The organism is Spongiibacter tropicus DSM 19543 (assembly GCF_000420325.1).
In the GTDB taxonomy this organism is placed as follows: Bacteria; Pseudomonadota; Gammaproteobacteria; order Pseudomonadales; family Spongiibacteraceae; genus Spongiibacter; species Spongiibacter tropicus.
On the sequence record NZ_ATUS01000001.1, the window covers coordinates 2323649 to 2380491 of the forward strand.

Consider the following 56843-nt stretch of genomic DNA (forward strand, 5'->3'; position numbering starts at 1 on the left):
ATTTTGATATTTTGTGTTTTAGAGAGAATGTAGCTAGTCTACATATGTGCTCGCCACTGAGTGCAAGCGATAACAACAATAACGCAGCGAATAGGTGGTTGGATGGATATCAAAGTATCCCGTATCTGTCGGGACGGTTTGCTCGGCGCCATATTTTTGTTCCCCAGTGTCATTGCAGAGGCCCAGTCCCCTGAAGCCCAGCCTCCTGAAACCCAGCCCCCCGAGGCCGAGGCGGCTGCACGAAAGTATAGTGGCGGCACTATCGAAGAAGTGTTGGTAACGGCTCGGAAGCGGGCGGAGAATCTTCAGGAAACCCCGGTTGCCGTCACCGCACTCAGCGGTGACGATCTGCGTGCTCAGGGGATTCTCAGTACCACGGAGTTGAGCAAATCGGTGCCAAGTCTGCAGATAAACGACAGTACGTCGGCGCAGATTTTTATCCGCGGTATCGGGCAGCGTGCGCCGATGGCGCGCTTTGATCCCTCGGTGAGTGTCTATCTTGACGGTATTTTCATTCCGCGCCCCGATGGCCAGCTCCTCGATACCATCGACGTGGAGAGCGTGCAGGTATTGCGCGGGCCGCAGGGCACCTTGTTCGGCAAGAATAACACCGGTGGGGCGCTGGTCTTTACCCTCAGCAAGCCCGGTGAAGAGCGGGGTGGCTATGTTGAGGCAGGGCTGGGAAATTATAATGAGCAGCGGCTGCGGGCGGCGGTCGACATGCCGGTCAGCGATACCTTTCTCACCCGCTTGTCGTTCAACAGCCAGCGCCGGGATGGCTTTCTGGAAGACCGGGATATTGGTGATACTCAATCCATTGATCGGCTATCTACGATTTTTCAAACCCGCTGGTTGGCCAGTGAATCGCTGACGCTGGATACCTTGGCCTTCTTCGGCAAGATTCGGGAACGTTACCCCACGTATCACTGTAAGTTGATTAACGATGACGCTCTATTTGTCGATGGGCTGGGACTGCTGTGGCCGGGCGATACTGATTCCGCCAACCCCAGCGCCTACCGCGACAACTGTGAGGCCAATAACCGCGATGCGCTGCCCGATCTGGTGACGAATCAGGGCGACGACCAGTATCAGGTGAAAGATCAGGATGTGTTGCTGCTGGGGGCCACGCTCGACTGGGAGCTGAGTGCTGACCACAGTATTAAAGCGATCTTCGGCTACCGCGATGCGGTAAAAGGTGGCCCGCAGAGCAATGCCGACGAGGGTGGTCCAGCACCGTTTCTGCGCGGGATTGTGCTCGGCGACAGCGATCAGGAGTCGCTGACCTTGGAACTGCAGTTCAACGGTCGCCTGTTTGATGGTGCGGTGGACTATACGGCGGGACTGTTCTGGCAGGACGAATACAAGAACGAGCGCTTCCTCGTGGGTAGCCCTCTGGTGGGCGCCGATGCGGCGACACTGGCGCAATTGCTGCTCGGACAGGAGCCCTCGCTCAATTTACCTGTGGGCACTCAGGTGCCGGTCATCGGCGCGCTGGTACCGCTGGCCACCGTGCAGGATTTCGAGATTTACGGTGAGACGGCGGCCGCCTTCGCCCAGGCAACCTGGCACATTACCGAAGACTGGGAGCTGACCTTGGGTGGACGGTACACCGAAGAGCGTCGTGACTCAGAGCTTGATACCCGCGAGGCGGATCTGGAGGCGGTCAGTCAGACACTTACCAGCGCCGATCCGCGCTTTGTTCAGCTTGAGCCGTCTATGGGCTTGCACACTTTTCTCGGTACTTGGGCGCAAGACCCGCTGAGCATCGCCCAGAATATTCTGCGCGAAGCCTATCCCGATATTATCGGTGCGCCGTTGGGTGCCCCGACGCACTACGAAGAGAGCAGTACCTTTCGGGAATTTACGCCGATGGCGTCTACGTCGTGGATTCTGCCGGAACAATGGCTGAGCGACAGTTTCCTCGATTCTGCGATGGTCTACGCGACCTGGAGCAATGGTTTTAAATCGGGTTTTCATGAGCCCAGTGGGGTGGATGGCTTGGCCGTGGTGGAGCCTGAGTTGCTGGAGAACCGCGAGGTCGGTTTTAAAATTGACGCCTTCGAGCGCTCCTTGCGCCTCAACATCGCGCTGTATTCGATGATCTTCGAGAACATGCAGTTGATTACGGTCAGTGTCGATTCGGCTAACTCGCTGATAGTGACGTCGCAAAACGCAGGCGAGGCCACTATTGAAGGGGGCGAGCTGGAGCTGACGTGGCTACCGACACCCAACACGATGATCAGCCTCAGTTACAGCAACAATAATTACAGCTTTGTGGAGTTTGAAGACACCGCGCTGAAGCCACTGGCGCTATCGGGCACCGCAGTGCCGATAGATCGCAGCGATGAGGAATTTGCCGTGTCGCCAAGGCAGACCGCCGCATTGGGTATTCAGCATATGTTTGCGACCCCGGTGGGACTGTTCACCCCGCGGGTGGACTTCAGCTACAAGGGCGAAATCTATATGGGGCTGGACGACGCATCCTGGGAAGTTGCCAAGCGTAACCCGGGGCTGGTGTATGCCGACGACTATGTGCTGGTCGACCTGCGGTTGGGGTGGAGCAATCTCGACAATGACCTGATGGTCGCGGCGTATGTAAAGAATGCCACCGACGAGCGTTATGACATCGGGGCGGTCGCCACGGCGGAATCACTGGGAACGTACGCACAGGCGCTGGGCGATCCGCGATTTTACGGTGTCGAGGTGTTCAAGCGTTTTTGATCAGCGCTGCACGCCGCTCAGGGTAAATTGCCCCTGTCCCTGCTCGCCGAGCAGCTCGGCCAGCAGGGGCAGGCAGCTCTCCAGCTCGGCCCGCAGTGTCCACGGTGGGTTGATCACAAACATGCCGCTGCCGGCCATACCGCGCTCACCTGTCAGCGGGCGAATGCTGAGCGTCGCCGACAGATAGTTGCCGGGCACGATCGACTTCAGTTGGCCTTCCAGTTGACGGCTTTCGCTGCTGGGCAGCAAGGGATACCAGAGTGCGTAAACGCCCCCGGCAAAACGTTTGACCGCATCCTGCACACAGCGCAGTAGCGTCGCGTAGTCGGTTTTGTCTTCGTAAGGGGGATCAATCAGCACCAGTGCGCGGCGACTGGGGGGCGGCAGCAGGGCACGCAGGCCGGTAAAGCCGTCGCTCTGCGCCAATTTTGCCTGGCGGTAAAATCGCTGCTGTAGCAGGCTGAAATCGCTGGGGTGCAGCTCGAACAAAGCGGCCCGGTCCTGTGTACGCAGAAGCTGAAGGGCGATCATCGGCGAGCCTGGATACGCGGCAGTCGTTTCCTTCCGGCAGCAGTCTTCGACAACTGCTAGGTATCGTTGCAGAGCTTGGGGTAGAAGACGCTGGTCCCGAGCGGCTTTCAGTCGGGCAATGCCGCTGTCGTACTCGCGGTTCTGGGTGGCGAAGCCACTGTCGAGCGAATAGCAGCCTGCGCCGGCATGGGTGTCGATGTAGAGCAGTCCCGTCTCTTTTTTCTGCAAATAGTCCAGCAGCAGAATTTCCACCAGATGTTTAAGCACATCGGCGTGATTACCGGCATGAAAGCCGTGGCGGTAACTGAGCACAGCCTTCGCTTAGTCGCGGTGGTAGTCGATGCAGAGCTCGACCTCACTGGCGGCGCCGAGAATCACCGGCACCCGCTGGTGAATATGTGTCGGCTGAATGTCGAGGATGGCGCCTTCCGGCGTCCATATTTTCCCGCCGGCCTGCTCGACCAGCAGTCCCATGGGATTGGCTTCGTACATCAGTCGCAGCTTGCCTGCCTGATCAGGCTTGCGGGCATCCCAGGGGTAGCAGAACAGGCCGCCACGACAGAGAATGCGGTGGACATCGGCCACCATCGCGGCGACCCAGCGCATATTGTAGTTCTTGCCACGCGGGCCTTCCGCGCCCTGCAGCAACTCGCCGATGTAGCGTTGCATGGCAGGGTGCCAATGACGCTGATTGGACATATTAATGGCGAATTCCTTGGCCTCTTCGGCAATGCGCACCTGATCTTCGGTGAGCAGGTAAAGGCCTGACTGTGGGTCGTAGGTAAACATCACCACGCCCTGACCAACGGTGAGCACCAGCATCACCGAGGGGCCGTAGAGAATATAGCCCGCGGCAATCTGGTCACGGCCGGGTTGCAGAAACTCTGCTTCGCTGACGGCGCCTTCGCCCCGGCTGCCCAGCACCGAAAAGATCGTGCCGACCATGCTGTTGATGTCGATATTGGACGAGCCGTCCAGTGGGTCGAACGTCACCAGAAACTCGCCATCGTGATGGGCGGCCACGACCTCATCTTCTTCCTCAGAGGCGATGCCGCGCACACTCGGCAGCACGCCAAGCGCCTGCTTGATACGATCGTTGGCAATCACATCCAGTTTTTTCTGCTCTTCGCCTTGGACGTTCTCGGCGCCAGCGGCCCCGAGGATGTCATTGAGCGCGCCTCCGGCCAGGTCTTCGCGAATGGCAACGCTGACGCCGGCCAGAGTCTCGATAAGCTGGGCCAGACTGGCGGGCGTGTTGCTGCGGCTAAGGTAGTCGGACAGGGTGGCGCGTGACATCGGCGGGCTTCCATGGCGGTCGTTTAAAGGCGTTATTATGCCAGCGGCCTGCAGTGAGTTACAGCGGCCCGGCTTGTCAGGCCGGTCATGCTGATCTAGCTTTGAGGGGCTATGTCACAGTTTTGCAACAGGGAGGTTGCGATGATTAGGGTGATTTTTTTTAGCATGGCCTTAGTAGTCGTCACGGTGCCAACGTCGTGGGCGGCGGACTGGCCTGAGTGCCGTAATGCGAAGCGCGAATCAGTGCGCCTGCAAAAAGCGTTGCGGGATGGGAGGAAGCTGAGCGGCTACAGCAGCGGTTCGGCGATGAAAAAGGCCCGCCGCGATAAAGATATCTGGCTGCGTAAAAACTGCCGCTACCATTCCCGGCGACTGCGGGATCTTGAGCGGGAAATGATGTAGTTCTAACCGCTTACAAAATTTGTCAGACGTGGAGTGGTGCGTTTTAATCACGCTCCACAGGAATCCACTTTTTCAATGCAATGGGGTGAATCTATGCGACTCAAACAGCTCTTTATGATGGCCTGTCTGCTGGTGGCGGGGGTTGCGCAGGCAGCCGTCACTGAACAGAAAATTACGCTACCCAACGAGCTGGGAAGTGCGGTGCTGTATAAAGCGAAGCGCGCGGATGCCCCGGCTGTTGTGGTTGTGCACGAGTGGTGGGGGCTGAATGATTACGCTCGCAAACGCGCCAAAATGCTGGCTGAAGCCGGGTATACCGCGATTGCTGTTGATATGTACGGCCACGGAAAAACCACGACGCACCCCAAAGACGCGACTGCTTTTATGAATGCGGCGTTGGCGGAACCAGAGAAAATGAACGCGCGATTTGATGCGGCGTTGAGTGTGTTGCGCAAGCAGACAGACGGCAAGCTCTACGCCATTGGGTACTGCTTCGGTGGTGCTGTAGTGCTGAATCAGGCGCGCCGTGGATTGGAGCTGGCCGGTGTGGCGAGCTTCCACGGCAGCCTCGGCACCGAGACACCAGCCAAGGCGGGGGATATCACAGCGGATGTGCTGGTGGCTACCGGCGGTGCCGACCCCATGGTTCCACCCGAGCAGGTAGCGGGGTTTGTTCAGGAAATGTCCGAAGCGGAAGTCGACTTCGAGTTACTGAGCTTCCCCGGAGTGGTTCATGGTTTTACTAATCCGGGCGCGACCGCGCTGGGCAAAAAGCACGGTATGCCTCTCGCTTACGATGTTGAGGCAGATCAGCGAAGCTGGGCGGCGCTGATGCGTATGCTGGAGCACTAATCCTGTGGCGAAAACCCGGCTCTACAAAGTGGCCAAGAGTCTCTTGCATGGCAAGGGGCTGTTTGCCGCTGACGCGATAGCGGTCGATACCGTACTCGGTTGGTGCGACACCGAGGCCACCGGAGAGCCGGGCTTGCATACGTTGACCTTGGCCGATGGTGCTCAGGTCGATGTGTGCTGCGATCTCAAGTACATCAATCATGGCCGCCCGGCCAATGTGATTTACTATGATGACCTCAGCGTGGTGGCGCTACGCGATATTCAGGCGGGCGAAGAACTGCTGCACGACTACGGTGACGAGTGGCCCTGAATTTGCGCTTTACAGCCCGCTTCCCGCCATGACACGGTGCCATCATGAGTAGTAACGACGAGAAATCCCTGCACAGGCTGAAAACCGGGGGGCTGGCCCGACGCCTCGAATTGTCCAAGGTTGGTTTGCGCTACGGTAGCCGCGCTCTGCGGCAGTCGCTGCGCGAGCGGTTTGGTCACGATGAAGAGGCGGCGCTGGCGCAGCGGCGCCAGAATGCTGCGTTCTTTATCGACGAGCTGGGCAAACTCAAGGGCAGTGTCGTCAAAATAGGCCAGGTGATGGCCACTTATGCCGATTACCTGTTGCCGCCGGAAGTGGCCGAGGCGCTGCACAGTCTGGAAGACAATACCCCGCCGATGAGCTGGCGCGCCATGCGCAAGGTGCTTGAGGCCGAGTTGGACGCGGTGCGACTGAGCGAGCTGGAGATTGACGAGGCGCCGCTGGCGGCAGCATCGCTGGGGCAGGTTCACCTTGCTGAACAGCGCAACACCGGCGACACCCTGTGCATCAAAGTACAGTACCCGGGGGTGGCGCAGACCATCGACGCCGATTTTCAGGCGGTAATGGCCTTGCTAAAGCTGTCGCGCCTGATGGATGCCACTCGAAATATCGACGACTGGTTTGGCGATATCCGCCTGTTGCTGCATAAAGAGGTGGACTACGAACAGGAGCGCCGCGACCTCGACTTCGCCTTTGAGCAGCTCTGCAACGAACCTCGCTACGTGGTGCCGCGCAATTATGCTCGCTACAGCACTCGGCGAGTGCTGACCATGAGTTATGAGGCATCGCTGCCGATGGCCGCGCCGGAAGTGGCGGGGCTGTCGCAAGGCCGTCGCAATGAGCTGGGCAAAGCGCTGCTGCGACTGTTTCTGATTGAGCTGTTCCAGTGGCGACGCATGCAGACGGACCCCAACTTTGGTAACTACCGGGTGCGTATCGACCCCGACGGTGAACGGGATAAGCTGGTGCTGCTGGACTTCGGCGCCATGCGCCTGCTGCCGGTGACGTTTGCCGAGCGCTTCTGTGAGATGATGGTCGCGGCATTTCACCGGGATCGTGAGGCATTCCGGCAATGCAGCATTGACCTCGGTTTTATGAAAGCCGATTTCCCCGAGGCGGTGCTCGACAACTTCGTGGATATCGGCATCGATATTGCCGAACCGCTGCGTCCGGCGGCGGAGGCGCCCGCCGAAGCGCTCGACGATGGCCTCTATAACTGGCGGCGGAGCAATCTGCCCAAGCGGATTGCCAAGCGTGCAGTGGCGGCGTCAATCAGTACCTATTTTGCCTTGCCGCCCAAGGATTTTTTGTATGTGATGCGCAAGCTGATGGGGGTGTATGCGCTGATCGCCCAGCTGGATGCGCGTTTCGACGGAGAGCCCGTGTTTCGGGAGTTTCTGCCCGGCTGACAGGCCTTGAACTTTTGGTTTTTTAGGCATCTAATAAGCGATCGGTATTTTTGGGCTCCCTCACTCCCGAGGGCGCGAAATCAGCAAGGAGGATGTGCATGAGCACCCATCTGCAGCCAGTACAGCAACTTGTGCCGGGTGGTGATCTCTCTGCATATATTCAGGCGGTAGGCAGCATCCCCGTACTCAGCGTTGAGCGGGAGCGGGAGCTGGCGGAAGACCTTCACGACCACGGCAATCTGGAAGCGGCACGCGAACTGGTTATGTCGCACCTGCGCTTTGTTGTGCACATTGCCAAGAGCTACAGTGGCTACGGCTTGCCACAGGCCGACCTGATTCAGGAAGGCAATGTCGGCTTGATGAAAGCGGTCAAACGCTTTGATCCCAGTAAGGGTGTGCGACTGGTGTCGTTCGCCGTGCACTGGATTAAAGCCGAAATCCACGAATATGTGCTGCGCAACTGGCGCATCGTCAAAGTGGCGACCACCAAGGCGCAGCGCAAACTGTTCTTCAACCTGCGCAGTGCCAAGAAGCAGCTGGCCTGGTTGAGCAACGACGAAGCGCACGCTGTGGCGGCCGATCTCGGCGTCGACGTGACTGAAGTACGTCGTATGGAAGGTCGGCTGAGTTCGGTAGATGTGGCTTTTGATGCCAGCGACTCCGATGACGACAGCAGCTATGTCGCCCCGGTTCACTACCTCGAAGATCGCAGTCAGGATCCGGCAATGCTGCTGGAGGCTGACAACTGGGAAGAGCGCAATCACCAGAGTCTGGTTCAGGCGCTGGAAGGGCTCGATGAACGCAGTCGCGATATTCTGCAAAGCCGCTGGCTGACAGACAACAAGGCGACACTGCATGACTTGGCTGATCGTTACGGTGTCTCTGCCGAGCGTATTCGCCAGCTTGAAAAAGCGGCCATGAAAAAATTGAAAATGGCGATGGAAGACGCGGACTAAACGCCCTCTTCGGAGCTTGATCTGACGCCCCGCAATGCGGGGCGTTTTTGTTTCTCTCTCCGGCACGCACAATTACGCATACTGATCCGCCGCGCGGCGGGGTAGAAAAGATCTCATAACACAATAACAAGGCTCCCATTGCCCCGCGGGAGATGGTTTGGTGAATGACGATCTGGCTTGCCTTGGTGATACGCCATGTTGCGCTGCTGCTGTTGCCGATGGTGATGTTGCTGTCGCCCGCCAGGGCGGGCGTTCTCGATATTAACCTCTACCCCTATCTCAGCGATGTGGAAACCGATTCTGCATTGACGGTGAATCTGGCCAGTGATTTGCCGGCAGGCTGGTCGTACTTCGGTTTTATCAATCTTTACAAGCAGGAAGGGCGGGGGTCGCTATTGGAGAATCCAGGCTATTACAGCGAGCAGAATTTGCGCTGGCGTTTCCACCCCGAGTCAGCCTTTGACCTGAGCTTTCAGCATAATTTTCGCAGCGGCAGTGACAACGATCGCAGTCGTTTGGGTATCCGCTGGCGGATCAATGACAGCGCACTGCTGGGCGAGAGGCTCCGTGCTTGGCATCTGCGTTACTCCGTCACCTTGCACGCCAAACAGTGGGATCGACGCCCGGAATCGGTCTGGCAGTTGGAGCACAGCTTTCGGCTGGACTTTCCCTGGCTGAGCGACCGCCTGTATCTGGCTGGATTTATCGATCACAGCTTTAATGAATCCCTGCCCAAGGGGTTTCCGGCAAACCCGATCGTTGCCGAGGCGCAGCTTGGCTGGCGGATACGCGGTGGCTGGTATGCGGTAGCCGAGTATCGCCTTAACCAATACCGGCGCTCGGATGTGAATAATCTGGCATTAGGGGTGGAGTACCGCCAGCCCTTCTGACCGCCGCTGGCTTTGCGCGGCACGCCCGGCACTTTACAATACGCCCAGTTTTCACAGGGGTATCAATCTCTATGGCTTTTCTCTTGGCGGGTATTTCCGGTTTTCTTGCAGTGGCGCTTGGCGCATTTGGTGCCCATGGGCTGAAACAGCGTCTGTCTGCCGACATGATGGCGGTGTATGAAACGGCCGTGCAGTACCACTTTTATCACACGCTGGCACTGTTGCTGGTTGCGGTGATGTTGCAGCAGGGGGTGCAGAGCGCAGCGCTGCGAGCGTCGGTTTGGTTGTTTGGGCTGGGCATCGTGGTGTTCAGTGGCAGCCTCTACGCACTGGCGATTAGCGGCGTTAAAATTCTGGGCGCGATTACGCCCATCGGTGGTGTGCTGTTCCTGATTGGCTGGGCCTGTCTCGCCTACACCGGCTTCCGGAGTCTGTCATGAGTGAGACTGCGCAGAAAATGCGCCGCATCCGCAGCTTTGTGCTGCGCACCGGGCGGATGACGGAAGGCCAAAAGCGCGCCTACGATCTGCACTGGCCGAGCAAAGGCCTGGAGCTGAAAAACGGCGCCATCGTGCTGCCCGAGGTGTTTGGTCGCGACGCGCCCGTAGTGCTGGAAATCGGTTTTGGTATGGGCGATTCGCTGGCGCAGATGGCGGCGGCCGAGCCCGACAAAGACTTTATCGGGGTTGAGGTGCACAGCCCGGGTGTAGGTCGGCTGATGCATCTGATTGACGAATCGGGGATCGAAAACCTGCGCGCCTACTGCGACGATGCTGTGGAGGTGCTGGAGCAATGTATTGCCGATAACAGCCTGAGCCGGGTGCAGATTTACTTTCCTGATCCCTGGCACAAAAAACGCCACCACAAGCGACGCCTGGTGCAACCGGAATTTGTGCAGCTGCTGCGTCGCAAACTCAAACCCGGTGGGGTCATTCACTTGGCTACCGATTGGGAAAATTACGCCGAGCATATGATGCTGGTGATGAGCGGGGCAGAAGGGTTTCGCAATACACAGGGCGAGGGGGCGTTCGCGCCTCGGCCTGATTACCGGCCGGTGACCAAGTTTGAAAAGCGCGGTGAGCGCCTGGGTCACGGTGTGTGGGATTTGTTGTTTGAAAAAACGGCGGACTGAGTCCGCCGTTGTCACTCTGCTGGGTTTTGGCCAGGTTCAGGCAAGTTGCTCGCAGTGGAAGCGAATGTGGTCTTCCATGAAGCTCGCAATGAAAAAATAGCTGTGGTCGTAGCCGGGCTGCATGCGCAGGGTCAGGTCTGCGCCACCGGCGGTGGCAGCCGCCTGTAATAACTCCGGCTTGAGCTGTTCCGACAGAAAGGCGTCGGCACTGCCCTGATCCACCAATATCTTCGGCGCTCGCTGTCCGTGCTGTTGCAGCAGTTCACAGCTATCCGCCTGCTTCCATGTCTCGCGATCATCGCCCAGATAGTTGCCCAGTGCTTTCTCGCCCCAGGGGCAATGCATCGGTGAACTGATGGGCGCGAAGGCCGACAGACTGCGGAAGCGCTGGGGGTATTTCAACCCCAGTGTCAGCGCGCCGTGGCCACCCATGGAGTGTCCGAACAGGCCGCTCTTCTCGGCATCTACCGGGAAGTGGGCGTTGATCAGCTCCGGCAGTTCTTCGCTGATGTAGCTCTCCATCTGGTAGTGCCCGGCCCAGGGCTGCTGTGTGGCATTGACGTAGAAGCCAGCGCCCAGACCGAAGTCATAGGCCGCATCGGGGTCGTCGGGCACACCCTCTCCACGAGGACTGGTATCCGGGGCGACAATCGCCACCCCGTAGCGCGCCGCAAACTGCTGGGCACCCGCTTTCTGCACAAAGTTTTCGTCGCTGCAGGTCAGGCCCGACAGCCAGTACAGCACGGGCACCTTGCCGTGTTCGGCCTGGGGTGGCAGAAACACGGAGAAATGCATCAGGCAGTTCAGACTGCGGCTCTGATGAGTGTAGCGGCGTTGCAGGCCGCCAAAGCATTTGTTTTCGGCAATCTGCTCCATAGGTCACTCCCTTCGTTTAGGCTCAGTACAACACGACCGAACGAATACTTTCACCGGCGTGCATCAGGTCGAAGCCTTTGTTGATGTCTTCCAGTGGCATGGTGTGGGTGATCAGGTCATCAATATTGATCTTGCCGTCCATGTACCAGTCTACGATTTTGGGGACATCGGTACGACCACGGGCACCGCCGAAGGCACTGCCGCGCCATACGCGGCCGGTGACCAGTTGGAAGGGACGAGTGGAAATTTCCTGCCCGGCACCGGCTACGCCGATAATCACTGACTCGCCCCAGCCTTTGTGGCAGCACTCGAGTGCCTGACGCATGGTGGTGACATTGCCGATACACTCAAAGCTGTAGTCGGCACCGCCGTTGGTCATGTCCACGATGGCTTCGACGACATTGTCGACATCGCGGGGGTTAATGAAGTCGGTCATGCCGAATTTGCGTGCCAGCTCAACCTTGGCCGGGTTCAGGTCCACACCGATGATTTTGTTGGCGCCGACCATGCGGGCGCCCTGAATCACGTTCAGGCCGATGCCGCCCAGACCGAAGACCACCACGTTGCTGCCGGGTTCTACTTTGGCGTCGAAAGCTACAGCGCCAATACCCGTGGTCACGCCACAGCCGATGTAGCAGACCTTGTCGAAAGGCGCGTCTTCGCGGATTTTGGCCACGGCGATTTCCGGCAATACGGTGTAGTTAGAGAAGGTTGAGCAGCCCATGTAGTGTTTCAGTGGTTTGCCATCCAGCGAGAAACGGCTGGTGCCGTCGGGCATCAGGCCTTGGCCCTGTGTCGTGCGGATGGACTGACAGAGATTGGTTTTGGGGTTGAGGCAGTATTCGCACTGACGACACTCGGGGGTGTAGAGGGGAATGACGTGGTCACCCGGCTTTACTGAGGTCACGCCCGCGCCCACTTCCACCACAATGCCCGCTCCTTCGTGGCCGAGAATGGTGGGAAATTCGCCTTCGGGGTCGTCGCCCGACAGGGTAAATGCGTCGGTGTGACAGATACCGGTGGCCTTAAGCTCAATCATGACCTCGCCCGCGCGGGGGCCTTCCAGATCGACTTCCAGCACTTCCAGGGGTTTACCAGCACCAAAGGCGACTGCGGCACGTGTTTTCATGGGGCATCCTCTCGAATGAATCAATTTGCCACAGTCTAAATTGGTATCCCTCAAAGAAAAATCCGTTATTTGGTAAACTCATTGTTCCTGTGGTGCAACAGTGGCGTGCTGAGAGAGGAATAGATGAAGCATTGGGATGCGGTGGAAATTCTCGTGCAGGTGGTCGATAGCGGCAGCTTTTCGGCGGCGGCACGTCAACTGGGTATTTCCAAATCCCACGCCAGTCGCCGTTTGAGTGCACTGGAAAATCAGCTCGGTGTGCAGTTGCTCACTCGCAGCACCCGGTCGCTGGCGCTGACGGAAACCGGCGAGGCCTACTACCTGCGTTGCAAAAGCATTCTTGCCCAGATGCGGGAAACCGAGCTGGCGGTAATGGAGCAGCAGGATACCCCGCGCGGCAATCTGCGGATCAGTGTTGCCGGGGCCTTTGGCGAGCGCTATGTCGCACCTGCGGCGGCGGAGTTCTTGCACCTGCATCCGGCGCTAAACATGCACATCGATTTCAGCAGCCGCAATGTGGATTTGGTCGAGGAGGGCTACGACCTGGCGATTCGCGCGGGTACGCTGAGGGATTCCTCGTTGATTGCCCGGCGAATCGCCGAGCGACGCTTATTGATCTGTGGCAGCAGGGACTATTTCGATCGTTACGGCATACCGCAGAATCTGCGCGACCTGCGCAATCACAGCTGCCTGGTGGGATCATTGGCGACCTGGCGATTTCGCGAACGCGACGGCCAGCACAGCGAGCTAAAAGTGGAGGGCCGCTGGCGCAGCAACAATGGTCACGCACTGCTGGCGGCGGCTCGGCGAGGTCTGGGCCTGGTGCAGTTGCCGGAGTTTTACGTCTACGACGACCTGCAAGCCGGGCGGCTGCAGGCGGTGATGAACGACTACCAACCGACCGATACCGCGGTGTGGGCGGTGTACCCTCACAACCGCCATCTGTCTGCCAAAGTCAGTCTGTTTATCGACTTTCTCTGCGAGCGTTTCCGTCAGATTGACTATCTGAGTTGATCGCCGTCGGCTGCCGTCGTCTGGGGAAGCGCACGACCGTGGCGCTCGTTCGGCGCTGAGCCGCCAGTTGCTCGGCCTGTTGATAGACGCGCAATAACTCCTCCGGGCTCATGTCGACGAAGGTATCGAGACGGCTCATGGCCGCGGCAATATCCTGCTCGCCGACACCGGCCTGTGGGGCGCTCTCCGTCTGGTGATGTCGCGGATAGCGCCGCCAGGGAAAGACACTGTTGAACAGCATGCCCAGCAGTACCAGCAAGGTGGCATTGATCAAGACTGGATTGAGCAACAGGGCAAAACCCTGCGCGTGTATCGCGTCTCCGCCCATCACGGCAAACACGGCCGTGGCAATGCCGGGCGGATGCAGGCAGCGCAGATAGTACATCGCGCCAACGGACAGGCTGGTGGCTGAAATCACTGCCCATTCCAGTGGCAGATAGCGGTAACTCGCCACGCCGATAGCGCCCGCCACCAGATGTCCGGCCAGTACCGGCCAGGGCTGTGACAGCGCGCCGCCGGGGATGGCAAAGATCAATCCGGCGGAGGCGCCCATCGACGCCAGCGTCCAGGCTAAATAGTGGTCTCCCAGCAACCATTGATTCATCAGGCTCGCCAGACCGATCCCCAAGGCACTGCCCACAATCGACAGCCACTTTTCCAGATGTGAGGTGCTATTAGTTTCAACGCCCAGATAGCGGGCAACGGGATGAAGCAGGGTAAGGCGGGACACGCGTCGAAACTCCAGATACAGCATGGCGGTGATGAGCGGCGCAGTGTACGCTGGCTATTAAGTTCTGTTTAATGAATGTTTTTGTTATTTAAATTCACTATTTTTGTATTAAAAATGGATCGTTCACTGCTCTCAACCTTTCTGGAAATCATGAGCGCTGGCAGTCTGCTGGCCGCCGCCGAACGTCTGCATATCAGCCAAACAGCTGTGACTGCCAGACTCCACAGCCTTGAAGAGCAGCTCGGCTGTCGCCTGTTTGTGCGCAATCGCAGCGGTGCCCGACTGACGCCGGAAGGTGAGCGCTTTGCACCGCATGCTCGTCAGCTCCTGATCCATTGGGAGCAGGCGCAGCAAGCACTGCGTGAAGTGGATGTTGAGCGACCGCGACTGGCGGTAGGCGCGGAAACCAGTCTGTGGAATCCGCTGCTCAGCCGCTGGCTGGCCTGGATGAACCGGCAGCCATCTGCCTGCCGTCTCGATGCGCGGGTCGACGAGGCGGAGCGTTTGGGGGAGGCGGTGCAACAGCGGCAGCTCGATGCCGCATTGGTCCATCTTCCCCGTTACCACAGCGCCTTGCAGGTGGAGCTGCTGCTGGAGGAAACGCTGCTGCTGGTGGAAACGCCGCACCGCGACGGGCCGCTGTACCTGGTGGATTGGGGGCCGGGATTCGCCGAGCAGTTTGAGGCCAGCCTGCCGCATGAGCGAGAGGGGGCCAGTCACTGCACGCTGGGGCCGCTGGCGTTGCGTGCCATGCTCGACGGGGGCGGTCGGGGCTATTTTCGGCAACGGGTGGTGGCGCCGTATCTCCATAGCGGGGAATTACATACCGTGGCGGGGGCGCCGCAGTTCAGCTATCCGATATATCTGCAATACCGCCGGGAGGATGATCGACCACTGCTCAATGAAGCGCTGGCAGGTTTGCGCCAACTGGCCGCCGAAGACGCCCAGTGGCAGTTGTGACGCGAGGCGCTTAAAGCGCCTCGGCCACCCAATCCAGGGCCTTGCCGTAATGCTCGGGCAGCAGGGGGCGCAGCGCGGTCAGCGCGTCGTGAAGGGGGGCGGTTTCCGGGTGGTTGATATTGATATGGCCGAGCTTGCGGCCGGGGCGCACCTCTTTGCCGTACCAGTACACCTGGCAGGCGGGCACTTCCAGCCAGCGGGTTTCCCGCTCCATACCAATCAGATTAATCATCGCGCTCTGGCCACGCACTTCCGGGGCCTTCAGCGGCAGGCCGGCGACGGCGCGCAGGTGCATTTCAAACTGGCTGACGCAGGCGCCCGCCTGGGTCCAGTGGCCACTGTTGTGCACTCGCGGTGCCAGCTCATTGACGATCAGGGTATCGTCAACGCGGAAACACTCCATCGCCATCACGCCAACATAGCTCATGGCATCCATGATCTTGCCGAGCATGGCTTCCGCCTGGCCCTGCAGGTGGTTCACGCGGCGCAGCGGTGCGACAGACGCCATCAGAATGCCGTCACTGTGCAGATTCAGGGTGAGCGGATAGAAGACTTTCTTTCCATCACGGTCGCGCCCGCCGACCAGCGACAGTTCTTCCATAAACGGAATTTTCTGCTCGGCAATCGCCGTGCCGCGCCAGTCTTCGGGTACGGGTTCCGGCTGGGCACGGTCGAGCCAGTATTGCCCTTTGCCGTCGTAGCCGCCGGTGCGGCGTTTCAGCAGAACCTTTTCGCCCAGCGCATCGTGAAGCTCCCGGGATGCGGTTTCGGCTTCCACGTCACGCCACGGAGCTGTGGCAACGCCAAGGCTGTCGAGCAGCGACTTCTGGTGGAAGCGATCGGCGATGCGCCAGAATACGTCGGCGTTGACGAAGTTGGGGTGCTGGCTGAGCAGCGTGGTCATCGGGGTTTCCGGCCACTGTTCGCGCTCCGCTGTGACCAGATCGCCATCACCGATTTCCGGCAGATTGCGGTCGTCAGGGTCGAGCGGAATCACGCGCAGGGCCAGCGGGTAGGCCGCCTGTTGAAGCATGGCGCCCAGCTGACCGGCGCCCAGTACCCAAACTGTCTGCATCAGGCCTCCCGCGGATCCGGGTTGTCCAGCACGGCGTCGGTCTGGGTTTTGCGGAAGTGCTCGAGGCGTCCGGCGAGTTCAGTGTCGTGCGTCGCCAGAATCTGGCAGGCCAGCAGTCCGGCGTTAAATGCGCCAGCCGTGCCAATCGCCAGGGTGCCCACGGCGATCCCCTTGGGCATCTGCACGATCGATAGCAGGCTGTCCATGCCATTCAATGCGCGACTTTGCACTGGCACGCCCAGCACCGGCAGGCGGGTTTTGGAGGCCACCATGCCGGGCAGGTGAGCGGCGCCACCAGCGCCAGCGATAATGACAGAATAGCCGTTATCGACAGCGCTCTCGGCAAAGGCCATCAGTTTATCCGGGGTGCGGTGTGCAGAGACCACTTCTACGTGATGCTCCACGCCCAGTTCGGTCATGATCTCGGTGGCGGGGCGCATGGTGTCCCAATCGCTTTTAGAGCCCATGATCAGGGCGACTTTTGCTGACATTCGCTTTGGTCCTGTCGCGTGAAAACCGCGCATTATAAAGGAATTTTTCGCCGCTGCGCGCCTGAATTGGTGGTTTATTGAGCGGATTTGGCTTTCTTTGCGTGTTGCGAGTCGGTCCGGCGGGCTCTGCATCGGATTGTGGCGCGTATACCGCAGTACTGTCATCCGCGAAACGCATGTGGAACACTGCACTCAACGCCGCCATATCGCCTGGGAGAATCATGCACGAAACTCTGCCATTACTGGAGCTTATCGACTTTCCGTCGCTGAATCGGGGGGCACTGGAAACGCTGCAGGTGAACCTCGGTTATCGCTGCAATCAGCGCTGTCTTCACTGTCATGTGAATGCCGGGCCGACCCGAACTGAGATGATGACGGAGGAGCATCTTGCGCTGATCCCCAAGGTTTTGGCCGCACGTAATATTGCCCAGCTGGATTTGACGGGCGGTGCTCCGGAGCTGCATCCCGGGTTTCGCGATCTGGTGAGTGAGGCGACCGCGATGGGGGTGAAGGTTATCGACCGCTGTAACCTCACGATTCTGTTTGAGCCGGGGCAGGAGGGACTGGCAGAGTTTCTGGCTGACCAGGAGGTTGACGTGGTTGCGTCACTGCCCTGCTATTCTCTGGATAATGTCGATGCCCAGCGTGGCGAGGGCGTCTTCGACAAAAGTATCGCGGCACTGCAAACCCTGAATTCGCTGGGTTACGGCGAGCCGGGATCGGGGCGGGTGCTCAATCTGGTCTACAACCCGCAGGGGCCGTCACTGCCGCCCCAGCAGCAAGCGCTCGAGGCCGATTACCGCCGGGAGTTACAGGCGCACTTTGGGATTGTCTTCAATCAGTTGTTTGCGCTGGCGAATATGCCGATTCAGCGTTTTGGGTCTACGCTGATTTCCCGTGGGCAGTTCGGTGATTATCTGCAGTTGCTCAGGGACAGCTACAGTGAGGACAACCTGCTCTCAGTGATGTGTCGCAGCCTGGTCAGTGTGGATTGGCAGGGCTACCTTTACGACTGTGATTTCAATCAGCAGTTGGGCTTGGCGGTTCCCGGTTCACGTCGGCATCTGCGCGATTTGCTCACGGACAGTTTGGATGAGCAGCCAATTCGAGTTGCGGGGCACTGTTTCGGCTGCACGGCCGGGCAGGGCAGCAGTTGCGGAGGTGCGTTGTAGGGGGTGTCCCGACAGCGTGAGCCCAAACCTTTACGATCAAAACAGGGAAGAACTATGCGTTATCGATTGCTGGGCGACTCGACGATCGAGGTCAGCGAAATTTGCCTGGGGACCATGACCTGGGGTGAGCAGAACAGCCGGGACGAAGCGTTTGCGCAAATGGATTATGCGCGGTCTCGTGGCGTCAATTTTTTCGACACTGCTGAGATGTATCCGGTGCCACCCGTCGCCGAGACGCAGGGCCGTACCGAGCAGTACATCGGCCACTGGCTGCGCCAGCGTGGCAAGCGTGATGATATTGTGCTGGCCAGCAAAGCGACGGGGCCGGGGCACGAACATATTCGACAGGCAGCCGGGCTGACGCGTGACAGCCTGCTCGCCGCATTTGAAGGCAGTCTGGCGCGTCTGCAAACCGATTATCTCGACCTCTATCAGATTCATTGGCCCAATCGCGAAACGAATTTTTTCGGCAAGCTTGGCTATCAATACAGCGAAGACAGTCACGATGTGCTCGCCAACCAGCATGAACTGCTGGCGACGTTGGCAGATCTGGTGGCGGCGGGACAGATTAAAACGGTCGGCCTGAGCAATGAGACCCCCTGGGGCGTGATGAACTTCCTGAGGCTGGCTGACCGCTATGCGCTGCCGAGGGTGGTGAGTATTCAGAACCCCTACAATCTGCTTAATCGCAGTTTTGAAGTGGGTTTGGCGGAAATGGCGATGCGAGAGCGGGTGGGCTTGCTGGCCTATTCCCCGCTGGCCTTCGGTGTGTTGGCGGGCAAGTACCGTGACGGGGCGCGACCGGCGGGGGCACGCCTGACGCTATTTGATCGTTTTCAGCGCTATAACAACCCCCAGGCTGTCGCGGCAGCCGAGGCCTATGCGCAAGTGGCCGAAAAGCACGGTTTGGACGTTGCGCAGATGTCGCTGGCTTTTATCAATCGCCAGCCATTTGTGACCAGCAATATTATCGGCGCGACCAGCCTGACTCAGCTCAAGAGCAATATCGACAGCGCCGGTCTGGCGCTGAGCGAGGCGGTGCTAAGCGATATCGAGGCTGTGCATACGGCGCATCCTAATCCCGCGCCATGATCAGTGTGTGCGATCAGAAGCGGTAGCTGAGTCGCGCGCCGTATTCTTTCGGGTCGCCGACAAAGACGGCGTCGATACCCAATGACGGGTTGTTGAACCGGTCGGTGACGTAAAAGGTATCCGTCAGGTTTTTGCCGTAGAGCTCGGCGCGCCAACTGTCGTTTTGCCAGCCCAGTCGGGCGGAAAACAGGTCGCGGGCATCGGCCATCAGGGTCGGCGTATTCTCTCGGTCGGTGAAGCTGTTTTCACTGCGCGACCAGCTCAGGTCGGCAAACAGGCCGCTGCTGTGTTGGTAATTCAATCCCAGCGTGGCGGTCAGGCGGGGTGCATTGGGGAAGTGCTTGCCGTTAAAACTTTCTTCTTCATCGATATAGTCGACAAATTCCGTGTCGGTATAGCCGACGCCGCCAAACAGGCTCAGCCCGGCCAGCAGCTCGCCACGGAACTCCAGTTCTATCCCCTGAGCACGCGCTTCACCGGCGTTGTCGGTGCGGAAGGTGGAGGCATCCACGCGTACACCAATCTGCATATCGTCGTAATCCACACGGAACAAGCTGCCCTGAACATACCAGCGCTCGCCCTGATATTTCAGACCGAGATCCCAGTTCTTGGTGTACTCGGGGCCGTAGGTGGGCGACTGCCCATCACTGACGAAATCCACTGAGCCCGCACGGTAACCGTAGCTGTGGGTAATAAAGGCGCTGAGAACATCGGTAATCTGATAGCTGAGCGCGAGTTTGGGCAACCATACCTCGTCGCCGTTGGGGGCGGTGGCGTCGCTGTCCAGCACCGCTGCCAGTACGGGGCCAACATTGGTGGGTAGCGTGGTGCCGGTGATCGGGTCGACCGGGTAGGCCTCGTCAACGATAAAGGCGCTGCGATTATCGGCGTCGTTTTCCTCATAGCGCGCGCCAAGCGTCAAGGTCAGCGACTGGCTGAGGTCGATGTCTGCTTCAGCGTAAAGCGCCTGCGTTTCCGCTTCCCGCTTGGCCAGCAGATCGGCGAAGGCGCGCACCTGAAGGCCACTTATCGAGTAAATCAGCCCTTCAGTACGCGAACTGCCATCCAGCGTGTCTTCGGCATAGTAAGCGCCAACCACGGCCCGCAATCCGGGGCGGTCGATATGGAAGCGCAGCTCTGCAGCATTGTTTGTCGCGTCGGTGGTGTTAACGAAAAAGCCGTTATCGTCGGCGGAAACGTCGTAGTCACCCTTGCGGCGGTTGTAGCTGTCGGAGTGGCTTAGAATCCACTCCAGGCGGCTGGTTTCGCCGATTTGCAGCTGTTGGTTCAGGCTGACCAGCAAGGTGTCGTCGAGGTAATACCCATCAACATTATCGGTAGAGATACGCTGCTCTGCGGTGGCGGGCGGAATGTACTCATTGCCTTCGCGGAGCTTGGTGGATTGCACATTCAGCATGGCCTGATAGCGGTCGCCCGCCCAGCCCAGTTTGGCGCGTTGCAGATACCGCGTGCGGGCCTGCCACTCGTCATCGTAGAGCGTAGTATTGGTGACTTCGCCATCGCTGTGGTTTGTCTCGCCGGCGTAGCGTGCGGAAAAGCCGCCACCCAGTGCACCGCCAACCGCAATGCCCGCTTCTTGTCCGCCGTAGTTGGAGACACCGGCTTTGACTTGTCCGTTCAGCTCGTCGCCGGGATCGCGGGTATTGATGAAGATTGCCCCCGCCAGTGAGCCGGGGCCGAAGGCTGTTGACTGCGGGCCACGGTAGAATTCCACTTGCTCCACATCCCAGGTGTTACCTACACCCCGGCCTGGCGCACGGGCACCATCGATAAATACGCTGACGGTCGGTCGTCCGGCACCGCCGGGGCCGATACCCTCGTTGGAAATGCCGCGCACCGAGAATTTGTCTTCCTTGGCGGCGTTCACATTGGGTGTGCGCAGCAGCAGGTCGTACAGATCGCGAATATTGCGCGCCTCAATCTCCTGCTCGCTCACAATGCTGATGCTGGAAATGGTTTCCAGGCTGCTGCGTTGCATCGGTTCGCCGGTTACGCGGATTTCTTCCAGCTTGGTTGGCGTTGCGGCAAGGCCGAGCTGGCTTAGGCTGGCAGCGAGTACGGCGGCACTGAGGCGGTAGGGGCGATGCGGCATGGGGTGTCCTGAGAGTCGGTTTTTGTAGTGAAGGCGCAAATAATAAGCAATCTCAGTAACGGTTTAAATAGCGGCCGTCGCTTAAACGCCGATACTCGCGTTTTTAATGAGAGGAATTGGGTAGATTGCAGCGGAAAACCATCTTCCGCTGCGTGTGACTAGGCGCGACAGATTCGACTGAGCACCGCTTTCAGATACCGCGTTTCGGGAATGGCGGGATGCACGGGGTGATCAGCGCCTTGCATGCCCTCCGCTAAAATCTGGGCGTGGCGGTCGATATGTCGTGACGCCGCACGAACGATATCCAGCAGTTCCTCTCTTGGCATATGCATCGAACAGGAGCCCGACAGCAGGTAGCCGCCGGGCTCAAGCAGCCGCATCGCCAGCTCGTTGATACGGCGATAGGCCTGAATGCCTTCTTTCTGATCTTTCTTGCGTTTTATAAAGGCGGGAGGATCAACCACAATCACATCGAAGCGCTGACCGTCTTCCTTGAGCTGGCGCAGTGCCGCGAAGGCATCGCCGTGCAGCGTGTTAAAACGGTCGCTGATACCGTTCAGCGCGGCATTTTCGTGGGCCTTTTCCAGCGCCAGTTCAGAGGCATCATTACACCAGACTTCGCTGGCGCCAAAGGCGCCCGCCTGTACGCCGAAGCTGCCCACATAGCTGAACACGTCCAGTACACGTTTGCCTTTGACGATATCCCGCAGCCAGGCGCGGTTGGGGCGCTGGTCGTAGAACCAGCCGGTCTTCTGGCCACTGGCCAGCGGCGCCACAAAGCGAACGCCGTTTTCTACCAGTTCAACATCCTCCGGCGACTGACCGAGCACGCACTCCACCTCGCTGGGCAGGCCTTCCAGCTGGCGAACCGAGGCGTCGTTGCGCAGCAGGATGGAGGCGGGAGCAAGCAGTTTCTCCAGCGCTGCCAGCACGGGCTCACGCAGCGCTTCCATTCCCGCCGTATTGAATTGAACCGACAGATGATCGCCGAAGCGGTCGACGACCAGGCCGGGAAGCAGATCGCTTTCCCCGTAGACGAGCCGATAGCAAGGGTGCTCGAAAAGCTGTTCTCGCAAGGCAAGCGCCTGCTGAAGTCGTTGTTCGATATCGCGCTGTGCGAACGGTGTTTGCCCCTGACTCAACAGTCGCGCGCAGATCAGGGACTGGGGATTCACATACGCGACGCCCAGCGGCTTTCCCTGAGACGACTCCACCAGCACTTGCTGTCCGGGTTCGAAACTCTTCAGCGGGCTGGCCTGTTTATCCACCTCGTTGCTGTAAATCCACAGGTGTCCTCCCCGCAGGCGGCGTTCTTCGTTCTTGTTCAATCGCAGGGTAGCCAGGGTCATGGTCGGTGCTCGCAGGAGGGGACGTGAAGGGGCGCATTATCGATGAATGTTGCCGCTTCGACCAGTGGCCTGACCCGAAATGAACTCGCTGGGGCAGAGTGTCTCTGCTAGCTTGTGAGGGTGATATATCCACGATTTACGACCACTAAAAAAACAATAATGGCCCGATTAGGCCCATGTCGAGGAGAGCGTTATGAGTCAGTGTCCCCACATTAATCTGTTGAGTTTGGATGCCTATGTTGGCGGTATGCCCTATGAGGAGCTGGCAAAAGTCCGTCAGCAGGGTTCGATGGTTTACATGGACGACCCGGAGAACGGTGTGCCCTATTGGGCGGTGGTTAAACGCGATGCGCTGGATTTTGTATCTCAGCATCCTGAATTGTTTTCCTCCAATCTCAAGGGGGCCTTTCCGATGGAAGTGCCGCCAGAGGAAGTTGAGATTCAGGCGGTGATGCAGGAGAACATCATCATTGCCATGGATCCCCCCAAGCATATGAAGTATCGCAAGATTCTTCGCGACGCCTTCACGCCCAAGGCGGTGGCGGATATGGAGAGCTGGTTGAGAAAGGGGGCGCGTCAGATTGTTGATCGTGTGGCGAAAAAAGGACGCTGCGAGTTTGTGGAAGAGGTCGCCGCCGAGCTGCCGCTGATGGCGATTCTCGAATTGCTGGGTGTGCCGCAGGAAGACAGAAAGCAGTTCTTCGACTGGACCAATACCATGACCTTTGCCGATGATCCCGATGTGGCAACGACGCGCGATGAGGCCAATGCCGCCAGCTTCGAGGTGATTGCCTACGCGGCGGAACTGGCTGCCAAGCAGCGCGAGAACCCCACCAGTCCGGTGGTGCAGGCGCTGCTCAATGGCGAGGTGGATGGTGAGCCAGTTACCGAAGAAATGTTTGCCTGGATGTTCATCCTGATTATGGTGGGCGGCAATGAAAGCACGCGCACGGCGACCTCTCACGGTATGCGACTGCTGATTGAGCATCCTGACCAGCTGCAGCATCTGGTCGACCACCCGGAAGATATTCCCGACGCCATCGAAGAAATGTTGCGCTACAACACTGCATTTATCGCCATGCGTCGCACGGCCACGCAGGATGTTGAGTGGAATGGCCACCATATCAAGAAAGGCGATAAAGTGATCCTGCACTATCACGCGGTCAACCACGATGAAGACGTGTTTGGCGACGATGCGCTGACCTTTGATATTCACCGTGCCAAGCGGATGCCCACCCTTCGACGTGATATTCGCGCCTTTGGCATCGGCGAACACTTCTGCCTCGGTATGAACCTGGCGAGGATGGAATTGAAGGTCATCTTCGAAGAGCTGATTCCCCGTTTGCGCAATCCCGAATTTGCTGGAGAGGTACGCTATATGCGCTCCTTCTTCATCAACACCATAAAGGCGATGCCTATTCGCTTTGACCCGGAGGGGTGACGTGGGGAACCGCTGCGCGAATGCTGACTCGAAACGAGTAGAGCAAGCAGGAGAGCATGGTAATGAAACAGCGAATGGTAATGATAGCGGCGTTGAGCGCAGGCTTGCTGCTGGCAGCCTGCGCCTCGTCGCCAGAACAGACGACTGAGGATATTCTGAGTAAACGCGGCTACGCGGTGGCCGAGCGAGTTGAGCGTATCAAGAACTACCGCATCAACGGCTGGAATTATGTAGACGATCGACACGTGATTTTTGGCGCGGGACCTCGCGACAATTATCTGGTGACGTTGACCATGGACTGCACGGATCTTCGTGGCGCCGAACACATTGGGTTTACCACAACGACCGATGATGTCACGCCCTTTGATCAGCTCGTGGTTAAAACCTCCATCGGACCGATGAAATGCCCGATTGAAAGTCTGCACAAGCTCAACAAGGTGGAGAAAACGGAGGAATAACTCCGCGCAACGCAGTAGCAAAAAAGGCGGCCAGAGGCCGCCTTTTTCTTTTGGTTATAACGAACTCAGTAACCGCTGCAACTGCCGCTGCTGTGATTGCAACCGTCGCGGCCGATATACGACTGAGTGGAGTACTCACTGGCAGGCAATTTACCGAGGGCGGCGCCATCGTCACTCAGCCATTCCATAAAGCTGACGAAGCCCTGCGCGTATTCAGTGAAGGTATCGACAAAGTTTCCCGCATCATAGATCGGGCCAAAGGCGTCGTAACCGTCCTGTCCTGAGGCGATAAAGTCGTTGGTAACCACGGTGTAAGTCGCCGCCAGATCCAGCGTACTCCAACTGCCTGCAACACGGGGGTTCACTTCGATGTTGCTGATACGACTGCCTTTTGCCGCCGAGGCATCAACGGCGTAGCGAAGACCGGAGGCGTAGGGGTAAGACCCGGTAGAGCCGCCGTTGTCGAGTGCGTTGGACAGCGCATCTTCCAATACATCGACGATCTGTTGGCCGCTCATCTCCAGCGTGACCAGCGTGTTCGAGAAGGGGAGCAGCGTATAGGCATCGGCGATGGTGAAGTCGCCTGCCGCCACATCAACGCGAACGCCGCCACCGTTTTGAATGCCAATGTCAGCGGTGGGTGTGACGGTCATAAATGCCTTGGCGACGATATTGGAAATATCGGAACCCATGGCCGATGTCGCAGAAACGTCGCAAAGGCTGGAGCGGCCTTGGCCGGGGAAACGCTCCAGACACAGGTCATCGCTGATACTGCCAATCACGGTTTGCTTCAGCACTTCCGTTTCCGCGGCAAAGTCATCAACCAGCGCCTGAGTGGTGGCGTCAGGTAAGGTCATCACCAGTTCCGGATAGGCGGTTAGCGCTTGAGTAAGAAGATAGTTGTCGCCGCTGTCGAGTGGGCGGGTTTCGCTATCGCTGTAGCTGTACGCAAACTGATTGCTGATGGGCATATACGGCTGACCGGCACAACTGGTGACCACGCCGTCTTCGTCGAAGCTTACGTCCAGCTTGCCCATCAGATGAGCGTATTCCCAAGCCTGTACCACACACACCGGGTCGCCATCTTTATTGCTGACCTGTGTTGGGTAGTCGCCAACCGGGTTAAAGCCCAGTGCGTCGAAGCTGTCCCCGCCCAGCAGTGAATGCGAGTCGCCGCCGACAATCACATCGACGCCGGTTAACTGCGCTGCCAGGGCCAGGTCGCTTTGATACTGGTAGTGGGTCAGCAGAATAATCTTGTTCACGCCCATTGCCGTCAGCTCGTCGATGTACTGCTGCGCGGTGGTGGCTTCGTCGAGGAACTCGGTGCCGTCATCGGGCTGGGAAGAGTTTTTGGTTTTGCCGGCGATGTCGATGCCGATAATGCCGATGGTCTCGCCTTCGCGTTTCACCAGCGTGTACGGCTGGATATAGCCACTGTTGATGGCAGACGTCGGTGCCGGGCTGACGTTGGCGGCCAGCGCCGGTGTCTGACAGGCAGTGGAATTCAGTGCATCGAGAAAATACGCCAGACCACTGTCGCCGTCGTCAAACTCGTGGTTGCCCAGTGCAAAGGCGTCGAAGCAGATCTGGTTCATTACGGCGGCGTCAGCCACGCCTTTGAACAGGGTGTAGAACAGCGTGCCCGTTACCGCATCGCCGGCATGGAGTTTGATCACATTGCTGCTTTGATTCGACAGGGTATTGAAGAGCGAGACCAGCATCGGGAAACCGCCATAGTTAACCGAAATCTCTGCCGGGGTTTCTCCTGCGTCATTTTGTGCCGACAGCCCCAGCGACGAGACATCAAAGTCGAAACTGTCGGACTCGATATGGGAGTGGTGGTCGTTCATGTGCAGAATGGTCAGATCAATGGCGCGACCGCCAAGCTCACCGGCCGGGCCTTGTTCACCCTGAGGCCCGGCTGGGCCGCGTTCGCCATCGTCGCCGTCGAGAGAACAGCCGCTGATAAGAGCGGTACCAAGTAGAGTGGCAAATGCCAGCTTTTTCAGGCGCATGATCAAACTCCTAACGCAGTGTGAGATTCAAAACCTGCAGCGTAAGAAGTTTGTGGGAAATCCCGGTGACAGCCCGGTTACGGTTTTGTGGCGGACGCCGTGGCGGTCTGCAACAGCGCCATCAATGAGCGCACGTGGTGGTCAATGTATTCGTCACTCTCGGGGCTGACCCCCAATACGCGCTCGGTAATGGGCGCGACATTCACGAGGTAGATCAACGCGCCGGACAGAATGTGGAGAAGATCAATCACATTGCCTTTGGGGAGTAGGCCCTGTTGTTGCCCAAGCTCAATGATCGCCGTGCCACGCTGAAAGTCGCTTCTGAAAAAATGCGCCACCATCCAGTCGAGCCGGGGGCCGGGGGTGGAGGCTTCCTGAAACATCAGCTTGACCCATTGCGGGTGGTCAAAGGTGAAGCGCAGTACACGCCGACAAAGCTGCCAGATGAGTTCGTCGGGCTCGACGCTGCTGTCGTTTTCATCCAGATAGCGGGGTAGGGCGTCGTCGCGCTCTTGCCAGATGTAGCGAATGCTCTCCTGCCAGAGCGACTTCTTGTTTTCAAAGTGATATTGAACCAGCGACTTTTGTACCTTGGCAGCCTCGGCAACAGCGCCAATCGAGGTGCCATCGTAACCCTGTTGAGCAAACAGCTCGGCGGCAGCGGCCAGGATTTGGCGGCGCTTTGATGCCCGGCTGTCGTCGGTCGTACTGGGTATGGCTGCGTCTGAGTGGCTCATCGATGAAATGCTCGGGGCCCTGTGTCGGATTGTCGTTGAAGTATACCGCGATCATCGCTCGTGGCGGCGCCGGTTGACTTTATACTCTGGCTATACGATCGTATAGTTTTTCCGTTCAGCAGGAAACTGTGGCGTATGACAACAATAAAAACGTCTGCCAGTGTGCGTTGGATCGAAGACATAGAGCCTGCCCGTGATCCGGTCGGCGGTAAGGCTGAGGGACTGTCCAGGCTGATTACCTGGGGACTGTCGGTGCCTCGCGCCTTTGTCATTATCAATGCACAGGAGGGCGGCTACGAAGAATCCGCCATCGCGCGATATCGCGAGCTGGGAGCGGCTAAGGTTGCGGTTCGCTCCTCGGCGTTGGGCGAGGACGGCAGCGAAAGCTCCTTCGCCGGGCTCTACGAAACCGTACTGAATGTGCAGGGTGAAGATGCGCTTAAGGACGCAATCGAGCGCTGTGTCGCCTCGTTGCACAGTGCTCGGGCGCAGGCCTATCAGCAGCAGAAAGCCCTGCCGGAAACCCAAATGTGTGTCGTGGTACAGCAGATGGTGGAGGCCCGCTCGGCGGGTGTGTTGTTCAGCGCAGACCCAGTCTCCGGTCGACACGACCGACTGGTTATCGACGCGGTCGAGGGATTGGGCGAGGCGTTGGTGAGTGGGGATCAAACGCCCGATCACTATGAGTACGACCTCGACAATACGCTGTGCTTTGAGGACTTGGTGGGCGAGGCGCCAATACTTTCGCCGCCGCAGCGTCAGCAATTGGTCGAACAGGCGCGCGCGGCGGTTGCTGCCGCCGGTCAGCCTCTCGATATGGAGTGGGCGTTCGACGATGAGGGGCAACTCAAGTGGCTGCAGGCTCGCCCCATCACGACGCTGGGCTCTGACCTTAACGAATTGAATACGCCACTGGCTGATGAGGATGTGGTGACCCGCTGCAATATCGGCGAGATGATGCCGGGGGCCAGTTGCCCGCTGACATTCTCCACTACCGGTCGCAGCATCGAAAAAGGCATGCAGCATATGCATGTCAGCTATGCCGGTCGTCCCGCAATTACCGACGAGTGGACGCAGGTCGCAATGTGCAGTGGCAAAATGTTTTTGAACCTCAGTGGCTCGGCAGCCACGGTTTCCACCGTGCTGGGGACTGATGTGAAATCCATGGGGTTGAGTATTTGCGGTCGCATTGTTGAAGAGCTTAAAGAGCCGCCGAAACGCAATGGTCTGATTCGGCTTGGTGGCATGTTCCGCCTGCTGCGTTATTTACGGCGCGCCGATGCCGTCATTGACGCCTTCAAGCAACGCGCGGGGGGCTTCAGTCTTCCCGTTCGCGGCAGCAGTATTGAGCTGGCGGAGGCCCTCGATCAGGCGCAAGCATTTTACGTCGAGGCGATGGCGGTACATCTGCAATCCTCTGCCACATCGGGCTTCGCCAGCAATGTCTTGCAGGCCATCATCTCCGGCGGTCAGGAGAGCAGTCCGGAAGAAGAGGCTGAAGGCGCGCGGCTGATGGCCGGGGCCAAAGGTGTGGAGTCGGCCGTACTGGTCGATCAGCTCGATGCTCTGGTCGATGAGATTGCGGCTCATCCCGATGCCCTGGCGAAGTTTGTCGACTGTCGTTGCGAAGACGCCTTGCTCTGGCTTCAGGACGAGGCGCCGGATGCCATTACCACGGCGTATAACGCCTTTCTTGAGCGCCACGGTCATCGCGCCTACCGGGAGCTGTGCATGCGCGAGCGGTGCTGGGCGGATGCCCCCGAAACCTTGATCGCCACCATGCAGGCGTCGGTCAATGCGCGTCTTCAGGGGCGCGAGGCAGCGCCCCGTCCGGACGCGGTCAACCTCCACGAGCTCAGTCGGGCGCTGCGCTGGATTGTGCCCAAGGCGCACAATGCTGTTCGTCGACGCGAGGCCACAAAATCTCTGCTGGTGGATATTGCCAATCGCTTCAAACGCAGCTATCGCGCACTGGGGGAACAGTTGGTCGCGGAAGGGCGGCTCGATGACGCGGATCTGGTGTTCTTTTTTCTGCACGAAGAACTGGTGGATTTTGTGCGCAGCGATGCGTCGGCGCCGAGTCAGGCGGCTTGGTGCGAGCGAGCAAAGCAGCGGCGGCTGGCGCTGTCATTTCAGGACCGACTGGAGTTTGATGAGATCTGCGTGGGCACTCCGCAGCCGATTGATCTTCGCGGCCAGTTGGCGAATAGCGAGGGCGAGCTTGTGGGGAGGCCGGTATCCCGAGGGGTGGTGGAAGGTCGCGCCCGGGTCGCCTTCAGCGTATCGGAAGCTGCGGCGCTCCAGCCCGGTGAAATCCTGGTCGCGCCAATCACTGATGTGGGTTGGACCCCGTATTTCAGCCTGATCTCCGGCCTCATTACTGACGTCGGAAGTGCGGTTTCCCACGGCGCAGTGATCGCGCGGGAATACGGTCTGCCTGCCATCGTTAATACCCGTATGGGGACAAAACACATTCGCACCGGCGACCGTGTGCGGCTCGATGCGGAAACCGGTGTCGTCACGGTGCTGAGCTGATACCCCGTCATACACGAAGAGAACTTGCTATGAAAATCGATGGTCCATTTTATGCGACGCTGGGCGGCGCCGCCGCCGAAGCCAAACGGCTGGCCGCTATCGGCTACGATGGGGTCTACACCCTTGAGGGTAGCTGGGACCCGTTTCTGCCCCTGGCGTTGGCCAGCGAGCATGCACCCTCGCTGGATATTGCCACCGGTATCGCCGTCGCCTTTCCCAGAAACCCTTCTCATATCGCCTATCAGGCCTGGGACCTGCAGACCTTCTCGAAGGGCAAGTTTATGCTGGGTATCGGTTCGCAGATCAAAGCCCATATCGAGAAGCGCTTTGGGCTGGAATTTGATCCACCCGCGTCGCGGATGCGCGAATACATTCAGGCCGTCAAAGCCTTTTTTGACTGCTGGCAGAACGGCAGCAAACTCGACTTTCAGGGTAAGTTTTACCGCCATACACTGATGACCCCGATGTTTAACCCCGGTCCCAACCCCTACGGGCCGCCGCCCATTATGCTCGGCGCACTGGGGCCGAAAATGACCGAAGTGGCGGGCGAGGTCGCCGACGGCCTGATCGTACACCCGTTCAACAGCCTGCCGTTCCTGGAAGAGCGCGCATTGCCTGCCGTGCGCCGTGGCCTCGACAAAGCGGGGCGATCCATCGATGACTTCCTTCTGCAGGTCAATGCCATTGTCATTACTGGCGAAAGTGAAGAGGAATACCGGGCCGCTGAAAACAGCGTGAAAGGATTGCTGGGCTTTTACGCCTCCACCCCGGCCTATCGACCGCCGATGGAAGCGGTGGGGCTGGGCGAGCTGCAACCCAGACTCAATGCGCTTTCCAAAGAGGGAAAATGGGACCAGCTCGGCGACTACATTGACGACGAGTTTCTCGACGCCTTCTGTGTGCGGGGAGAGCCCGGTGACATCGCCGCAAAACTCAAGGCGCGCTATGGCGAGTATGCGGACCGACTGGCAATCTACGCGCCCTATGCGGCGAGTGATGCCATGTGGACGGGGATCGTCGCGTCATTGAAGTCCTAATTCACTGAGTCATGGCCTCCGCTGGTGCGTGGCGGCCTTGTCACATCAAGTTTAAAATTGACACACCATGTCAATACGCGGCGATGCTGCGCTGAAAGAATAGCCTCACTATGCGTCCGTTCGCGTTTGAGGAATCTCCATGAGTACACACACGGTATTAATCATCGGCAGTGGCTTTGGTGGCCAGTGTGCTGCCATGAAGCTCAAGACACTGGGCATTGACGACTACCTTATTCTGGAACGTCGCGACTTCATGGGCGGCACCTGGTGCCAGAATACCTACCCTGGTGCTGCGGTCGATGTGCAATCGCCGCTGTACTCGATTGAGGCCGAGCCCTATCAATGGTCGCAGATGTTTGCCGAACAGGCCGAGCTGCAGACCTACACCAACCACGTTATCGACAAGAACGGTCTGCGTGAGAAAACCCGCACTGCGACCAATGTTGAACGGGTGAACTGGGACGAGAGTCGGCAGCAGTGGGTCGTATCGACCAATAACGGTGAGTTTCGCGCGCAGTTTCTGATCAACGCCTCAGGCCCCCTGAGTACACCGTTTACCCCGGATTTTAACGGGCGCGAGCGCTTTCAGGGCGCGGCCTTTCACACCAATAACTGGGACTGGGACTACGATTACAAAGGCAAGCGTGTGGCGATTATCGGCAGTGGCGCCAGTGCGGCACAGGTCATCCCGGCGATGGCGAATGATGTGGCAGAAATGCATGTGTTCCAGCGAACCCCGCACTGGGTTCTGCCCAGACCGGACCGTCGCTTTTCTCGCTTCCAGCGCTATCTCTTGGGCTTTAAACCGCTGTACAAACTGCTGCGCAGCTTGATCTATTGGTCGCTGGAGTACCGGGTTATCGGCTTCAAATACTCCAAAACCATGTTGAAGCTCGTTGCCCAACGCAAGGCCGAGAACTTCATCAAAAAGACGATTGGCGATCCGGCACTGCAAAAAGCGCTGACGCCGGATTACACCATCGGCTGCAAGCGAATTATTTTGTCGAGCACACTCTACCCGGCACTGGACCAGCCGCATGTCAGCGTGCATACCAAGGACGACGGTATTGCCGAAATCAACGAGACGGGGATTCGCACAACGCAGGGGAAGCAGCTGGATGTGGACCTGATTGTCTACGCCACAGGCTACTGCGCCACCGACGGCGTAATCTCCTATCCAGTAGAGGGGCGCGATGGCCGTTCTTTGGCCGATCAGTGGGAGGCGTATCCGCGTGCATATTTGGGCACCAGCCTGCCGGGCTTCCCCAACCTTTTTATTATGACCGGACCCAATACGGGTATTGGTCATACCTCGGCGATTTTTATCATCGAGGCACAGCTGAACTATGTCGCGAAAGCCATCAAGCAGGTATTGAAGGGCAGGCACCAGACGGTTGAAGTGACCGAGGAAGCCGAAGTGGAGTACACGGAGATGATTCACCGCGAGATGGAGAAAACGGTGTGGAAGTCCGGTGGCTGCAATAGCTGGTATCAAAGCAAGAGTGGTCACGTGATCGCAATGTTCCCCGGCTTTTCCTTTACGTACCGGCGCATGGCGAACGCGTTCAAGCGTCGGCATCACCGTTTTTCAGACGCGCCCGCGCCCAAGGCAGCTCTGGCAACGCCTGCAGCGGGAGGCGCTGAATCATGAAAACATTCAAGAACAAAGTTGTGGTGATCACTGGCGCAGGGTCGGGGATGGGGCGAGCGTATGCCATGGCCTTTGCTCGACTGGGTGCGAAGTTGGCGCTTAACGATTATGACCGCGAAGCACTTGAGCAGAGCGTTGCCTTGCTGCCCGAGCCTGCAAGATCAGATTGCTTCCACCAGGCATTTGATGTTGCTGACGAGACCGCGTTTGCCGCGTTCGCGGCGGCGGTTAAACAGTCCTTGGGATATGCCCATGTGATCATTAATAACGCCGGTATTGAGGGCGCCGTCAAACCTACCTGGGCGATAAGCAAGAGCGAAATCGAACGTGTAATGGCGGTGAACTTTTACGGTGTAGTCAATGGAACGCGCCTGTTTCTGCCGCAGCTTTTTGCCAATGGCGAGGGTGCGGTGATCAATGTATCGAGTGTTTTCGGCCTGATCGGCACACCAAGCAATAGTGATTACTGCGCCAGCAAGTTTGCGGTGCGCGGCTACACCGAAGCGCTGATGGTGGAGCTGCAGGATAGTCCCGTCGATGCCTATCTGGTGCACCCGGGGGGCATCGCCACCAATATTGTCAAAAAACGCGAGGGGCAGGCATTCAATCGGAAGTTCCTCACGACAGCACCAGAGGACATTGTCGAGGTGGTGATTCGTGCGGTCCTGGGCAAACGTCCGCGCATTGTGTTCGGGAATCAAGCCTTCAGTATTCGCCTTGCCAGTGGCCTGTTGCCGCTCAAGTTAAGGAATTGGATACTGTGGCGGAAAATGCGCGATGTACTCGATGGCGCTCATTACCCCTCGTAAAATAATGACAATACGGAGTCATTCGATGAAAAAAACTCTCTGGCTGCTGGTCGCGGTGTTGGCTGCGGGCCTTATTGCCGCCGCCGTAAGTTATCCCAAGGTGGGCGGACTTGTGTTTGCTGCGGGCATCTCACTTGAGAACAAGCTTTACGGCCTGGAAGCGCATCAACAGGATATCGGCGAACTGTCCATTCCCTATTATCGTGGCGGAAAGGAAGGTGGGCAGGCCATTGTGATGGTGCATGGTTATACCGCGGATAAAACCGTTTGGCCGCGGTTCGCCCGGTTCTTCGTCGACAGTTACGATGTCATCATTCCCGATCTCGCCGGTCACGGCGACGCCGCTTTCGACCCAACTTGGGACTACAGTCAGCAGGCTCAGGCGGAACGCATCGTGGCACTGATGGATAAGCTGGATATTGAGCGTATCCACATTATCGGGAATTCCATGGGAGGCTACATCGCCGCCTATTTTGCTCTGGCGTTCCCGGAGCGCACGTTGTCGGCGACGATGGTTGATCCTGCGGGCGTCATCTCTCCGGAGCGCAGCGATATGGAACGCCTGTTGGAGCAGGGCGAAAATCCATTCGAGATTGCGTCTGCGGAGGACTTTGCGCGCTTCTACCCGATGACCATGGCCAAGCCGCCGTATTTGCCCAAGATGGTATTGGATGCCACTGCGCAGATGTATATGGATCGCCGCGAGCGTTACGCACAGATTTTTAAGGACATTCATAGTGAGCCGCGTCTCACAGAGCGCTTGTCTGAGATGCAGGTGCCGAGCTTGTTGATTTGGGGCGAGCAGGATCGACTGATTGATGTCAGCGCGGTCAGTGTGTGGCGCGAGCAGGTGCCGAATTTGTATGTTCGCTTGATGCCGGAGATTGGCCATATGCCGATGGTCGAGGCACCTGAAGAAACGGCGGCAATCTACCAGACCTTTCTCGATACCTTGCCTGAATAAGCCTAGCTGTTCCGTCGATAGGCACCGGGGGATTCGCCAAACCAGCGCTTGAAGGCCCGGTTAAAACTGCTCTGCTCGGCAAAACCGAGCATCATGGCAATTTCCAGCAGGCTCAGTTCCGCATTGCTGATATACCGCCGGGCGAGGTCCTGGCGGGTGTCGTCCAATAGCTGGGTGAAGCGGGTGTCGTGTTGGTCTAGCTGCCGTTGCAGCGTGCGCACCGACACCTGCATGGCGTCGGCAATACTCTCCAGCGAGGCGGTGCCATAGGCCAGCCGTTCCGCGATTAACTCCCGAATTCTGGCCAGCATGGGATCGCTGCTGGCCTGCTCGCCGCGCAGTTGCAGCAGACGCTGATGGGCCTGGGTTTCCAGCAGTTGCTTAATATGTGGATCGGCGCCAACCAGCTCCGCGTCGTAAACCGACTTTGCCAGAAAAATCCGAATACGGTCGTGGCCGTAACTCACCGGTGCGTCCAACAGTGACTCAATGGCACTGCCTGCCGGTGGTCGCTCGAAGGGCAGTTCAATGCGTTGAAATGCGCTGTCGCCGCCAATCAACTGAGACTGAAGACGATAGAGTCCCGCCAGGCTGTATTCATATTCCTGTCGGCCCAGCGGCGGGTGACCCGTGGCAACGGCCGCGTCCACGCAGAAGGCATCGTCGATCAGATAATAGTTGAACACGAAACCATCGCCGATCAGGCTCTGGTAGCGCGCATGCAGCTCGAAAATTTCCCGCGCATACTGACAGCTCATCGCCAGCAGCCCGACAATACCAATATGCTGAACCTGCATCGTCAGGCCGGCATGCAGACCAATATTCGGATCTCCGCACTCTCGCTCGGCCATTTGGAACAGCGGGTGTAACAGACTGTTGTCGATGCGGACGTCGGGGTTGGACAAATCCGCTTCGCTCAGCCCCAGCAATTTCAGGTAGGGCGCTCGCGGCTGCCCGGCGGCGCGTAAATAGTCAAAGATCGGCCTGAAATAGCCGATTGAAGTCCAGTGCTTTGCGAGCTTTTGGGGCATGACCGGCCGTCTGTGGAGTTCGAGGAGAGATCGCCCGGCTAATACTAGTGAATTCTCAACGCTGAATACAGCGGCGGCCGTAGTCAGCGACTGCGGCTGCGCGAGGTAGGATACAGCCAGCGTGAAAACCAGCGTGTCATTCTTGGCATCAGTACATAGCTCATCAGTAGCATCACCGAGGCCGTCACTAGCAATGTTCGTATTGCCAGTGGCATTGCCGCCAGCCAGTCGCCGAATAAAAAGAAGATGACGGTTACGGCGGGGTAGAGCGCTAGCCAGCTAACGAGCGTCATTTTGTAGCGCGGCGGTGGTTGTACTGGGTTTTGGCCGGGCAGGGTAAACCAGCTCACGATCCCAGAGACGGTTTCCCGCTCGCTGGGTGTAATGAGCAGCTGTTCTATTTGTTGCAGCACTTCCAGGCGTTCGGGTGATTGCTCCCAGTCGGAGAGGGCGGCCTGGCCGGCGAATTTGAAGACGATGCGGTACTCCGGGTCGTCGGCAGAGGCAGGTCGAAACATGGTTGCGCCGAGGTAGCCGGGAAAGTGACTGGCGCGCGTGGTCATCTCTGCACTCAGGGCTTCGAATTCCGTTTCTTTACCGCTTTTTACCCGGCGCGAAATCACCACTGTAAGGGGATGATCTGGGGAAGCCTGTCCCTGTGTCACCATGACGCTTACCTCTCTCAGAAAACAAAAAGGGGGCTACGGGGAGTAGCCCCAAAGAGCGAGAGCACTGCTACTCTCTGCGGGGTCGGTCACTGGGGTGAACCGACAATCATCCCGCTTCAGCCACTGAGCAACGTCCCGGAAGGCAGTGGCTGGTTTCCACTTAGTTGCCCGTTGCGCGCAGGTGCTGAACGCTGAACATACTGGCGGGAGACAGCTCAGGGTCGACCTGACCTTTGAACTGCCCAGTGGTGCAATGGCTGGCCTGGACATCAATCATGCTGAAGCTGTCGTCAATAGACACACCGCTGCCTTTGTTTTGGGGCAGATGGTGATCAGGGTGAGCCTGACCGATGGTGAAGGTCTTCCACAGGCTGCCCTTGCGGTCGTAGGACACGGTTCGCGGAATCGTAAAGGTCTGGGCATCCATGAAGTGCACGCGCTTGGACAACGGGTGGCCTTCATCGACCGGTGTGGCTTCTACTTCATAAACTTTGCGAAGTTGCCAGGTAATGTCCGGGAAGCAGCCGCCCTTGCCGCTGAAGGCGACAACCTGATAGCCGTCTTCGTCCTGATGGGTTTTGCTGTCGAGTTGCAGCGCGTTGTGGTTGTAGAAGGGCATCAGCATGTAGCGGGTGCCTTTGTACTGCCAGTTCATGTCTGAGATACGGCCGTTATAGCCCTCGAAATCCTCAATCATCAAATCGGAACCGAGGAAGGCGTCTGTCACCTGACCGGTCGCCAGACGGCGAACTCGACGCTGGAAGCCCAGGTATAGCCAGGAGTTATCCCGCTTGAGGTCATCGGCTGCGCGGTGGATCAGCAACTGGGTGTTGCGCACGTCGTAGGGGTCAAGCACCTGCACGTAGATGGCCCGGAACAGGTCGGACGGGTTGGGTGTAATCTCTGGTGTCGGTTCCTGGTTGACGCGGCCCTTAAAGTTGAGGAAGTGGAAGTTGAACTTGATGGTGCGTTCAACCGCCGCGGTATTCATGTCGCGGTACTTCCAATAGAACGGATAAATGGCGGCGCTGTCTCCCCAGTTGTAGCCATATTTGTAGTTCCAGGCCAGTTTTTCGCCCGCGCGCGGGTCGTCGGCGCTGGGTTCCTGCGGGAAGGGACGACCCGCATGCCAGCCACTGATTTCACCGACTTTTTCACCCAGCGAGACCTTGCCCAGCGAGTTGCGGGTAGCGTCGATATAGCTGCTGTGCAAATCGAACGAGGTAGTGTCTCCAACGGTAATGGTGGTCCAGCCCTCTTCAATAAAGCGCAGGAAAGCCGGGTCGATAATGTCCTTGAACTGGGCGACATTCTCTTTATTGATAACCATGCCAGACGTTAGGCCGGGGTAACTCGGTAGTTTTGCCTGGTAGGGGTGAAAGGAATTATCGATGACGGCGTCATCGGCCAGTGCTTGTCCAGTCAGCAGACAGGCGGCGCAGCTGGCGAGCAGAGTGCGTTTGAGGCGTTGGTAGCTAAACATGATGTGTCCTCTCTCGTTATTAGAAGCTGTAGCGAAGGGTCAGTTGGAATTCGTCTTCTTCCTGTGCCATGCCAATCGGGCCTGCGCGGAAGCGACCGAGGGGCTCATAGCCGCCCAAGCCTGCGGTTTCGCCCGCGGGCTGACCGGGATAGGCTTCGGTGAATGGTGCCCAAGGATTACAGGTGCGGCAGTCGTCAAATTTCTGCGCGCCTGCGCCGATTTTCACGTTGAAGCCTGCGGTGATACGGACCTGATCGTTGACCAGCCACTCGATGCTGGGGGCGATGGTTGAAGAGCCTGCTCGGAAGTCGTGGGCGGCGATAATCTGTGGGCTGAGCCGATCGTTCATCCACCAGCCCTTGATCAGCAGGGTGGCTGTCCAGTTGGCTTCCCAGTCTGGAATTCCCGCTTCGCCGTATAGGCGGTGCTCACTTTCATGGTCGAGAATGTGCTGGCCGAAAATTTGCCCTGAGAACAGGAAGGCGCGGCGAGCGTTCAGGAAGGGAATAAAAATGTTCTTATCGGCGCCCAATACATAGCGCAGAACATCGGACTCTGAATACAGCTCGCTGCGCAGGGTGTTGGCAAACTCCTCGCCGCTGGTGTGCGCGACTTCCGCGCGAATAACCGTATCGACACCCTGCAGATAATAATCCAGCGAGCCGCCAAGCAGCGTCACACGGGGGAAGTAGATATCAAAGGCGATTAGCGACGGCCACACGTCGGTCTGTCCGGTGAAGCCGTTCTCAGCAGGAATGCCGCCGCGCAACGAAGGCAGTTGCGAGCGGAAATTCAATGCATTTAGCGAGAAGCCGAGATCGCCGTAGACCCCCTCAAACTTCAGGCCGACCTGGGTATTGGACAGGCTCCAGCTCGGCATATGGGCCTTGCGAATACCGATCTGACCAGGGCCGAAATCGGTGGCGAGTCCGCCGCTGGGGTTGGCCCCGGCAAAGTTGGCCACAGTGCCGCCGTTTTCCCACAAGTTATTCATACCGCGGAAGAAACAGCCCGCGTCGAGGATGACGTTGGGTTGGCCGCATTGACCGATGTCGTGGGGACGGAACTGGTCGAAGTTCCACACCAGTTGGATGTTCAGATCGTCAAAGGCCAGACCGTCTAAGACCTCAGTGGGCCCCATGCGGTAATCGGTTTTCAGTATCCACATGGGAATGCGGATATCTTCCAGTTCGTCGTAAATATTATTGCGCGAGTAGTCCACCGGGTTGATTACATCCAGCACTCGGAACAGATCGGTGCGGCCCCAGATCACCTGTTGTTTACCCAGCCGGGTACTGAGGATGTCACCGTTGCTGAAATTCAGGTCGAAATCGACATACAGTTCGCGGATAAAGTCGAAGCGGTCGTTGAATTCCTGATAGCGCAGTTCGTCCCGGTCCTTATCCAGGTAGTCGTCGATACAGCCGCGGCTGTCGACATCGCAGGGGCGTACCGGCACACCGAAGGCCACGCCGTGGTTCTGGCCGTGCAGGTTCTCACCCAGCACCATCATGCCGTCGTTTGGGTTGCGGTTGTTGTTGAATTCCAGCGTTGCACCGGGCGGCAGTGGTGTGTTGGAGGTGGACAGACCATCGCCGTGATCGACATAGCCCTGTGCGGCATCTTGGAGCCGAATCGGACCGCCCGCGTTCTTGCCGTATTCGTCGTCGTTAAGGTCGTACACGCCGTCGTAGCTACCACGGAAAGTGGCATTAACGCTGACATTACTGAAGCTGCCCACGTCGCCAAACAGCTTCTCGGCTTCGAGCTGTACGGTGTTGCGAAACTTCGACAGCCCGATGCCATCACGCACAAAGGTGGCGTTTTCATAGAAGCCAGCAACGCGAGTGCTGTCATCAGCCAGCGCGGCTCCCCCTGTCATCGACATGCCGGCGACGCCGCTGAATGCAGCACACCAGAATCGCAGGCCTTTTATTGTTTTTTTCATAGCAGATCCTCGTTTTGGAAAAATAGGTGCCAGGTGCTTCGCATCCGGCGCCACTCAGGTTTGAGAAACGCCCAGGGCGTTTTCTACGGTATTGCCAGAACTAGACGGTGAGCCGGCGTGGAGCACGCCGTCGTCATCGGCGTACACAGCGGTGATGAAGCGAGGTTGGAAGCGCAGCACCCAGGAGGGCACCAGCAGCATGGCGGTAATGCCGTTGATTACGATCATCACGCAGAGCAGCAGGGCCGAGTCGGACTGGAAGCGCAGGTCAGAGAAAATGACCCACATTACGATGCCCGCCATCAGCGTCAGCGCAGTAAAGCTGATCGCCATGCCGGTGGTGGAGATGGCCTGCTGTACCGAGTGGGCTAGGTCGCGGCACTTCGCCATTTCCTCGCGGATTCTGTCCATCATGTAGATCGAGTAATCGATGCCCACGCCGATCCCCACCGCGATAACCGGCACCGTATTGATGTCGATATTCAGTCCTGACAGACCCATGTAGGCGTAGGTGAGGGTGGTGGCAAACAGCATCGCCAGCAGCATCATCAGCCCGGCGTGCCAGGAGGTATAGAACAGGGTGACAAAGGCGAAAATCAGCAGGAATACCAGCGGCAGCACGATCAGATTGGTCTGGTAGGCAGACTCGTTCATGGCCGCAGCCACGCCCAAGGTGCCGCCCGCCAGTTTGATGGTCAGGCCCTCCACCTCATCGCCGTGCTCGTCTATCCACTGCTTGGCCATGTGAATGGCGCGGCGAATGGTCTCGCCTTGGCGATCCTTGTAGTAGAACACCAGATTCGCCACCTGATCGTCGGTGTTATTAAACTCATCCAGCGCGCCGGGAATGGGACTGGAGGCCATGTAGGTGAACATCAGGCCGCCCACATAGCGCTCGTCGTGGGGAATCTGATACCAGCGCGGGTCGTTGTTGTGCATCAGGCGGTTCACCTGCTGGATCAAATCCGGCAACCCCTTGGCGCCGCCCACGCCGGGATCGGTGAGCATGTGGGCCTGAAAGGCCGCCAGGGCTTTCAACACCTCGGGGCGTTTCAAGCCGCCTTTTTCGTCGGTTTCCGCCACCACGTACAGTTCTTCCGAACCAGGGAAGCGCTCGTTCACCACGCGGGAGGAAATGTTGTAATCGTGGTCGGGATACAGAATTGGCGAGCCGGGTTCGGAGTCGCCGATCTGCACATTGGAGGCGGCGGCCATGCCCAATACCACGGCGGCGGCGGCAATCAATAGCAAGGTGCGGGCGCTGCCGGGGCGGCTGACAATGCGCGAGCTACTGGCGCCAATATGGCGGAGAATGGTTTCCTTCAGGCGTGGTTCGCGCGGGGTGGGCAGAATCGACAGCAGCAGCGGTACGCCGATCAGCACGCTGAACACCACGGTGATCGCCCACATAGAGGCGTAGATGCCGAGATGGGTGTTGAGGGGAATAGAGCCGACCGCAATCAGCAGCAGGCCGATGGCGTCAGACACCACGCCCAGCGAGCCGGGGCGGAACAGACTGTCGAAAGTGGCCTTGGCGGCAGCGGGGCCGTTGCCGGAGCTGGCTGCCTCGGCGTAGTAACGCTCCACCAGCTGCACGCCGTGGCTCATGGCCCGCGCCGCAATCAGAAAGGGAATAACCAGCCCCAGCGGGTCGAGGTTGTAGCCCAGCAGGCTGATAATCCCCAGCCCCCACACAGTGGAAATCAGTACGCCGCCCAGTGGAATCAGTACGCCGTAGGCCTTGCGGAAGTGGAAGATCAGCAGCGCCAGCATGGTCAGTACCGTGAAGGCGAAAATTTGCAGAATCTGATCCATATAGGTGTAGGCCCAGCCCACCAGTACCGGCTGGCCGGTGGCGTACAGGGTAATGCCGTCGGCTGTCACCTCGTCGCGCAGGTCGCGCAGCTGGATAAAGGTTTTTTCGTAGTCGAGCTGGCCTTCAATCAGCTGGGCCTTGACCAGTGCCATCTTTAAATCGGGAGCCACCAAAGGGCCAAATACACGCGGATTGGCGCTCACATCGGCCTTCATGCCCGCCAGTGCCTCGGCGTCGTAAGGGCCTTTGGTGGCGTCGAAGTAGGGCTGGGAGTTGATGCTGCCGACTTCCGTCAGCCAGATTTTGCGCGAGTTGCGATGCGTGACGCTGGACACCAGATTGTGGTTGACGCCGGGCAGGTTATCGACGGCCTGGGTAACGCGGTCGATCAGCGCCAGCCGTTCGTTGGTAAAGATGTCCCCCTCGTCGAACTCAATGCCCACCACCAATACGTTGGCGCCGCCAAAGTCATCCTTGATGCTGTTGTGCAGCTGAATATACGGGTGCTGCTGGGGAAGCAGGTCGGCGAAATCGGTGTAGATTTTCAGTCCCGGAATGCGCAGGGCGAAAAATAACGTGAGCAGGGCAATCAGCGTCAGCACCTTGCGGGGGTTGTTGAAAATCCACAGTTCCAGAAGGTGCAGGGCGTGCGTAAAACGGTGCAGTCCAGCCATGATAGTGTTCCTTGATTACTTATTATTGGTATCGGGAGTTGCGCTGTCGTTCAGGGCGATGCGCAACAGCAAACCACGCCCGCCAGCGGCAATCAGCGTGTCGCCCTGAGTGGTCGCTGCACGCAGATAAAGCGGAATGCTGGGGGTGTTCAGGGAAGACCAGCGGGTATTGCTCAGTGCCAGCACGGTGGCGTTGTCGCCCAGTGCCAGCAGGCCGCGGGGGCTGTCGATAAAATTGAAAATGGGGGCCTGGGTGTCGGTGTGCTGTCGCTGCCAGGACTCGCCGCCATCGGCGGTGTGGTAAATAAAGCCGTTCAGCCCGCCGACCCAGCCTTCGCTGGCAGAGGTGAAGTGGCTGGCGTGGGGATAGAACTCATCGGGAAGATAGCCCGACACCGCCCAACTCTCTCCGCCATTGCGGCTGGTGATGACCATGCCGTACTCGGCGGTAGCTACCGCGTTCTGCGCGTCGAGAAACTGCAGGTTGGTGATAATGGCGTCTTCATCCAGACTCGATTCCTGCCAGGACGCTCCCTGGTCGCCAGAGTGCTGGAGCGTGCTGAAACTGCCCGCCACCCACCAGCCGTTGTCGGCGCAGGCAACCGTCATCATCTGCTCGCCGCTGGGCAATTCATGGGACTGCCAGGTCTGGCCGTCGCCGTGCCACAGGTGGTTGTCAAAGCTCAGTGCAATGAAGCTGTTGTCGGGGCAACTGGCGAGGTCGATAAAGCTCTCGCTGGTGTTCAGTGCCTGCCGCTGCCAGCTGTTGCCGCCGTCGCGGCTGGAGAGCAGCGTGCCGTTGTTGCCCGCCAGCAGGGTCAGCTCGCCGTTGTCGGCCATTGCCTGATAGAAGTCCGTGCGTTGCAGAGGTTGGCTGGCCTGCTCATGAACCGCCTCCAGCTCCAGAGGGGCTTCGCAGCCAGTGATCAGCAGGCCTGTCAGTGCCAGCAGTGATGATACGGAATACCGCGGGCGCAGGGCCTGCGTAAAAAAGTGCGTCATGAATGTGTACCGTCATTGTTATTTGAAAGTCTCGGCAGGGCGGTTTGAGCAATGCCTATGCCATAACGGTTTTATTTTTTTAACGCACTGAAATATAAGGAGAATATTGGATTTAAGCCGAGCGTTGCGCGCGGTTGTAAGCGGGAGGGTTTTGGCAATTTTTAACGATATGGTGAAGTTTCCGCAGGGCAGTTGTCGAAATGCTCAACTGTCCTGCCGGAGAAAGGGAGTCAGGCCTCCAGGCCGAGTTTTTTCAGGCGATAGGCGAGGGCCGGGCGGGTCAGCCCCAGCAGCCGGGCGGCCCCGGATACATTGTTGTTAGCCTGCTGCATGGCCTTTTGAATCAGCGTGGCTTCCACGTCGTCGAGGCTGATCTGGCTGTCGAGAATATCGGTAGACCAGTGCCCGGGGCTGCCGTCGGCAGCAGAGGAAATGTTGCCGCCGTCGTCCAGCCGCTGGGCGGGACTGTCCAGGCTTTCGGCGGGCGGTGCAGCGAACAGATAATCCTGGCTGATGGTGTCGTTGTTGTCGGTGAGAATCACGCCGCGCTCAATCACGTTTTCCAGCTCGCGGATATTGCCGGGCCAGGGGTACCGCATACACAGCTCCAGCGCTTTGTCCGACAGGCCCATGGTGCGCTTGTCATACTCGGAGTGAAATTTGTTGAGGAAATGCTCGACCAACAGTGGCAGGTCTTCCAGTCGTTCGCGAAGCGGTGGAATTTTCACCGGGAACACATTCAGTCGGTAAAATAGGTCGGCTCGAAAGCGCCCCTCGTTCACGGCTTCTTCCAGCGATTCATTGGTTGCGGCAATAATGCGGACATCAATTTTCCGGGTTTGTGAGTCGCCCACGCGCTCCAGCTCACCTTCCTGTAATACACGCAGCAGCGTTGCCTGGGCTCGGGCAGTTAACTCCACCACCTCGTCGAGAAAAATCGTGCCGCCGTTAGCGCGTTCAAAGCGTCCGGCGCGTGACTGGTTGGCGCCCGTGTAAGCACCTTTTTCCACGCCGAACAGCTCCGCTTCGATGAGGTCGGGTGGAATGGCGGCGCAGTTTACGGCAATAAAGGGCTTTTCTGCGCGTTCGCTGCGCAAGTGAACACTTCGCGCAATCACTTCTTTACCGACCCCGGTTTCACCCAGCAGTAACACCGATACCCGGCCCTGAGCGGCCTTGTCGATCATCTTGCAGACTTTGTTGTAAGACGGACTTTGGCCGATGCCATAGTACTGGCCTTCCTGCTTTTCAAGGCTACTTCGCAGGGAATTGACTTGCGCCTGAAGGTTGTAGAGCTCTTCGACGATGGGGTCGGCTTTGAAGTAGCGGGAAAAATCCTCGGCGTCGTCCCATTGCTCGGCGGGTTTACCGACAATCACGCAGCGCTCATCGCCGCAGCCGCGACAACTGACCTCCCGAAAAATCACCTCGCGGCCCATGAACGACGAGGTATAGGCGCAGGCATAACCGAGCAGTGCCCAGCAGGCGGGCTCGCTCATCTGCCCCAGTTCGGTCTGGCAGATTTCTACCTCGAAAGAATCAATCCACTCGACTTCGCCATAGAAATTGCCGTTTTCCTGGTCGATTTCAATTTCCAACGGTACGGCTTTAACCATGCCTTTCAGGCTGTGCAGCTGTGGGCCGGCCAAGAAAATATCCAGTTCGCTGCAGTGGGGGCGAAGCTTGCGGGCCAGCTCGGAATCTCTCAGTCCGGATTGATAACCGAGCCGGAGGAAAAAGCCTTTTGCACGCTCGACTCCCATGGTGTTTACCAGTTCTCGGCGAAAGGCGGCGAGTGCACTGAGGTCCATCAGCAGCATGCGTTGCTCACTTAACCATATTTTGCCTTCCGCGCTTTGGAAACGAATCTGTTCCGTGAGATCTCGGAAATCTTCAATACGAAGCTGAGGTTTGTAACTAATGGCCATGCCGTAAACCCCGTTATTTTAATTTTATGGGGAGCTGTCAGTAATGATTTTTAGCGACAGCAAGCTTGCGCGCCATCTAACACTGATTGCGATGAAAAATTCAACCATATGATGAAATTTTATTCCCTCGGGCAGTGGTCAATGGAAGTGAGCAAATGCTCATTCGCTCCAAAAAAATTAATCATTTGATAAAAAAATCGACGATTAGAGCTGAACTATTTATCGGCCTGAATTTTTCCTTATTTCAATTAAATTAATAAAAAACAATGCGTTATTGAGATTTGTTGCGCATGTTTTGCTTGTGGCACAGCCGTTGCTCTAAGACCGTCAGCCGCCAATAAATAAAACGAGGCAGACAATGAATTCAGGCAATCAACCCACGTTCGATCAGCTCACACGATATATCCGGTTGCGCAGTGATCCCGGCGAAAAATTCATTGAATTTGATTTCGCGATTGGCCACCCCGAGTTGTTTGTCGAGTTGGTATTGCCCAAAGACGCCTTCGAGGATTTCTGCCGGTGTAACAACGTCGTGCACATGGATTCCGACACCATCCGCCAGATTGATGAAGACATGATCAAGTGGCGCTTCGGTGAAAAAGGCAAGCGTTATTAAGCCTCAACAAACCAAGCCCTAAGCAGGCTGAACACCATAAAACCAATAACGGGATTTAGCATGAGTATTGAAATTAAAACCCACTCGATGGAACCGATCCGTCAAACCTACGCGCACATCGCCCGGCGTTTTGGCGACAAACCGGCTACCCGCTATCAGGAAGCCAGTTATGACCTCGAAGCAAAGACCAACTTCCACTACCGCCCGCTGTGGGATGCTGAGCACACTCTCAACGATCCTGAGCGTACCGCGATTCGCATGGACGACTGGTACGCCGTGTCTGATCCGCGGCAGTTCTACTACGGCGCTTATGTAGGCAATCGCGCCAAAATGCAGGAAGCGGCAGAAAGCAGCTTTGCCTTCTGCGACAAGCGCAATCTGCTGGGCCGCCTGCCGGATGCGACCCAACAGCAACTGCTGCGTTTGCTGGTGCCTCTGCGCCACGTTGAGCTGGGCGCGAATATGAATAACAGCATGGTAGCCGGTGATGCTACCGCCACCACTGTAGCGCAGCTGCACATGTATCAGGCGATGGACCGGCTGGGGATTGGCCAGTACTTGTCGCGCATTGCGCTGCTGATTGACGGCAGCACCGGCGCCGGTCTGGATGAATCCAAAACCTTCTGGATGGATGACGCGCTGTGGCAGCCCTTGCGCAAGCTGGTGGAAGACACGCTGGTGGTTCACGACTGGTTTGAGCTGACGCTGGTGCAGAACGTGCTGATCGACGGCCTGCTCTACCCGCTGGTGTACGACAAGATGGATCAGTGGCTGTGCGAGCAGGGCGCGGAAGATGTGTCGATGCTCACCGAGTTTATGCGCGACTGGTACAAGGATTCGCTGCGCTGGACTAACGCTATGGTCAAGGCGGTTGCTGGCGAAAGCGATGCCAACCGCGAGCAGCTGCAAGCCTGGATCAATCAGTGGGAACCGCAAATCTACCAGGCCCTCACCCCTCTTGCCGAAGCCACTTCCGGTCTTGAGGCACTGGACGAAACCCGCGCCCAGCTTGCGGCGCGCCTCAGTAAATTCGGTCTCAACAGCCAGGGAGTTTCCGCATGAGCCAGCTCGTATTTATTGCCTTTCAGGACAACGACAACGCCCGTTATCTGGTGGATGCCGTGGTTGAGGACAACCCCCACGCCGAGGTGCAGTACCAGCCCGCAATGATCCGTATTCAGGCGGAAAAACGACTGGTGATTAACCGCGAGACGATGGAAGAAAAACTTGGCCGCGACTGGGATGTGCAGGAAATGCTGGTGGATGTCATCAGTATCGGCGGCAACGTGGACGAAGACGACGACCACTTTATTTTGCAGTGGAATTGATCGGGAGAAGAATAATGAGCATCAAGCAGAAGAAACTGAATCTTAAAGACAAATACCAGTACCTGACGCGGGACATGGCCTGGGAGCCGTCCTACCAGAAGAAAGAAGAGATTTTCCCCGACGAACAGTTTGAAGGGATCAAAATTACCGACTGGTCGCAGTGGGAAGACCCATTCCGCCTGACGATGGATGCCTACTGGAAATACCAGGCGGAAAAAGAGAAAAAGCTGTACGCCATTTTTGACGCCTTTGCCCAGAACAACGGCCACCAGAATATTTCCGATGCCCGTTATGTAAACGCGCTGAAACTGTTCCTTAGCGGGGTATCGCCCCTTGAACACGCCGCTTTTCAGGGTTATGCAAAAGTGGGTCGTCAGTTCAGCGGCGCCGGTGCCCGTGTTGCCTGTCAGATGCAGGCCATCGACGAGCTGCGCCACTCACAGACTCAGCAGCACGCCATGAGTCACTACAACAAGCACTTTAACGGCCTGCACGACGGCGCGCACATGCACGACCGCGTGTGGTTCTTGTCGGTGCCCAAGTCTTTCTTTGACGATGCCCGTTCCGCAGGTCCCTTCGAGTTCCTGACGGCGATTTCTTTCTCCTTCGAATATGTGCTGACCAACCTGCTGTTTGTGCCCTTTATGTCGGGTGCGGCCTACAACGGCGACATGGCAACCGTTACCTTCGGCTTCTCTGCCCAGTCGGATGAGGCGCGTCACATGACGCTGGGACTGGAAGTTATCAAGTTCATTCTTGAGCAACACGAAGACAACGTGCCGATTATTCAGCAGTGGATCGACAAGTGGTTCTGGCGCGGATTCCGCCTGCTGAGTCTGGTCGGCATGATGATGGACTACATGCTGCCGAACAAAGTGATGTCCTGGGCGGAGGCCTGGGAGGTGTACTACGAGCAAAATGGTGGCGCCCTGTTCAAAGACCTTGAGCGCTACGGCATTCGTCCGCCCAAGTATCAGGATGTTGCCAACGACGCCAAGCACCACGTCAGCCACCAGACTTGGTCGACTTTCTACCAGTACAGTCATGCCACCAACTTTCATACCTGGATGCCCGACGAAGAAGAAATGGCTTGGCTGTCAGAGAAGTATCCCGACACCTTCGACAAGCACTACCGTCCGCGTTTCGAGTATCTGAGAAACGAGCACGCCGAGGGGCGCCGTTTCTACAACAACACCTTGCCGCAACTGTGTCAGGTCTGCCAGATCCCCGTCATCTTTACCGAGAAAGACGACCCCACCACCTTCAGCTATCGCCAGTGGCAATACGAGGGCGAGCGCTACCACTTCTGCTCGGAAGGTTGCTGCGACATTTTCAAAAACGAGCCGGAGAAATACGTGCAGGCCTGGCTGCCGGTACACCAGATTTATCAGGGCAATTGCGGTGGTGCCGACGTTGGCACGGTGGTCTCGGAGTACTACCACATCAAACCGGGTACCGACAATTTGGAGTATGTCGATTCGCCTGATCACCGCCGCTGGCTGGAGATTCAGGGCAAATCGCCCGCCGCCAAACGCAGCGGAGACAAACAGGACGCGGCCTGATCCGCACGCCGCCCGGCGAGCTGACCGGGCGGCTCCACGATCCACAATAACAAGGTGAAACCGATGACTGTTAAAGCCTTATACGACTACAAGTTTGAACCCAAGGATAAGGTCGAAAATTTCCACGGTATGCAGCTGCTGTATGTGTACTGGCCCAACCATCTGCTGTTCTGCGCGCCCTTTGCTTTTCTGGTGGCGCCGGACATGAGCTTTGGCGAGTTTGTCGAAACCGTACTCAAGCCCGCCGTTGCGGCGCACCCCGATTCGGCAAAGGCGGATTTTCTGGCCGCTGACTGGCTGCTGAATGACGAAGCCTTTGTGCCGGATGCGACCGCGAGTCTGAAAGACAGCGGTATTGATCATAAAAGTATGCTGACGGTGCGCACCCAGGGACTGAACGGCATCGACGGTTCGGCTTCCTGAGGACACTGCTATGACTCATACCGTAACCATAGAGCCGATTGGCGAACAGATTGAAGTGGAAGAGGGCCAGACCATACTGCAGGCGGCCCTTCGCCAGGGTGTGTGGCTGCCCTTTGCCTGTGGCCACGGCACCTGCGCTACCTGCAAGGTACAAGTGTTGGAAGGCGATGTTGACGCAGGCGAGGCCTCGCCTTTCGCGCTGATGGATGTTGAACGCGACGAAGGCAAGGTGCTGGTCTGCTGTGCCACGGTGGAAAGCGACGTGGTAATCGAGGCCGACATTGACGTTGACCCCGATTTTGAAGGCCACCCGGTCGAAGATTACGTGGCGACCGTGACGAACATTGTCGAGCTGTCGCCCACCATCAAGGGTATTCATCTCAAGCTGGACCGGCCAATGACGTTTCAGGCCGGTCAGTACATCAATATCGAACTGCCGGGCGTCGAGGGGCCTCGTGCCTTCTCGCTGGCGAATCCTCCGGGGCGCGCCGACGAGGTTGAACTGCATGTGCGGCTGGTTGAGGGCGGTGCGGCCACCGGCTACATCCACCGGCAGCTGCAGGTGGGCGAGGAGCTGAAACTGTCCGGCCCCTACGGCCAGTTCTTTGTCCGCAACTCGCAGGACGGCGACCTGATTTTCATTGCCGGTGGCTCGGGGCTGTCGAGCCCCCAGTCGATGATTCTCGATCTGCTGGAGCAGGGCGACAGCCGTCATATCACCCTGTTCCAGGGCGCGCGTAATCTCGCCGAACTCTACAACCGCGAGCTGTTTGAAACCCTGGCGCGCGACCACGACAACTTCACCTATGTGCCCGCTCTTAGCGATGTGGCTGACGGCGACGATTGGGATGGGCAGCGAGGCTTTGTTCACGAGGCCGCCAAGGCGCATTTCGATGGCCGCTTTGCCGGTCATAAAGCTTACCTCTGTGGCCCGCCGCCCATGATTGATGCCGCGATTACCGCGCTGATGCAGGGGCGGTTGTTCGAGCGCGACATTTTCATGGAGCGCTTCCTGACCGCCGCTGATGGCGCGGGTGAAGCCCAGCGTTCAGCCCTGTTCAAGAAGATATAGCGGGAGCCGTCATGGGCAGAGTATTTCGCGTTTTAGAACAGTGCAGCGGCCAGAGCTTTGACTGCGAGGCGGCGCAGAGCGTGCTCAAGGCAATGGAGCAAAACGGTATGCGCTGCGTGCCGGTAGGTTGTCGGGGCGGTGGCTGTGGCTTCTGCAAGGTCAAGGTGCTGGAGGGCCAGTTCGAGTGCGGAAAAATGAGTCGGGTTCACGCTCCTCCCGAGGCTGTGGAGCAGGGCGAAGTGCTGGCCTGCCGCGTCTACCCGCTGACTGATCTGATTATTGAGTGCCGTCCCCAAGCGGCGGCGTCCTTTGAGAAACACACAACAATAAAAGCGTTGAGGTAACTGATATGAAAAAAGGTGTAATGCGCCCAGGGCACGTTCAAATTCGCGTTCTCGATATCGATGCGGCAGTCAAACACTATACGGAGCTGTTGGGGCTGATCGAGACCGACCGCGACGAACAGGGCAGGGTGTATCTGAAAGCCTGGACTGAAGTAGACAAGTTTTCGGTAGTCCTGCGTCCGGCTGACGAACCGGGCATGGATTTTATGGGCTTCAAGGTGGTAGACGAAGCCAGCCTGCAGCAACTGGAGCGCGACCTTGAAGCCTATGGTGTCGAACTGGAACAGGTGCCGGCAGGCGACTTGAAAGACTGCGGGCGCCGGGTGCGTTTTGTATCGCCCTCAGGCCACAGCTTTGAGCTGTTCTGTGAGAAGAAATATCTGGGCAAGTGGGGCGTGAGCGAGATCAACCCCGAGGCCTGGCCGCGTGGCTTGAAAGGCATGAAAGCGTTGCGTTTTGACCACTGCCTGCTGTATGGCCCCGAGTTGCAGGCCACCTACGATCTGTTTGTGGACGTACTGGGCTTTTATCTGGCCGAGCAGGTACTGGAACCGGATGGCAACCGCATTGCCCAGTTCCTGACCCTGTCTACCAAGGCGCACGATGTGGCGTTTATCCACCACGAGGAAAAAGGCATGTTCCACCATGCGTCGTTCTTCCTCGAAACCTGGGAAGACATTCTGCGCGCGGCCGACCTGATTACCATGACCGATACCTCAATTGATATCGGCCCCACCCGCCACGGCCTGACCCACGGCAAAACCATTTACTTCTTCGACTCTTCGGGCAACCGCAACGAAGTGTTCTGCGGCGGTGACTACATCTACCCCGATCACAAGCCCACCACCTGGCAGGCGGAGCAACTGGGCAAGGCGATCTTCTATCACGACCGCCAGTTGAACGAGCGATTCCTGACCGTACTCACCTGATCAAGAACCAGCACAGGATTATTCAGTAATGAATGACGTTAAGCATTTCATCAACGGACAGTATGTCGGCTCCGCCAGCGGGCAGCTGTTCGACAATGTGAACCCGGCCAACGGCGAGCTGATCAGCCGGGTTCACGAGGCCGGGCGCGAGGAAGTGGATGCCGCTGTGAAAGCGGCCCGCGCGGCCCTGCACGGCCCCTGGGGGCGAATGACTCTGGATGAACGCACCCGGATTCTGCACAAGGTGGCCGACGGCATTAACGCCCGTTTCGAGGAGTTTCTGGAGGCCGAGTGCCGCGATACCGGCAAACCCCGGTCGATGGCCAGCCATATTGATATTCCCCGTGGCGCAGCCAACTTCAAGGTGTTTGCCGACATGGTGAAGAACGTGCCGACAGAGTCCTTCGAGATGGCGACCCCCGACGGCACCGGCGCGCTCAACTATGCCGTGCGTCGTCCCAAGGGCGTGATCGGTGTGATCAGTCCCTGGAACCTGCCGCTGCTGCTGATGACCTGGAAGGTCGGTCCGGCACTGGCCTGCGGTAATACCGTGGTTGTGAAGCCCTCGGAGGAAACCCCCACCACCACCGCGCTATTGGGTGAGGTGATGAACGAAGCTGGTGTGCCCGCAGGCGTGTACAACGTGGTTCACGGCTTTGGCGGCGATTCGGCGGGCGCGTTTCTAACCGAGCACCCGGATGTGGATGGGTTTACCTTTACCGGCGAAACCACCACCGGCGAAGTCATTATGAAATCGGCTGCCAGAGGCATTCGCGATATTTCGCTGGAGCTGGGTGGTAAAAACGCCGGGCTGGTATTTGCCGACTGCGATATGGACAAGGCCATCGAAGGTACGATGCGCTCCGCCTTTGCCAACTGCGGGCAGGTGTGTCTGGGCACCGAGCGCGTCTATGTTGAGCGCGCCATTTTTGACGAGTTTGTCACCCGGCTGAAAGCGGCGGCGGAGGGGCTGAAAATTGGCCCGCCGGAGGACGCGGCTGCCAACCTCGGCCCGCTGGTCAGCCACAAACACCGCGACAAGGTGATGTCTTACTACCGGAAAGCGGTAGAAGACGGCGCTACGGTCGTTACGGGTGGTGGCGTGCCGGATATGCCCGCCGCGTTGGCGGGAGGCGCCTGGGTGCAGCCGACGATCTGGACAGGCCTGCCGGATGACTCCGCCGTTGTCACCGAAGAAATATTCGGCCCCTGTTGCCACGTTCGTCCCTTCGACACCGAAGAAGAGGCCATCGCCCTGGCGAACAGCCTCCCCTATGGTCTGGCATCGGCAATCTGGACAGAGAACGTCAGCCGCGCCCACCGCGTTGCCGGACAGGTTGAAGCGGGCATCGTCTGGGTGAACAGCTGGTTCCTGCGCGACCTGCGCACACCGTTCGGTGGCAGCAAGCAGTCGGGAATCGGCCGCGAGGGTGGGGTTCACTCGCTGGAGTTCTACACCGAAATGAAAAACGTGTGCATCAAGTTGTGAGGTGCTGATGAGTGCTGCCATAGAAAGCCCTGAACTGGGCCGGGAAATCAGCGCGGCGGGTTATCGCACCAATCTGCATGATGTGGGCGAAGGCTTTCCGGTGATGCTGATTCACGGCTCCGGCCCCGGCGTTACCGCCTGGGCTAACTGGCGACTGGTCATGCCGTCGCTGGCAACATCGCGCCGCGTTATTGCCCCCGACATGCTCGGCTTTGGTTACAGCGAGCGCCCGGCAGATGGCGTCTACAACCGCCAGCGCTGGGTGGACCATGCCATCGGCGTAATGGATGCGCTGGGACTGGAACAGGTGGATCTGATCGGCAATTCCTTTGGTGGTGGACTGGCATTGGCACTGGCTATTGCGCACCCGCAGCGGGTGCGCCGTCTGGTACTGATGGGGTCGGTGGGGGTGAGCTTTCCGCTTACCGCCGGACTGGATGCCGTATGGGGTTATGAACCGTCGCTGGAGGCCATGCGCAAGCTGCTCGACGTGTTTGCCTACGATCGCAGTCTGGTAAATGACGAGCTGGCCGAGCTGCGTTATCAGGCCAGTATTCGCCCCGGCTTTCAGGAGTCTTTTGCGGCGATGTTTCCAGCGCCGCGCCAGCGCTGGGTGGATGCGCTAGGCAGCCCGGAAGAGGCCATTCGCGCACTGCCCCACGACACGCTGATTCTGCACGGGCGAGAGGACGAAGTGATTCCGCTCAGCGCCTCGCTGCGGCTTGCCGAACTGATCGACCGCGCTCAGCTCCATGTGTTCGGGCGCTGCGGACACTGGACTCAGATCGAACACGCCGACCGCTTTGCGCGGCTGGTGAATGATTTTCTTAACGAAGCCGATAACACGGCGACAGGAGGGGCTTGATGGAGCCGTCAAAAATTCAGTTACTCGGTGATGAACTCTACGAGGCGATGCTCGCCCGTGAAGCGGTCTCACCTCTGACCAGCCGTGGTGAAGACATCAGCATTGAAGATGCTTACCACATTTCCCTGCGTATGCTGGAGCGCCGTCAAGCGGCAGGCGCACGGGTCATCGGCAAAAAAATCGGTGTCACCAGCAAGGCGGTGCAAACCATGCTGAACGTACATCAGCCGGATTTTGGTTATCTGACCGACGACATGGTGTTTAACAGCGGTGAAGTGATGCCGATCAGCGAGCGTCTTATTGCGCCGCGTGCTGAGGGCGAAATTGCCTTCATCCTGAAGAAAGACCTGAGCGGGCCGGGCGTGACTAACGCCGATGTACTGGCGGCTACCGAGTGCGTGATGCCTTGCTTCGAGATTGTCGATTCCCGCATCAAGGACTGGAATATTGCCATTCAGGACACCGTGGCCGACAACGCCTCATGCGGCTTGTTTGTGCTGGGCGACGAAGCGGTATCGCCACGCAAGGTTGATCTTGTTACCTGCGGCATGGTGGTGGAAAAGAACGGTGCGCTCATCAGCACCGGCGCTGGCGGTGCCGCGCTGGGCTCGCCGGTGAACTGTGTGGCCTGGCTGGCAAACACGCTGGGCGAATTCGGTATTTCCCTCAAGGCTGGCGAAGTGATTCTGTCGGGTTCGCTGGTGCCTCTGGAGCCGGTGCAGGCGGGCGACAGCCTGCGGGTGGACATTGGTGGTATCGGCAGCGCCTCCGTGCGGTTTGTGTAAGGCCGCTGGCAATCTATCGAGGACGTATTATGAGCAAGAAACTCAAAGCTGCAATCATCGGCTCGGGCAACATCGGCACCGACCTGATGATCAAGATTCTACGCAAGGGCCAGTTCCTGGAAATGGGCGCGATGGTCGGTATCGACCCCGACTCCGACGGCCTGGCCCGCGCCGCCCGCATGGGCGTGGCCACCACCCACGAAGGGGTGGAGGGACTGGTGAACATGCCGGCGTTTGCCGACATCGACATCGTGTTTGATGCCACCTCGGCCAAGGCGCACATGCACAATGAAGTGTTTCTGCGCAGCCGCAAACCGAATCTTAAAATCATCGACCTGACCCCGGCAGCTATCGGCCCCTACTGCGTGCCGGTGGTTAACCTGGAACAACATCTGGGTGAGGGTAACGTCAACATGGTGACGTGTGGCGGCCAGGCCACCATTCCGATGGTGGCCGCGGTATCGCGCATTGCCAAGGTCCACTACGCCGAGATTGTGGCCTCCATCTCCAGCAAGTCGGCCGGGCCGGGCACCCGCGCCAACATCGACGAATTTACCGAAACCACCTCCAAGGCCATTGAAGTGGTGGGCGGCGCCCAAAAAGGCAAGGCCATCATCATTCTCAATCCCGCCGAGCCACCGCTGCTGATGCGCGACACCGTGTACGTGCTCTCCGAGGCCGCCGACAAAGCCGAAGTGGAAGCCTCCGTGGAGGCCATGGTCGCGGCAGTGAACAGCTATGTGCCCGGCTATCGCCTCAAACAAAAAGTCCAGTTTGACGACATTCCCGCCGACCAGCCCATGAACGTGCCCGGCCTTGGCCGCTTCAGCGGCCTGAAAACCTCCATCTTCCTTGAAGTGGAAGGCGCTGCCCACTACCTGCCTGCCTACGCAGGTAACCTCGACATTATGACCTCGGCGGCAATGGGTACCGCTGAGCGCATTGCCGAATCGCTGGTCAACTGAGGAGCACACCATGACATTTACTCGCGGCAAAAAGCTGTATATCTCCGACGTGACCCTGCGCGACGGCAGCCACGCCATTCGCCATCAATACTCCCTGAAAAATGTGCAGGACATCGCCCGCGCCCTCGACCAGGCCAAGGTCGATAGCATCGAAGTGGCCCACGGCGACGGCCTGCAAGGCTCCAGCTTCAACTACGGCTTTGGCGCCCACACCGACCTGGAGTGGATTGAAGCCGTGGCCGAAGTGGTTGAGCACGCCCAGATCGCCACCCTGCTGCTGCCCGGCATCGGCACCGTTCACGACCTCGACGCCGCCTACAACGCCGGTGCCCGCATCGTGCGGGTCGCCACCCACTGCACCGAAGCCGATGTCTCCCGCCAGCACATTGAACACGCCCGCAAACTGGGCATGGACACCGTTGGCTTCCTGATGATGAGCCACATGCAAACCCCGCAGGGCCTGGCGCAGCAGGCCAAGCTGATGGAAGACTACGGCGCGACCTGCCTGTACGTGGTGGACTCTGGCGGCGCCATGAACATGAACGACATCCGCGACCGCTTCCGGGCCCTCAAAGACGTCCTCAAGCCCGACACCCTGACCGGCATTCACGCCCACCACAACCTCGCGCTGGGCGTAGCCAACTCCATTGTTGCGGTAGAAGAAGGCTGCGACCGGGTGGATGCCAGTCTGGCGGGCATGGGTGCGGGTGCCGGTAACGCGCCGCTGGAAGTGTGCATTGCCGCCTTCGACAAAATGGGCTGGGAACACGGCACCGACATCTACGCCCTGATGGATGCGGCCGACGACATTGTGCGTCCCCTGCAGGACCGCCCGGTACGGGTAGACCGCGAAACGCTGGCCCTGGGCTATGCGGGGGTTTACTCCAGTTTCCTGCGTCACTCGGAAGTGGCGGCGAAGAAATATGGTCTGAAGACTGTGGATATTTTGGTTGAGCTTGGCCGCCGCCGGATGGTGGGTGGTCAGGAAGACATGATTGTGGATGTGGCGCTGGATCTCCTCGCCGCGCAAGAGGGTTAATTCAAATGACAAGAACACTGACTAACGAGCAAATGCTGGCGCTTGCAGAGCACATTGAGAATGCCGAGTTGCAGGCCCATGACATCAGCAAAGTGACCAATCAGTATCCAGAGATGAATTTCGAGGATGCCTACGACGTACAGTGGGAAATCCGCCGTCGCAAAGAAGCGCGTGGCAACAAGGTTATCGGCCTGAAAATGGGCCTGACCTCCTGGGCCAAAATGGCGCAGATGGGTGTGGAAACGCCAATTTACGGTTTTCTGGCCGACTACTTCAGCGTGCCCGACGGCGGTGTGGTGAACACCAAAGAACTGATTCACCCGAAAATTGAGGCGGAGATTGCCTTTGTCACCAAGGCGCCGCTGAAAGGGCCGGGTTGTCACATCGGCGACGTGCTGGCGGCCACCGACTTCGTGATTCCCGCTGTGGAAGTGATCGACTCGCGCTACGAGAACTTCAAGTTCGATCTGGTCAGCGTGGTGGCCGATAACGCCTCCTCAACGCGCTTCATTACCGGCGGGCAGATGGCCGATGTGGCAGATGTCGATCTGAAAACCCTCGGTGTGGTCGTTGAGAAAAACGGTGAAATTGTTGAAGTTGGTGCCGGTGCTGCTGTGCTGGGGCACCCTGCATCCAGCGTTGCCATGCTGGCAAACTTATTGGCTGAGCGCGGCGAGCATATTCCCGCGGGCACCTTCATTATGACCGGCGGCATCACCGCGGCGA

General features: G+C 58.3%; 52 protein-coding genes (1 of these 52 cut by a window edge). 34 read left to right on the top strand and 18 right to left on the bottom strand.

The features are described from left to right. Positions 1–102: 102 nt before the first annotated feature. A complete protein-coding gene (locus G411_RS0110910; RefSeq protein ID WP_022959243.1) occupies positions 103–2721 on the top strand; it encodes a TonB-dependent receptor in 2619 nt (872 codons plus the stop codon). On the opposite strand, the gene G411_RS0110915 is transcribed toward G411_RS0110910, so the two are convergent. Together G411_RS0110915 and G411_RS0110920 are read right to left on the bottom strand one after the other, a co-directional pair. Further along, positions 2722–3564 (bottom strand): 23S rRNA (adenine(2030)-N(6))-methyltransferase RlmJ, encoded by an 843-nt coding sequence (locus tag G411_RS0110915; protein ID WP_022959244.1) that lies wholly within the window; start codon positions 3562–3564, stop codon positions 2722–2724. 9 nt (positions 3565–3573) lie between these two features. Further along, positions 3574–4548 (bottom strand): class 1 fructose-bisphosphatase, encoded by a 975-nt coding sequence (locus G411_RS0110920; protein WP_022959245.1) that lies wholly within the window; start codon positions 4546–4548, stop codon positions 3574–3576. Between the two features lie 141 nt (positions 4549–4689). On the opposite strand from G411_RS0110920, the gene G411_RS0110925 reads away from it, so the two are divergent. From G411_RS0110925 to trmB, 8 genes are all read left to right on the top strand, one after another. Beyond that, on the top strand, positions 4690–4950 hold the full coding sequence (locus G411_RS0110925; RefSeq protein WP_022959246.1) for a hypothetical protein: 261 nt from the start codon (positions 4690–4692) through the stop codon (positions 4948–4950). 93 nt (positions 4951–5043) lie between these two features. Then, positions 5044–5802, top strand: a complete 759-nt coding sequence (locus G411_RS0110930) for a dienelactone hydrolase family protein (RefSeq protein WP_028968350.1) — start codon at positions 5044–5046, stop codon at positions 5800–5802. 4 nt (positions 5803–5806) lie between these two features. After that, the gene (locus G411_RS0110935) at positions 5807–6112 is read left to right on the top strand and encodes an SET domain-containing protein-lysine N-methyltransferase (protein ID WP_022959248.1); all 306 of its coding nucleotides are present in this window, start codon (positions 5807–5809) and stop codon (positions 6110–6112) included. Positions 6113–6156: 44 nt separating this feature from the next. Further along, entirely contained in the window at positions 6157–7521 is a 1365-nt protein-coding gene (locus G411_RS0110940; RefSeq protein ID WP_022959249.1) for an ABC1 kinase family protein, read from the top strand. 98 nt (positions 7522–7619) lie between these two features. Next, positions 7620–8477: an RNA polymerase sigma factor RpoH gene (gene rpoH, locus G411_RS0110945; protein ID WP_022959250.1), complete on the top strand. Its 858-nt coding sequence runs from the start codon at positions 7620–7622 to the stop codon at positions 8475–8477. 164 nt (positions 8478–8641) lie between these two features. After that, complete coding sequence (locus G411_RS20185) at positions 8642–9367, top strand: hypothetical protein (RefSeq protein ID WP_022959251.1); 726 nt, start codon at positions 8642–8644, stop codon at positions 9365–9367. A gap of 71 nt (positions 9368–9438) precedes the next feature. Next, the gene (locus G411_RS0110955) at positions 9439–9807 is read left to right on the top strand and encodes a DUF423 domain-containing protein (protein WP_022959252.1); all 369 of its coding nucleotides are present in this window, start codon (positions 9439–9441) and stop codon (positions 9805–9807) included. Further along, positions 9804–10499, top strand: coding sequence for a tRNA (guanosine(46)-N7)-methyltransferase TrmB (gene trmB / locus G411_RS0110960; protein WP_022959253.1), 696 nt, complete (start codon positions 9804–9806; stop codon positions 10497–10499). Before G411_RS0110955 ends, trmB begins: the two co-directional genes overlap by 4 nt. Before the next feature lie 36 nt (positions 10500–10535). Here the strand turns inward: trmB and fghA are convergent, their stop codons facing one another. Beyond that, the gene (gene fghA / locus G411_RS0110965; RefSeq protein WP_022959254.1) at positions 10536–11375 is read right to left on the bottom strand and encodes an S-formylglutathione hydrolase; all 840 of its coding nucleotides are present in this window, start codon (positions 11373–11375) and stop codon (positions 10536–10538) included. A 22-nt stretch (positions 11376–11397) separates the two neighbouring features. Then, entirely contained in the window at positions 11398–12504 is a 1107-nt protein-coding gene (locus G411_RS0110970) for an S-(hydroxymethyl)glutathione dehydrogenase/class III alcohol dehydrogenase (protein ID WP_022959255.1), read from the bottom strand. Positions 12505–12627: 123 nt separating this feature from the next. On the opposite strand from G411_RS0110970, the gene G411_RS0110975 reads away from it, so the two are divergent. Next, positions 12628–13518, top strand: coding sequence for a LysR family transcriptional regulator (locus G411_RS0110975; protein WP_022959256.1), 891 nt, complete (start codon positions 12628–12630; stop codon positions 13516–13518). On the opposite strand, the gene G411_RS20190 is transcribed toward G411_RS0110975, so the two are convergent. Then, the gene (locus G411_RS20190) at positions 13469–14248 is read right to left on the bottom strand and encodes an HPP family protein (protein WP_169530667.1); all 780 of its coding nucleotides are present in this window, start codon (positions 14246–14248) and stop codon (positions 13469–13471) included. The two genes, G411_RS0110975 and G411_RS20190, sit on opposite strands and share 50 nt — an antisense overlap. Before the next feature lie 114 nt (positions 14249–14362). Between G411_RS20190 and G411_RS0110985 the strand changes: the two genes are divergently transcribed. Further along, positions 14363–15208: a LysR family transcriptional regulator gene (locus G411_RS0110985; RefSeq protein WP_028968352.1), complete on the top strand. Its 846-nt coding sequence runs from the start codon at positions 14363–14365 to the stop codon at positions 15206–15208. Between the two features lie 10 nt (positions 15209–15218). Here G411_RS0110985 and purK read toward each other — a convergent pair whose 3' ends face one another. Next, positions 15219–16283 (bottom strand): 5-(carboxyamino)imidazole ribonucleotide synthase, encoded by a 1065-nt coding sequence (purK, locus tag G411_RS0110990; protein ID WP_022959259.1) that lies wholly within the window; start codon positions 16281–16283, stop codon positions 15219–15221. Further along, positions 16283–16774, bottom strand: a complete 492-nt coding sequence (gene purE, locus G411_RS0110995; protein ID WP_022959260.1) for a 5-(carboxyamino)imidazole ribonucleotide mutase — start codon at positions 16772–16774, stop codon at positions 16283–16285. The genes purK and purE overlap by 1 nt, the downstream gene beginning before the upstream one ends. A gap of 221 nt (positions 16775–16995) precedes the next feature. Here purE and arsS point away from each other — a divergent pair, with 221 nt between their 5' ends. Both arsS and G411_RS0111005 read left to right on the top strand, forming a co-directional pair. Beyond that, complete coding sequence (gene arsS, locus G411_RS0111000; RefSeq protein ID WP_022959261.1) at positions 16996–17946, top strand: arsenosugar biosynthesis radical SAM (seleno)protein ArsS; 951 nt, start codon at positions 16996–16998, stop codon at positions 17944–17946. A gap of 54 nt (positions 17947–18000) precedes the next feature. Then, positions 18001–19038: an NADP(H)-dependent aldo-keto reductase gene (locus G411_RS0111005; protein ID WP_022959262.1), complete on the top strand. Its 1038-nt coding sequence runs from the start codon at positions 18001–18003 to the stop codon at positions 19036–19038. A gap of 13 nt (positions 19039–19051) precedes the next feature. Here G411_RS0111005 and G411_RS0111010 read toward each other — a convergent pair whose 3' ends face one another. Both G411_RS0111010 and G411_RS0111015 read right to left on the bottom strand, forming a co-directional pair. Beyond that, on the bottom strand, positions 19052–21151 hold the full coding sequence (locus G411_RS0111010; RefSeq protein ID WP_022959263.1) for a TonB-dependent receptor: 2100 nt from the start codon (positions 21149–21151) through the stop codon (positions 19052–19054). 158 nt (positions 21152–21309) lie between these two features. Then, on the bottom strand, positions 21310–22500 hold the full coding sequence (locus tag G411_RS0111015) for a class I SAM-dependent rRNA methyltransferase (protein WP_022959264.1): 1191 nt from the start codon (positions 22498–22500) through the stop codon (positions 21310–21312). Between the two features lie 193 nt (positions 22501–22693). Between G411_RS0111015 and G411_RS0111020 the strand changes: the two genes are divergently transcribed. Both G411_RS0111020 and G411_RS0111025 read left to right on the top strand, forming a co-directional pair. Then, the gene (locus G411_RS0111020) at positions 22694–23941 is read left to right on the top strand and encodes a cytochrome P450 (protein ID WP_022959265.1); all 1248 of its coding nucleotides are present in this window, start codon (positions 22694–22696) and stop codon (positions 23939–23941) included. Between the two features lie 62 nt (positions 23942–24003). Next, positions 24004–24399: a DUF6491 family protein gene (locus G411_RS0111025; RefSeq protein WP_022959266.1), complete on the top strand. Its 396-nt coding sequence runs from the start codon at positions 24004–24006 to the stop codon at positions 24397–24399. 65 nt (positions 24400–24464) lie between these two features. Here G411_RS0111025 and nadN read toward each other — a convergent pair whose 3' ends face one another. Together nadN and G411_RS0111035 are read right to left on the bottom strand one after the other, a co-directional pair. Then, on the bottom strand, positions 24465–26417 hold the full coding sequence (gene nadN / locus G411_RS0111030) for an NAD nucleotidase (RefSeq protein WP_022959267.1): 1953 nt from the start codon (positions 26415–26417) through the stop codon (positions 24465–24467). A gap of 77 nt (positions 26418–26494) precedes the next feature. Further along, positions 26495–27154, bottom strand: a complete 660-nt coding sequence (locus G411_RS0111035) for a TetR/AcrR family transcriptional regulator (protein WP_022959268.1) — start codon at positions 27152–27154, stop codon at positions 26495–26497. A 135-nt stretch (positions 27155–27289) separates the two neighbouring features. On the opposite strand from G411_RS0111035, the gene G411_RS0111040 reads away from it, so the two are divergent. The 5 genes from G411_RS0111040 to G411_RS0111060 all read left to right on the top strand — a co-directional run bounded on the left by G411_RS0111040 (position 27290) and on the right by G411_RS0111060 (position 34150). Then, entirely contained in the window at positions 27290–29689 is a 2400-nt protein-coding gene (locus G411_RS0111040) for a PEP/pyruvate-binding domain-containing protein (protein WP_022959269.1), read from the top strand. A gap of 29 nt (positions 29690–29718) precedes the next feature. Further along, positions 29719–30726, top strand: coding sequence for a TIGR03617 family F420-dependent LLM class oxidoreductase (locus tag G411_RS0111045; RefSeq protein WP_022959270.1), 1008 nt, complete (start codon positions 29719–29721; stop codon positions 30724–30726). A 139-nt stretch (positions 30727–30865) separates the two neighbouring features. After that, a complete protein-coding gene (locus G411_RS20195; RefSeq protein ID WP_022959271.1) occupies positions 30866–32377 on the top strand; it encodes a flavin-containing monooxygenase in 1512 nt (503 codons plus the stop codon). Beyond that, complete coding sequence (locus G411_RS0111055; RefSeq protein ID WP_022959272.1) at positions 32374–33186, top strand: SDR family NAD(P)-dependent oxidoreductase; 813 nt, start codon at positions 32374–32376, stop codon at positions 33184–33186. The genes G411_RS20195 and G411_RS0111055 overlap by 4 nt, the downstream gene beginning before the upstream one ends. A gap of 25 nt (positions 33187–33211) precedes the next feature. After that, the gene (locus tag G411_RS0111060) at positions 33212–34150 is read left to right on the top strand and encodes an alpha/beta fold hydrolase (RefSeq protein WP_022959273.1); all 939 of its coding nucleotides are present in this window, start codon (positions 33212–33214) and stop codon (positions 34148–34150) included. A gap of 2 nt (positions 34151–34152) precedes the next feature. Here the strand turns inward: G411_RS0111060 and G411_RS0111065 are convergent, their stop codons facing one another. From G411_RS0111065 to G411_RS0111095, 7 genes are all read right to left on the bottom strand, one after another. Continuing rightward, positions 34153–35181: a helix-turn-helix domain-containing protein gene (locus tag G411_RS0111065; protein WP_022959274.1), complete on the bottom strand. Its 1029-nt coding sequence runs from the start codon at positions 35179–35181 to the stop codon at positions 34153–34155. Between the two features lie 83 nt (positions 35182–35264). Beyond that, a complete protein-coding gene (locus G411_RS0111070) occupies positions 35265–35849 on the bottom strand; it encodes an antibiotic biosynthesis monooxygenase (RefSeq protein ID WP_022959275.1) in 585 nt (194 codons plus the stop codon). 160 nt (positions 35850–36009) lie between these two features. Beyond that, positions 36010–37332: a DUF1329 domain-containing protein gene (locus G411_RS0111075; protein WP_022959276.1), complete on the bottom strand. Its 1323-nt coding sequence runs from the start codon at positions 37330–37332 to the stop codon at positions 36010–36012. A 19-nt stretch (positions 37333–37351) separates the two neighbouring features. Further along, on the bottom strand, positions 37352–39280 hold the full coding sequence (locus G411_RS0111080) for a DUF1302 family protein (protein WP_022959277.1): 1929 nt from the start codon (positions 39278–39280) through the stop codon (positions 37352–37354). Between the two features lie 54 nt (positions 39281–39334). Then, a complete protein-coding gene (locus G411_RS0111085) occupies positions 39335–41770 on the bottom strand; it encodes an efflux RND transporter permease subunit (protein WP_022959278.1) in 2436 nt (811 codons plus the stop codon). Positions 41771–41785: 15 nt separating this feature from the next. Continuing rightward, positions 41786–42772, bottom strand: coding sequence for a WD40/YVTN/BNR-like repeat-containing protein (locus G411_RS0111090; RefSeq protein WP_022959279.1), 987 nt, complete (start codon positions 42770–42772; stop codon positions 41786–41788). Between the two features lie 230 nt (positions 42773–43002). Continuing rightward, a complete protein-coding gene (locus G411_RS0111095) occupies positions 43003–44700 on the bottom strand; it encodes a sigma-54-dependent Fis family transcriptional regulator (protein WP_022959280.1) in 1698 nt (565 codons plus the stop codon). A 358-nt stretch (positions 44701–45058) separates the two neighbouring features. On the opposite strand from G411_RS0111095, the gene G411_RS0111100 reads away from it, so the two are divergent. The 14 genes from G411_RS0111100 to dmpH all read left to right on the top strand — a co-directional run. Continuing rightward, positions 45059–45316 (top strand): phenol hydroxylase subunit, encoded by a 258-nt coding sequence (locus G411_RS0111100; protein ID WP_022959281.1) that lies wholly within the window; start codon positions 45059–45061, stop codon positions 45314–45316. A 60-nt stretch (positions 45317–45376) separates the two neighbouring features. Continuing rightward, positions 45377–46378, top strand: coding sequence for an aromatic/alkene monooxygenase hydroxylase subunit beta (locus G411_RS0111105; RefSeq protein ID WP_022959282.1), 1002 nt, complete (start codon positions 45377–45379; stop codon positions 46376–46378). Continuing rightward, positions 46375–46644, top strand: a complete 270-nt coding sequence (locus G411_RS0111110; RefSeq protein WP_022959283.1) for an MmoB/DmpM family protein — start codon at positions 46375–46377, stop codon at positions 46642–46644. The genes G411_RS0111105 and G411_RS0111110 overlap by 4 nt, the downstream gene beginning before the upstream one ends. Before the next feature lie 14 nt (positions 46645–46658). Continuing rightward, positions 46659–48206: an aromatic/alkene/methane monooxygenase hydroxylase/oxygenase subunit alpha gene (locus tag G411_RS20200; protein ID WP_022959284.1), complete on the top strand. Its 1548-nt coding sequence runs from the start codon at positions 46659–46661 to the stop codon at positions 48204–48206. A 63-nt stretch (positions 48207–48269) separates the two neighbouring features. Then, complete coding sequence (locus G411_RS0111120; protein WP_022959285.1) at positions 48270–48629, top strand: phenol hydroxylase subunit P4; 360 nt, start codon at positions 48270–48272, stop codon at positions 48627–48629. 10 nt (positions 48630–48639) lie between these two features. Then, entirely contained in the window at positions 48640–49701 is a 1062-nt protein-coding gene (locus G411_RS0111125) for an NADH:ubiquinone reductase (Na(+)-transporting) subunit F (RefSeq protein WP_022959286.1), read from the top strand. 11 nt (positions 49702–49712) lie between these two features. After that, positions 49713–50045 carry a 2Fe-2S iron-sulfur cluster-binding protein gene (locus tag G411_RS0111130; RefSeq protein ID WP_022959287.1) on the top strand — a complete coding sequence of 111 codons (333 nt, stop codon included), beginning with the start codon at positions 49713–49715 and terminating at the stop codon, positions 50043–50045. Between the two features lie 5 nt (positions 50046–50050). Then, positions 50051–50974 carry a catechol 2,3-dioxygenase gene (locus G411_RS0111135; RefSeq protein WP_022959288.1) on the top strand — a complete coding sequence of 308 codons (924 nt, stop codon included), beginning with the start codon at positions 50051–50053 and terminating at the stop codon, positions 50972–50974. Between the two features lie 28 nt (positions 50975–51002). Then, entirely contained in the window at positions 51003–52463 is a 1461-nt protein-coding gene (locus G411_RS0111140) for a 2-hydroxymuconic semialdehyde dehydrogenase (protein ID WP_022959289.1), read from the top strand. Positions 52464–52470: 7 nt separating this feature from the next. Then, positions 52471–53328, top strand: a complete 858-nt coding sequence (locus G411_RS0111145; protein WP_022959290.1) for an alpha/beta fold hydrolase — start codon at positions 52471–52473, stop codon at positions 53326–53328. Further along, positions 53328–54113, top strand: a complete 786-nt coding sequence (dmpE, locus tag G411_RS0111150; RefSeq protein ID WP_022959291.1) for a 2-oxopent-4-enoate hydratase — start codon at positions 53328–53330, stop codon at positions 54111–54113. Before G411_RS0111145 ends, dmpE begins: the two co-directional genes overlap by 1 nt. A 29-nt stretch (positions 54114–54142) precedes the next feature. Continuing rightward, the gene (locus tag G411_RS0111155) at positions 54143–55078 is read left to right on the top strand and encodes an acetaldehyde dehydrogenase (acetylating) (RefSeq protein WP_022959292.1); all 936 of its coding nucleotides are present in this window, start codon (positions 54143–54145) and stop codon (positions 55076–55078) included. 10 nt (positions 55079–55088) lie between these two features. Then, the gene (dmpG, locus tag G411_RS0111160) at positions 55089–56117 is read left to right on the top strand and encodes a 4-hydroxy-2-oxovalerate aldolase (RefSeq protein WP_022959293.1); all 1029 of its coding nucleotides are present in this window, start codon (positions 55089–55091) and stop codon (positions 56115–56117) included. A gap of 5 nt (positions 56118–56122) precedes the next feature. Continuing rightward, positions 56123–56843 carry the 5' portion of a 2-oxo-3-hexenedioate decarboxylase gene (gene dmpH, locus G411_RS0111165; RefSeq protein ID WP_028968357.1) on the top strand. 74 nt of this gene lie beyond the right edge of the window, so only the first 721 of its 795 coding nucleotides appear in the window; the start codon lies at positions 56123–56125; the stop codon falls past the right edge of the window.

What these genes read in the sequence shown, in the direction of transcription:
- G411_RS0110910 (WP_022959243.1), top strand. Translation starts at nt 103, where the DNA reads ATGGATATCAAAGTATCCCGTATCTGTCGGGACGGTTTGCTCGGCGCC.
- G411_RS0110920 (WP_022959245.1), bottom strand. Translation starts at nt 4,548, where the DNA reads ATGTCACGCGCCACCCTGTCCGACTACCTTAGCCGCAGCAACACGCCC.
- G411_RS0110925 (WP_022959246.1), top strand. Translation starts at nt 4,690, where the DNA reads ATGATTAGGGTGATTTTTTTTAGCATGGCCTTAGTAGTCGTCACGGTG.
- G411_RS0110930 (WP_028968350.1), top strand. Translation starts at nt 5,044, where the DNA reads ATGCGACTCAAACAGCTCTTTATGATGGCCTGTCTGCTGGTGGCGGGG.
- G411_RS0110940 (WP_022959249.1), top strand. Translation starts at nt 6,157, where the DNA reads ATGAGTAGTAACGACGAGAAATCCCTGCACAGGCTGAAAACCGGGGGG.
- rpoH (WP_022959250.1), top strand. Translation starts at nt 7,620, where the DNA reads ATGAGCACCCATCTGCAGCCAGTACAGCAACTTGTGCCGGGTGGTGAT.
- G411_RS20185 (WP_022959251.1), top strand. Translation starts at nt 8,642, where the DNA reads ATGACGATCTGGCTTGCCTTGGTGATACGCCATGTTGCGCTGCTGCTG.
- G411_RS0110955 (WP_022959252.1), top strand. Translation starts at nt 9,439, where the DNA reads ATGGCTTTTCTCTTGGCGGGTATTTCCGGTTTTCTTGCAGTGGCGCTT.
- trmB (WP_022959253.1), top strand. Translation starts at nt 9,804, where the DNA reads ATGAGTGAGACTGCGCAGAAAATGCGCCGCATCCGCAGCTTTGTGCTG.
- fghA (WP_022959254.1), bottom strand. Translation starts at nt 11,375, where the DNA reads ATGGAGCAGATTGCCGAAAACAAATGCTTTGGCGGCCTGCAACGCCGC.
- G411_RS0110970 (WP_022959255.1), bottom strand. Translation starts at nt 12,504, where the DNA reads ATGAAAACACGTGCCGCAGTCGCCTTTGGTGCTGGTAAACCCCTGGAA.
- G411_RS0110975 (WP_022959256.1), top strand. Translation starts at nt 12,628, where the DNA reads ATGAAGCATTGGGATGCGGTGGAAATTCTCGTGCAGGTGGTCGATAGC.
- G411_RS0110985 (WP_028968352.1), top strand. Translation starts at nt 14,363, where the DNA reads ATGGATCGTTCACTGCTCTCAACCTTTCTGGAAATCATGAGCGCTGGC.
- purK (WP_022959259.1), bottom strand. Translation starts at nt 16,283, where the DNA reads ATGCAGACAGTTTGGGTACTGGGCGCCGGTCAGCTGGGCGCCATGCTT.
- purE (WP_022959260.1), bottom strand. Translation starts at nt 16,774, where the DNA reads ATGTCAGCAAAAGTCGCCCTGATCATGGGCTCTAAAAGCGATTGGGAC.
- arsS (WP_022959261.1), top strand. Translation starts at nt 16,996, where the DNA reads ATGCACGAAACTCTGCCATTACTGGAGCTTATCGACTTTCCGTCGCTG.
- G411_RS0111005 (WP_022959262.1), top strand. Translation starts at nt 18,001, where the DNA reads ATGCGTTATCGATTGCTGGGCGACTCGACGATCGAGGTCAGCGAAATT.
- G411_RS0111010 (WP_022959263.1), bottom strand. Translation starts at nt 21,151, where the DNA reads ATGCCGCATCGCCCCTACCGCCTCAGTGCCGCCGTACTCGCTGCCAGC.
- G411_RS0111015 (WP_022959264.1), bottom strand. Translation starts at nt 22,500, where the DNA reads ATGACCCTGGCTACCCTGCGATTGAACAAGAACGAAGAACGCCGCCTG.
- G411_RS0111020 (WP_022959265.1), top strand. Translation starts at nt 22,694, where the DNA reads ATGAGTCAGTGTCCCCACATTAATCTGTTGAGTTTGGATGCCTATGTT.
- G411_RS0111025 (WP_022959266.1), top strand. Translation starts at nt 24,004, where the DNA reads ATGAAACAGCGAATGGTAATGATAGCGGCGTTGAGCGCAGGCTTGCTG.
- nadN (WP_022959267.1), bottom strand. Translation starts at nt 26,417, where the DNA reads ATGCGCCTGAAAAAGCTGGCATTTGCCACTCTACTTGGTACCGCTCTT.
- G411_RS0111035 (WP_022959268.1), bottom strand. Translation starts at nt 27,154, where the DNA reads ATGAGCCACTCAGACGCAGCCATACCCAGTACGACCGACGACAGCCGG.
- G411_RS0111040 (WP_022959269.1), top strand. Translation starts at nt 27,290, where the DNA reads ATGACAACAATAAAAACGTCTGCCAGTGTGCGTTGGATCGAAGACATA.
- G411_RS0111045 (WP_022959270.1), top strand. Translation starts at nt 29,719, where the DNA reads ATGAAAATCGATGGTCCATTTTATGCGACGCTGGGCGGCGCCGCCGCC.
- G411_RS20195 (WP_022959271.1), top strand. Translation starts at nt 30,866, where the DNA reads ATGAGTACACACACGGTATTAATCATCGGCAGTGGCTTTGGTGGCCAG.
- G411_RS0111055 (WP_022959272.1), top strand. Translation starts at nt 32,374, where the DNA reads ATGAAAACATTCAAGAACAAAGTTGTGGTGATCACTGGCGCAGGGTCG.
- G411_RS0111060 (WP_022959273.1), top strand. Translation starts at nt 33,212, where the DNA reads ATGAAAAAAACTCTCTGGCTGCTGGTCGCGGTGTTGGCTGCGGGCCTT.
- G411_RS0111065 (WP_022959274.1), bottom strand. Translation starts at nt 35,181, where the DNA reads ATGCCCCAAAAGCTCGCAAAGCACTGGACTTCAATCGGCTATTTCAGG.
- G411_RS0111070 (WP_022959275.1), bottom strand. Translation starts at nt 35,849, where the DNA reads ATGGTGACACAGGGACAGGCTTCCCCAGATCATCCCCTTACAGTGGTG.
- G411_RS0111075 (WP_022959276.1), bottom strand. Translation starts at nt 37,332, where the DNA reads ATGTTTAGCTACCAACGCCTCAAACGCACTCTGCTCGCCAGCTGCGCC.
- G411_RS0111080 (WP_022959277.1), bottom strand. Translation starts at nt 39,280, where the DNA reads ATGAAAAAAACAATAAAAGGCCTGCGATTCTGGTGTGCTGCATTCAGC.
- G411_RS0111085 (WP_022959278.1), bottom strand. Translation starts at nt 41,770, where the DNA reads ATGGCTGGACTGCACCGTTTTACGCACGCCCTGCACCTTCTGGAACTG.
- G411_RS0111090 (WP_022959279.1), bottom strand. Translation starts at nt 42,772, where the DNA reads ATGACGCACTTTTTTACGCAGGCCCTGCGCCCGCGGTATTCCGTATCA.
- G411_RS0111095 (WP_022959280.1), bottom strand. Translation starts at nt 44,700, where the DNA reads ATGGCCATTAGTTACAAACCTCAGCTTCGTATTGAAGATTTCCGAGAT.
- G411_RS0111100 (WP_022959281.1), top strand. Translation starts at nt 45,059, where the DNA reads ATGAATTCAGGCAATCAACCCACGTTCGATCAGCTCACACGATATATC.
- G411_RS0111105 (WP_022959282.1), top strand. Translation starts at nt 45,377, where the DNA reads ATGAGTATTGAAATTAAAACCCACTCGATGGAACCGATCCGTCAAACC.
- G411_RS0111110 (WP_022959283.1), top strand. Translation starts at nt 46,375, where the DNA reads ATGAGCCAGCTCGTATTTATTGCCTTTCAGGACAACGACAACGCCCGT.
- G411_RS20200 (WP_022959284.1), top strand. Translation starts at nt 46,659, where the DNA reads ATGAGCATCAAGCAGAAGAAACTGAATCTTAAAGACAAATACCAGTAC.
- G411_RS0111120 (WP_022959285.1), top strand. Translation starts at nt 48,270, where the DNA reads ATGACTGTTAAAGCCTTATACGACTACAAGTTTGAACCCAAGGATAAG.
- G411_RS0111125 (WP_022959286.1), top strand. Translation starts at nt 48,640, where the DNA reads ATGACTCATACCGTAACCATAGAGCCGATTGGCGAACAGATTGAAGTG.
- G411_RS0111130 (WP_022959287.1), top strand. Translation starts at nt 49,713, where the DNA reads ATGGGCAGAGTATTTCGCGTTTTAGAACAGTGCAGCGGCCAGAGCTTT.
- G411_RS0111135 (WP_022959288.1), top strand. Translation starts at nt 50,051, where the DNA reads ATGAAAAAAGGTGTAATGCGCCCAGGGCACGTTCAAATTCGCGTTCTC.
- G411_RS0111140 (WP_022959289.1), top strand. Translation starts at nt 51,003, where the DNA reads ATGAATGACGTTAAGCATTTCATCAACGGACAGTATGTCGGCTCCGCC.
- G411_RS0111145 (WP_022959290.1), top strand. Translation starts at nt 52,471, where the DNA reads ATGAGTGCTGCCATAGAAAGCCCTGAACTGGGCCGGGAAATCAGCGCG.
- dmpE (WP_022959291.1), top strand. Translation starts at nt 53,328, where the DNA reads ATGGAGCCGTCAAAAATTCAGTTACTCGGTGATGAACTCTACGAGGCG.
- G411_RS0111155 (WP_022959292.1), top strand. Translation starts at nt 54,143, where the DNA reads ATGAGCAAGAAACTCAAAGCTGCAATCATCGGCTCGGGCAACATCGGC.
- dmpG (WP_022959293.1), top strand. Translation starts at nt 55,089, where the DNA reads ATGACATTTACTCGCGGCAAAAAGCTGTATATCTCCGACGTGACCCTG.